At 67.7% G+C, this 55,715-nt stretch carries 56 protein-coding genes (2 of these 56 running past the window's edge); 39 read left to right on the top strand and 17 right to left on the bottom strand.

The features are described from left to right. The 11 genes from DDZ14_RS06220 to DDZ14_RS06170 all read left to right on the top strand — a co-directional run. Positions 1–17 carry the final stretch of a hemin ABC transporter substrate-binding protein gene (locus DDZ14_RS06220; RefSeq protein ID WP_109424075.1) on the top strand. The gene continues 886 nt to the left of window position 1, outside the view, so only the last 17 of its 903 coding nucleotides appear in the window; its start codon lies off the left edge, out of view; it ends in the stop codon at positions 15–17. Beyond that, a complete protein-coding gene (locus tag DDZ14_RS06215) occupies positions 14–1,060 on the top strand; it encodes an iron ABC transporter permease (RefSeq protein WP_199221298.1) in 1,047 nt (348 codons plus the stop codon). Before DDZ14_RS06220 ends, DDZ14_RS06215 begins: the two co-directional genes overlap by 4 nt. Continuing rightward, complete coding sequence (locus tag DDZ14_RS06210; protein ID WP_109424074.1) at positions 1,053–1,859, top strand: ATP-binding cassette domain-containing protein; 807 nt, start codon at positions 1,053–1,055, stop codon at positions 1,857–1,859. The genes DDZ14_RS06215 and DDZ14_RS06210 overlap by 8 nt, the downstream gene beginning before the upstream one ends. Then, positions 1,850–2,173, top strand: coding sequence for an antibiotic biosynthesis monooxygenase (locus tag DDZ14_RS06205; protein WP_109424073.1), 324 nt, complete (start codon positions 1,850–1,852; stop codon positions 2,171–2,173). Before DDZ14_RS06210 ends, DDZ14_RS06205 begins: the two co-directional genes overlap by 10 nt. 3 nt (positions 2,174–2,176) lie before the next feature. Beyond that, positions 2,177–2,596 carry a Tat pathway signal sequence domain protein gene (locus tag DDZ14_RS06200; protein WP_109424072.1) on the top strand — a complete coding sequence of 140 codons (420 nt, stop codon included), beginning with the start codon at positions 2,177–2,179 and terminating at the stop codon, positions 2,594–2,596. A gap of 12 nt (positions 2,597–2,608) precedes the next feature. After that, positions 2,609–3,424, top strand: coding sequence for a MotA/TolQ/ExbB proton channel family protein (locus DDZ14_RS06195; protein ID WP_199221297.1), 816 nt, complete (start codon positions 2,609–2,611; stop codon positions 3,422–3,424). Then, complete coding sequence (locus tag DDZ14_RS06190) at positions 3,396–3,791, top strand: biopolymer transporter ExbD (RefSeq protein ID WP_109424071.1); 396 nt, start codon at positions 3,396–3,398, stop codon at positions 3,789–3,791. The genes DDZ14_RS06195 and DDZ14_RS06190 overlap by 29 nt, the downstream gene beginning before the upstream one ends. Then, on the top strand, positions 3,788–4,216 hold the full coding sequence (locus DDZ14_RS06185; protein ID WP_109424070.1) for a biopolymer transporter ExbD: 429 nt from the start codon (positions 3,788–3,790) through the stop codon (positions 4,214–4,216). Before DDZ14_RS06190 ends, DDZ14_RS06185 begins: the two co-directional genes overlap by 4 nt. Further along, positions 4,216–5,193, top strand: coding sequence for an energy transducer TonB (locus DDZ14_RS06180; protein WP_146193097.1), 978 nt, complete (start codon positions 4,216–4,218; stop codon positions 5,191–5,193). The genes DDZ14_RS06185 and DDZ14_RS06180 overlap by 1 nt, the downstream gene beginning before the upstream one ends. A gap of 208 nt (positions 5,194–5,401) precedes the next feature. Beyond that, positions 5,402–7,102, top strand: coding sequence for a hypothetical protein (locus DDZ14_RS06175; RefSeq protein WP_109424068.1), 1,701 nt, complete (start codon positions 5,402–5,404; stop codon positions 7,100–7,102). Positions 7,103–7,309: 207 nt separating this feature from the next. After that, positions 7,310–7,795, top strand: coding sequence for a flavodoxin family protein (locus DDZ14_RS06170; RefSeq protein ID WP_109424067.1), 486 nt, complete (start codon positions 7,310–7,312; stop codon positions 7,793–7,795). Positions 7,796–7,818: 23 nt separating this feature from the next. Here the strand turns inward: DDZ14_RS06170 and DDZ14_RS06165 are convergent, their stop codons facing one another. Next, the gene (locus DDZ14_RS06165) at positions 7,819–9,498 is read right to left on the bottom strand and encodes a Na/Pi cotransporter family protein (RefSeq protein WP_158275464.1); all 1,680 of its coding nucleotides are present in this window, start codon (positions 9,496–9,498) and stop codon (positions 7,819–7,821) included. Between the two features lie 345 nt (positions 9,499–9,843). On the opposite strand from DDZ14_RS06165, the gene DDZ14_RS06160 reads away from it, so the two are divergent. From DDZ14_RS06160 to proX, 3 genes are all read left to right on the top strand, one after another. Next, positions 9,844–11,094, top strand: coding sequence for a glycine betaine/L-proline ABC transporter ATP-binding protein (locus tag DDZ14_RS06160; protein ID WP_233252500.1), 1,251 nt, complete (start codon positions 9,844–9,846; stop codon positions 11,092–11,094). Between the two features lie 14 nt (positions 11,095–11,108). Further along, a complete protein-coding gene (locus DDZ14_RS06155; protein WP_109424065.1) occupies positions 11,109–12,047 on the top strand; it encodes a proline/glycine betaine ABC transporter permease in 939 nt (312 codons plus the stop codon). Between the two features lie 105 nt (positions 12,048–12,152). Then, the gene (proX, locus tag DDZ14_RS06150; RefSeq protein WP_109424064.1) at positions 12,153–13,199 is read left to right on the top strand and encodes a glycine betaine/L-proline ABC transporter substrate-binding protein ProX; all 1,047 of its coding nucleotides are present in this window, start codon (positions 12,153–12,155) and stop codon (positions 13,197–13,199) included. 136 nt (positions 13,200–13,335) lie between these two features. Here proX and DDZ14_RS06145 read toward each other — a convergent pair whose 3' ends face one another. Further along, positions 13,336–14,283, bottom strand: a complete 948-nt coding sequence (locus DDZ14_RS06145; protein ID WP_109424063.1) for a calcium/sodium antiporter — start codon at positions 14,281–14,283, stop codon at positions 13,336–13,338. A gap of 145 nt (positions 14,284–14,428) precedes the next feature. Next, positions 14,429–14,932 carry a tRNA (N6-threonylcarbamoyladenosine(37)-N6)-methyltransferase TrmO gene (tsaA, locus tag DDZ14_RS06140; protein ID WP_109424062.1) on the bottom strand — a complete coding sequence of 168 codons (504 nt, stop codon included), beginning with the start codon at positions 14,930–14,932 and terminating at the stop codon, positions 14,429–14,431. 253 nt (positions 14,933–15,185) lie between these two features. Between tsaA and DDZ14_RS06135 the strand changes: the two genes are divergently transcribed. Then, the gene (locus DDZ14_RS06135; protein WP_109424061.1) at positions 15,186–15,785 is read left to right on the top strand and encodes a LysE/ArgO family amino acid transporter; all 600 of its coding nucleotides are present in this window, start codon (positions 15,186–15,188) and stop codon (positions 15,783–15,785) included. A 40-nt stretch (positions 15,786–15,825) separates the two neighbouring features. Continuing rightward, complete coding sequence (locus tag DDZ14_RS06130) at positions 15,826–16,731, top strand: DMT family transporter (RefSeq protein WP_109424060.1); 906 nt, start codon at positions 15,826–15,828, stop codon at positions 16,729–16,731. 163 nt (positions 16,732–16,894) lie between these two features. Here DDZ14_RS06130 and choV read toward each other — a convergent pair whose 3' ends face one another. The 3 genes from choV to choX all read right to left on the bottom strand — a co-directional run bounded on the left by choV (position 16,895) and on the right by choX (position 19,794). Beyond that, positions 16,895–17,920: a choline ABC transporter ATP-binding protein gene (gene choV / locus DDZ14_RS06125; RefSeq protein WP_109424059.1), complete on the bottom strand. Its 1,026-nt coding sequence runs from the start codon at positions 17,918–17,920 to the stop codon at positions 16,895–16,897. Further along, on the bottom strand, positions 17,917–18,771 hold the full coding sequence (gene choW, locus DDZ14_RS06120; RefSeq protein ID WP_233252499.1) for a choline ABC transporter permease subunit: 855 nt from the start codon (positions 18,769–18,771) through the stop codon (positions 17,917–17,919). Before choW ends, choV begins: the two co-directional genes overlap by 4 nt. A 90-nt stretch (positions 18,772–18,861) precedes the next feature. Beyond that, entirely contained in the window at positions 18,862–19,794 is a 933-nt protein-coding gene (choX, locus tag DDZ14_RS06115) for a choline ABC transporter substrate-binding protein (protein ID WP_109424058.1), read from the bottom strand. A gap of 82 nt (positions 19,795–19,876) precedes the next feature. Between choX and betI the strand changes: the two genes are divergently transcribed. The 6 genes from betI to DDZ14_RS06085 all read left to right on the top strand — a co-directional run bounded on the left by betI (position 19,877) and on the right by DDZ14_RS06085 (position 24,887). After that, positions 19,877–20,461, top strand: coding sequence for a transcriptional regulator BetI (gene betI / locus DDZ14_RS06110; RefSeq protein ID WP_109424057.1), 585 nt, complete (start codon positions 19,877–19,879; stop codon positions 20,459–20,461). Positions 20,462–20,561: 100 nt separating this feature from the next. Beyond that, a complete protein-coding gene (gene betA, locus DDZ14_RS06105) occupies positions 20,562–22,220 on the top strand; it encodes a choline dehydrogenase (RefSeq protein WP_109424056.1) in 1,659 nt (552 codons plus the stop codon). A 145-nt stretch (positions 22,221–22,365) separates the two neighbouring features. Further along, positions 22,366–22,869 carry a YbjN domain-containing protein gene (locus DDZ14_RS06100; protein ID WP_109424055.1) on the top strand — a complete coding sequence of 168 codons (504 nt, stop codon included), beginning with the start codon at positions 22,366–22,368 and terminating at the stop codon, positions 22,867–22,869. 36 nt (positions 22,870–22,905) lie between these two features. After that, on the top strand, positions 22,906–23,721 hold the full coding sequence (gene proC / locus DDZ14_RS06095) for a pyrroline-5-carboxylate reductase (protein ID WP_109424054.1): 816 nt from the start codon (positions 22,906–22,908) through the stop codon (positions 23,719–23,721). After that, positions 23,714–24,055, top strand: a complete 342-nt coding sequence (locus tag DDZ14_RS06090) for a tRNA-binding protein (protein WP_109424053.1) — start codon at positions 23,714–23,716, stop codon at positions 24,053–24,055. Before proC ends, DDZ14_RS06090 begins: the two co-directional genes overlap by 8 nt. 370 nt (positions 24,056–24,425) lie before the next feature. Then, complete coding sequence (locus tag DDZ14_RS06085; RefSeq protein WP_369914570.1) at positions 24,426–24,887, top strand: hypothetical protein; 462 nt, start codon at positions 24,426–24,428, stop codon at positions 24,885–24,887. Between the two features lie 92 nt (positions 24,888–24,979). On the opposite strand, the gene DDZ14_RS06080 is transcribed toward DDZ14_RS06085, so the two are convergent. Both DDZ14_RS06080 and DDZ14_RS06075 read right to left on the bottom strand, forming a co-directional pair. Then, a complete protein-coding gene (locus tag DDZ14_RS06080; protein ID WP_109424052.1) occupies positions 24,980–26,236 on the bottom strand; it encodes a DEAD/DEAH box helicase in 1,257 nt (418 codons plus the stop codon). 328 nt (positions 26,237–26,564) lie between these two features. After that, complete coding sequence (locus tag DDZ14_RS06075) at positions 26,565–27,341, bottom strand: formate/nitrite transporter family protein (RefSeq protein WP_109424112.1); 777 nt, start codon at positions 27,339–27,341, stop codon at positions 26,565–26,567. Positions 27,342–27,481: 140 nt separating this feature from the next. Here DDZ14_RS06075 and DDZ14_RS06070 point away from each other — a divergent pair, with 140 nt between their 5' ends. After that, entirely contained in the window at positions 27,482–28,108 is a 627-nt protein-coding gene (locus DDZ14_RS06070) for a type III secretion system chaperone (protein ID WP_233252498.1), read from the top strand. Between the two features lie 197 nt (positions 28,109–28,305). On the opposite strand, the gene carB is transcribed toward DDZ14_RS06070, so the two are convergent. Continuing rightward, the gene (carB, locus tag DDZ14_RS06065; RefSeq protein ID WP_109424051.1) at positions 28,306–31,599 is read right to left on the bottom strand and encodes a carbamoyl-phosphate synthase large subunit; all 3,294 of its coding nucleotides are present in this window, start codon (positions 31,597–31,599) and stop codon (positions 28,306–28,308) included. Positions 31,600–31,844: 245 nt separating this feature from the next. On the opposite strand from carB, the gene DDZ14_RS06060 reads away from it, so the two are divergent. Next, positions 31,845–32,501 (top strand): aminotransferase class IV family protein, encoded by a 657-nt coding sequence (locus DDZ14_RS06060; RefSeq protein ID WP_109424050.1) that lies wholly within the window; start codon positions 31,845–31,847, stop codon positions 32,499–32,501. Between the two features lie 19 nt (positions 32,502–32,520). On the opposite strand, the gene DDZ14_RS06055 is transcribed toward DDZ14_RS06060, so the two are convergent. Together DDZ14_RS06055 and DDZ14_RS06050 are read right to left on the bottom strand one after the other, a co-directional pair. After that, entirely contained in the window at positions 32,521–33,732 is a 1,212-nt protein-coding gene (locus DDZ14_RS06055) for a cyclopropane-fatty-acyl-phospholipid synthase family protein (RefSeq protein ID WP_109424049.1), read from the bottom strand. A gap of 105 nt (positions 33,733–33,837) precedes the next feature. Further along, a complete protein-coding gene (locus tag DDZ14_RS06050; RefSeq protein ID WP_109424048.1) occupies positions 33,838–35,088 on the bottom strand; it encodes a cyclopropane-fatty-acyl-phospholipid synthase family protein in 1,251 nt (416 codons plus the stop codon). Positions 35,089–35,421: 333 nt separating this feature from the next. On the opposite strand from DDZ14_RS06050, the gene aspS reads away from it, so the two are divergent. Both aspS and DDZ14_RS06040 read left to right on the top strand, forming a co-directional pair. Beyond that, positions 35,422–37,461 (top strand): aspartate--tRNA ligase, encoded by a 2,040-nt coding sequence (gene aspS / locus DDZ14_RS06045; protein WP_109424047.1) that lies wholly within the window; start codon positions 35,422–35,424, stop codon positions 37,459–37,461. Between the two features lie 5 nt (positions 37,462–37,466). Further along, positions 37,467–38,198 carry a BglII/BstYI family type II restriction endonuclease gene (locus tag DDZ14_RS06040; RefSeq protein ID WP_109424046.1) on the top strand — a complete coding sequence of 244 codons (732 nt, stop codon included), beginning with the start codon at positions 37,467–37,469 and terminating at the stop codon, positions 38,196–38,198. A gap of 4 nt (positions 38,199–38,202) precedes the next feature. Here DDZ14_RS06040 and DDZ14_RS06035 read toward each other — a convergent pair whose 3' ends face one another. Further along, positions 38,203–38,835 carry an MT-A70 family methyltransferase gene (locus DDZ14_RS06035; protein ID WP_109424110.1) on the bottom strand — a complete coding sequence of 211 codons (633 nt, stop codon included), beginning with the start codon at positions 38,833–38,835 and terminating at the stop codon, positions 38,203–38,205. 186 nt (positions 38,836–39,021) lie between these two features. On the opposite strand from DDZ14_RS06035, the gene DDZ14_RS06030 reads away from it, so the two are divergent. Further along, positions 39,022–39,600, top strand: coding sequence for a nitroreductase family protein (locus tag DDZ14_RS06030; protein ID WP_109424109.1), 579 nt, complete (start codon positions 39,022–39,024; stop codon positions 39,598–39,600). Next, positions 39,597–40,295: an EI24 domain-containing protein gene (locus tag DDZ14_RS06025; RefSeq protein ID WP_109424045.1), complete on the top strand. Its 699-nt coding sequence runs from the start codon at positions 39,597–39,599 to the stop codon at positions 40,293–40,295. The genes DDZ14_RS06030 and DDZ14_RS06025 overlap by 4 nt, the downstream gene beginning before the upstream one ends. 21 nt (positions 40,296–40,316) lie before the next feature. On the opposite strand, the gene DDZ14_RS06020 is transcribed toward DDZ14_RS06025, so the two are convergent. After that, a complete protein-coding gene (locus tag DDZ14_RS06020) occupies positions 40,317–40,595 on the bottom strand; it encodes a DUF1467 family protein (protein ID WP_109424044.1) in 279 nt (92 codons plus the stop codon). A gap of 3 nt (positions 40,596–40,598) precedes the next feature. Further along, the gene (gene mce, locus DDZ14_RS06015) at positions 40,599–41,003 is read right to left on the bottom strand and encodes a methylmalonyl-CoA epimerase (RefSeq protein ID WP_109424043.1); all 405 of its coding nucleotides are present in this window, start codon (positions 41,001–41,003) and stop codon (positions 40,599–40,601) included. A gap of 151 nt (positions 41,004–41,154) precedes the next feature. On the opposite strand from mce, the gene DDZ14_RS06010 reads away from it, so the two are divergent. Beyond that, a complete protein-coding gene (locus tag DDZ14_RS06010; protein ID WP_109424042.1) occupies positions 41,155–41,865 on the top strand; it encodes a response regulator in 711 nt (236 codons plus the stop codon). 21 nt (positions 41,866–41,886) lie between these two features. Here DDZ14_RS06010 and topA read toward each other — a convergent pair whose 3' ends face one another. The 3 genes from topA to tldD all read right to left on the bottom strand — a co-directional run bounded on the left by topA (position 41,887) and on the right by tldD (position 47,436). Continuing rightward, positions 41,887–44,577 (bottom strand): type I DNA topoisomerase, encoded by a 2,691-nt coding sequence (topA, locus tag DDZ14_RS06005; RefSeq protein ID WP_109424041.1) that lies wholly within the window; start codon positions 44,575–44,577, stop codon positions 41,887–41,889. Between the two features lie 174 nt (positions 44,578–44,751). Continuing rightward, complete coding sequence (gene dprA / locus DDZ14_RS06000) at positions 44,752–45,903, bottom strand: DNA-processing protein DprA (protein WP_109424040.1); 1,152 nt, start codon at positions 45,901–45,903, stop codon at positions 44,752–44,754. Positions 45,904–46,002: 99 nt separating this feature from the next. After that, positions 46,003–47,436, bottom strand: a complete 1,434-nt coding sequence (gene tldD, locus DDZ14_RS05995) for a metalloprotease TldD (protein WP_109424039.1) — start codon at positions 47,434–47,436, stop codon at positions 46,003–46,005. 182 nt (positions 47,437–47,618) lie between these two features. On the opposite strand from tldD, the gene coxB reads away from it, so the two are divergent. From coxB to DDZ14_RS05945, 10 genes are all read left to right on the top strand, one after another. Then, on the top strand, positions 47,619–48,482 hold the full coding sequence (gene coxB / locus DDZ14_RS05990; RefSeq protein ID WP_109424038.1) for a cytochrome c oxidase subunit II: 864 nt from the start codon (positions 47,619–47,621) through the stop codon (positions 48,480–48,482). Between the two features lie 56 nt (positions 48,483–48,538). Next, the gene (gene cyoE / locus DDZ14_RS05985) at positions 48,539–49,492 is read left to right on the top strand and encodes a heme o synthase (protein WP_109424037.1); all 954 of its coding nucleotides are present in this window, start codon (positions 48,539–48,541) and stop codon (positions 49,490–49,492) included. Then, positions 49,492–49,677, top strand: coding sequence for a hypothetical protein (locus tag DDZ14_RS05980; protein ID WP_109424036.1), 186 nt, complete (start codon positions 49,492–49,494; stop codon positions 49,675–49,677). Before cyoE ends, DDZ14_RS05980 begins: the two co-directional genes overlap by 1 nt. Next, positions 49,674–50,261: a cytochrome c oxidase assembly protein gene (locus DDZ14_RS05975; RefSeq protein WP_109424035.1), complete on the top strand. Its 588-nt coding sequence runs from the start codon at positions 49,674–49,676 to the stop codon at positions 50,259–50,261. Before DDZ14_RS05980 ends, DDZ14_RS05975 begins: the two co-directional genes overlap by 4 nt. A gap of 4 nt (positions 50,262–50,265) precedes the next feature. Next, a complete protein-coding gene (locus DDZ14_RS05970) occupies positions 50,266–51,108 on the top strand; it encodes a cytochrome c oxidase subunit 3 (RefSeq protein WP_109424034.1) in 843 nt (280 codons plus the stop codon). Between the two features lie 72 nt (positions 51,109–51,180). Continuing rightward, entirely contained in the window at positions 51,181–51,861 is a 681-nt protein-coding gene (locus DDZ14_RS05965; protein ID WP_109424033.1) for an SURF1 family protein, read from the top strand. A gap of 13 nt (positions 51,862–51,874) precedes the next feature. Next, positions 51,875–53,266, top strand: a complete 1,392-nt coding sequence (gene thrC / locus DDZ14_RS05960) for a threonine synthase (protein WP_109424032.1) — start codon at positions 51,875–51,877, stop codon at positions 53,264–53,266. After that, on the top strand, positions 53,263–54,525 hold the full coding sequence (locus DDZ14_RS05955) for a pitrilysin family protein (RefSeq protein ID WP_109424031.1): 1,263 nt from the start codon (positions 53,263–53,265) through the stop codon (positions 54,523–54,525). The genes thrC and DDZ14_RS05955 overlap by 4 nt, the downstream gene beginning before the upstream one ends. Next, positions 54,525–55,109 carry a GNAT family N-acetyltransferase gene (locus DDZ14_RS05950; protein ID WP_109424030.1) on the top strand — a complete coding sequence of 195 codons (585 nt, stop codon included), beginning with the start codon at positions 54,525–54,527 and terminating at the stop codon, positions 55,107–55,109. The genes DDZ14_RS05955 and DDZ14_RS05950 overlap by 1 nt, the downstream gene beginning before the upstream one ends. 140 nt (positions 55,110–55,249) lie before the next feature. Beyond that, on the top strand, positions 55,250–55,715 hold the 5' portion of the coding sequence (locus tag DDZ14_RS05945) for an MBL fold metallo-hydrolase (RefSeq protein WP_109424029.1). The gene runs 362 nt beyond the window's last position; 466 of the gene's 828 nt are visible here — the first part of the coding sequence; its start codon is at positions 55,250–55,252; its stop codon lies off the right edge, out of view.

Raw genomic sequence — 55,715 nt, 5'->3', positions numbered from 1 at the left:
ACCGGCTGGACCTGTGAGCCTCGCGCAGCATATCCCCGGCGGTGCGCGGCGGCGTCCGGCCCTGGTGCTGCTGGGTGCAACAGCGGGCCTGCTCGCGCTTGCGGGCCTGATGCTCGGCCCTGTGCCGATCGCCGCCGACCGCGTGGCGGCGGTGCTGTTGGGCGGCGGCGCGCCGATGGAGCGGGCGATCCTGCTCGACATCCGGCTGCCGCGCCTGATGCTGGCTCTGGCGGCCGGCGTTGCGCTGGCGCTGTCGGGGGCCGCCATGCAGGGCATGCTGCGAAACCCGCTGGCCGATCCCGGCCTGATCGGCGTGACCGGAGGCGCCTCGCTGGGCGCGGTCAGCGCGATCGTGCTGGGTGAGGCGCTGGCCGCGGGCCTGCCGCCGGCCCTGCGGCCCTATCTTCTGCCGCTCGCCGCTTTCGCGGGCGGGGCGGCGGTCATCGCCTTCCTTTTCGCACTGGTGCGCCGCGCCGGCGAGCGGGCCGTCGCTACGATCATCCTGGCCGGGGTCGCCGTGAACGCCATCGCCGGCGCGCTGATCGGCGGGCTGGTCTATGTCAGCGACGACCAGCAATTGCGGGACCTGACCTTCTGGAGCATGGGCGGGCTCGGGGCCGCCGGTTGGCCGGTGGTCGGCGTGGCGCTGGGCTGCGCAGGCGTGACCCTGCTTCTCGTGCTGCGCGCGGCGCGGGCGCTCGACCTGATGCAACTGGGCGAACGTGCGGCGTTCCATGCCGGGCTGGATGTCGTCGCCGCACACCATCGGCTGGCCCTGGCTACGGCGCTGGGGGTCGGGGCGGTGACCGCGGCCGCGGGACCCATCGGTTTCATCGGCCTCGTGGCGCCGCAGCTGGCGCGGCTCACGACCGGACCGACGCACCGGGCGCTGTTGCCGGTCGCGGCGCTCTACGGGCTGGCGCTCGTGCTGGCGGCCGATCTGGGTGTGCGGCTGGCGGTGCCGCCGGCCGAACCGCCTATCGGCCTGGCCACCAGCCTGATCGGCGGGCCGTTCTTCCTGTGGCTGCTCCTGCGCCGGCGCGGGACGATCCATGCTTGAGGCGCGCGGCATATCCCGGCGGCTCGGCGGGGCCGAGGTGCTTTGCGATGTCGACCTGGCGGTCGCGCCGGGCGAGGTGCTGGCCCTGGCGGGGCCGAACGGGGCGGGGAAGTCGTCGCTTCTGGCCTGCCTGTCGGGCGCGCTGCGCCCGGATGCAGGCTGCGTGCGGATCGACGGTGTGGATCCCGCGACGCTCTCCGCGTCGGCACTGGCCCGTCGCCGCGCGGTGCTGGAACAGACGCCCGCCATGGCCGCAGGCTTCCCGTTGGAGGTCCTGGTCGGAATCGCCATTCCGGCGGACCTGCCGCCCGTGCAGGCCGCGCGGCTCGTGGCGGAATCGATCGCGGCGATGGGTCTCACCAGACATCGTGGCCGCCCGATCGGACAGTTGTCGGGGGGCGAGCGGCACCGCGCGCATATGGCGCGGGCGCTGGCACAACTGGCTGCGGGCCGTTGTCTGGGTTCGGGGCGCTGGTTGCTGCTCGATGAGCCGACCGCCAGCCTCGACCCGGCCCATCAGGGCGCGGTGCTGCGTGCCGCGCGGGCAGCCGCGCACGACGGCGCAGGTGTTCTGGCGGTGCTGCATGACCTGACCCTCGCGGCCGCACTGGCCGATCGCGTGGCGCTGATGCGGCTGGGCCGGATTGTCGCCGCCGGTCCGCCGGACGAGGTGCTGGCCCCGGATTTGCTCACCCGCGTCTACGGGCTGCCCATGCAGGTGATGCGCCCGCGCGGCGGGCCGTTGACCGTCGTCCCCCGATACCATGAAACCCAGGAAGGAGAGTTCGGATGTTCATAGCCATGAACCGTTTTCGCGTCGCGAAGGGCAAGGAAGCGGATTTCGAGGAAGTCTGGCGCAGCCGCCGCACCCGGCTGGATGAGATGGCAGGGTTCCGCGAGTTCCGCCTGCTGCGCGGCCCGGAGGCGGAGGATCACACGCTCTATGCTTCCCACACGATCTGGGAAAGCCGGGCCGATTTCGAGGCCTGGACGAAATCGCAACAGTTCCGCGATGCGCACAAGGATGCCGGGCAGAACAAACCGCTCTATCTCGGGCACCCGCAATTCGAGGGTTTCGAGGCAGTGCTCGAAGACATTCCGGCGCGGGTCTGAGCCATGCGGGCGCGGCTTCTCACAATGGCGCTGGCGGCGCTCTGCCTCGCAGCTCGGGGTGCCGCGGCCGGTCCCGCAACGCTCGCGGTCGAACTCAACAGGCTGGAGAATCAGCCGGAGGGATGCCGCAGCTACATGGTCGTGACCAACAGCACGGGTGCGGCGGTGGAGAGGCTGACGCTGGATCTTGTGATCTTCGACCGGGACGGGTTGATCGATCGCCGGCTCGCCGTCGATCTGGGGCCGGTCGCCGCTGGCCGGACGCGGGTCAGGGTCTTCGACATGGCCGGGCTGGATTGCGCGGATGTCGCGCGCGTGCTGGTCAACGAGGTCCTGTCCTGTACTCCAGAGCCCGCCGAGGGCGAAGCCTGCGGTGCGGCCCTGGCGGTTTCGGCGCGCGGTCCGGTCGATCTGATCCGATAGGGAAGGTTCGTCATGGAAGAACGGATGCGAGACCCGGCCGTGGCGGTCGGCGAGTGGGCAGGCCCCACGCCGGCGACGGCCGTGCCGCCCTATCCGGTGCGGGAATCCGCGTTGCCGGACCCCGCAGCGGGACCGCAGAGCGTGATCGACGGGGCCGAAGCGGCGCTTGCCGCGGCGCATGAGACACTGGCCGCAGGCGGCCCGGTGGCAGCGATCCTCCTGGTGCTTTCGGTTCTGGCGCTTGCGCTGATCCTCTGGAAGCTCTGGCATCTGCGCCGGGCGCGCCTGGCGCCCTGCGCCGCGCTGCGCGACGGTCTCGCCCGCTGGCAGGCCGGCGAGACCGAGGCCGCGCGCGACATCTTGCGCCAAGGGCACAGCCTGCCCGCACGTCTCGCCGCACGCGCGGCCGATGACCTCTGTTCGAACCGCCCGGAGGAACGCGTGCGCGAGGAAGCCTGGCGGGTGGCGGCCGACGCGCTGGAGGCGCTGCGCGGCTGGATGCGTCCGCTGGAAGTGATCGGCGCGCTGGCGCCGCTTCTGGGTCTCTTCGGCACGGTGCTGGGGATGATCGAAGCCTTCGCCCGGCTCGAAGCCGCCGGCACGCGGGTGGATCCCTCGCTGCTTTCGGGCGGGATATGGGAGGCGCTGCTGACAACCGCGCTGGGACTGGCGGTCGCCATTCCCGCCGTGGCGGCCTTCAACTGGTTCGACCGGCGCATCGAACGCTCCGCGCGGGCGGTGGACTCGGCGCTTGCCGCCCTGTTCGCCGCCGCGCCGGACGGATCGGGGGAGGCTCGCCATGATCTCTGGCGCGCTGCGGCCGAGTGATCCGCCGCGCCGGCCGGCGCGGATCTCGCTGACCCCTCTGATCGACGTGGTGTTCATCCTGCTCGTCTTCTTCATGCTGGCCACCCGGTTCGAGGATTGGCGCGGCATGCCGCTCTCGGCAGGCGGTGCGGGCATGGGGGACGGTCTTTCCGGCGCGCTGGTCCTGGAAGTCGCGCCGAACGACGTGCGGCTGGGTGGCGTCCCGGTGGACGGGAACGCGCTGGAGACCGCCCTGGCGAGGCGCGCCGCCGCGCGGCTTCTGGTATTGCCGCGCGGCGGCGTGTCCACCGCGGCGCTGGTCGATGTGCTCGACCGACTGGAGGCGGCGGGCGTGGCGCAGGTCAGCCTGCTGGAGGCCGCTCGATGATCCGGCGGGGAAAGCATCGGTCCCTCGCCCGCGCCGCCGGGCCGGTCGATGACGATGCGCGTATCATGCCGCTTATCAATGTCGTCTTCCTGCTGCTCGTGTTCTTCATGGTGGCCGGGCAGCTTGCGGCCTCCGATCCCTTCGAGGTGGAGCCCAGCGCCTCCGCTGCTGCGCCGGAGGCGGAAAGAGAAGGCGCGGAAGTCCTGATGGGCGCCGGTGGAAGGCTGGCCCTCGACGGGCGCGAGACGGCCGAGGCCGCGCTGCTCGCCGACCTCGCAGAGCGGATGGCGGCGGCGCCGGAGATGCCGCTGCGGTTGCGCGCCGACGGGCAGGTGCCCGCCAGCGACCTGGTGGCGATGATGCGGCGGCTGCAGTCGGCCGGCGCAGCGGACATCACCCTGATCATGCGGCCTCGGAAGCCATGATGGCGGTGGCAACCTGGAACCCGCTGCAGGAGCCGCCAGCGGGCCGGGGGGCGCCTGCGCTTGCGCTGCTGGGGGCGGCGCTTGCGCATACGCTTTTGCTGGGGCTGGTCTTCTGGCAACCGGACGACACCGGCGCCCGCGCCGAAGGAGAGGGCGGGCTCGCCATAGGTCTGGGGCCGGCGGGCGGCGCGCCGGGCACGGCCGCGGCCGTACCGCCGCCCGCGGCGGAAAGCCTGGCGCCGCCGCCCGATGCCGCCATGGTGGAACCGGCGCCGCTGCCCACGGCCCCGCCCATGCCGGAAGCCCGGAACGCCGCGCTCGCGCCGGTTGCCGCGTCGAACCCGTCACCCGCCGCAGCACCCCGGCCGGTGAAAATCGCCCCGGCGGAAAAGGTGGAGGCGACCCAAGCCGATATGCCCGCCGCGCCGCGTAACGCCCGGCCCGCGCCAGTCCCGCCGCCGGCACCTGCCGCGCCCAGGCCGGAAGTCCTGCGCGCCACGGAACCCGCTGCCGCCGCGCCGGAGCCGAGCCCGCCGCCGCGCGCCCGTCCCCCGGCCAAAGGTGAGGTGACCGCAGAAAGCCAGACGGTATCGTCACCGGCGAAGGCGGGCACGGCGGGCCGGGGCGGCACGCAGCGTAGCCGCAGCGCAGGCAGCGGCATGGGCAGCACCGGCGGCGGCAACCCGGCGGCGCGCGCGGATTTTGCGGCCCGTGTCGCGGCCTGGCTCGCGCGTCACAAGCATTACCCGCGCGCCGCCCGGCACCGCCGCATCGAGGGCGCCGGGACGATCTGGTTCCGGATGGATGGCGCCGGACATGTCATCGCCTACCGGATCACGAAAAGCGCGGGTCATCCGCTGCTCGACGCCGCGATGGCGGACACTCTGCGCCGCGCGCAACCCTTGCCGCGCATTCCCGTGGAGATGGGCCGCGCGCAGCTCGAATTCAAAGTGCCCATGCAGTTTCTCCTGCGCTGAGCCGCATTCCGGGATAGTGGCACCTCAGGCACAACGAGGAAAAGGTAGCCGCACCGTCTTGCGCGATGCGCGGCGAAAGAGGAATAGTAGGTGAAAAGGCCGTGGCCGGAGGCTTTCGGGGCGCAGGAGAAGCAGTGAAATCCGTCATTCAGACAGGCGCCTGTGACCCGGTCGAGGCGTTGGCCGAAAAAGCCGCCAGAGAGACCGGATGAGCGCCATTGCCCGCATTTCGCTGGCGCGCGGTCCCGGATGGATTGATATCGCGCTCTTGCTCCGGATCGGCATTGCCTTGGCGATGCTGCTCAGCCTGCACCTTGCGTTGACGCAGGAAATCAACTGGGACGAGTTCCTTTATCTCTCGCAGGTACACAGCTATCTGCGGGGCGAACTGACCCTGCCGCTTCAGACAGTTCACGTTCATTTCTGGGCCGGGCTGCCCGCGACCGGTGGCGATGAGATCGAGCAAATCCGCCTGGCCCGCGCGGTTCTGTGGATTGGCCAATGCGGTGTCCTTTGGGCGCTCTTCCGGCTGGCGCGGGAGTTCTTCGACGAGGTTCCGGCGCTCTTCACCCTGCTGGTCTACCTGTCCTTCGACTATGTTCTCGTCAACGGGACGAGTTTCCGCACCGACACGGCGGCGGTGTTGTTGCTGCTGATGAGCCTCGTCTTGCTGCTCGGTCCGCTTTCCGCATGGCGCATGGGTTTGTTCTGTTTTCTCGCTGCGCTGGCGGCGATGGTGACGGTCAAGTCCGTGTTCTACGCGCCGGCCTTTATCGGGCTTGCGCTGTGGCGGCTTTTGCGTGCCGAGAACCGCTGGCGCGTGGCCGTGCGGTTGATGGTCATGGTCGCCGGCACATTCGCCGCCTTTGCAGTGCTCTATTTCGCCCACAAGGCGAGCCTTCCCGGCGGAAACAGTGCCATCGCGGGCCGGATGCTGAACGACGCGGCCAAGACCACGCTGCTTGAAACGCAACTTTTCCCCAGATGGGGCTACCTGTATGTCGCGCTCTCCCATGCGCCGCTTTCGGGCGCGCTCGTCGCAGGGGGGATTGCGGTCGTGCTGCTTGGGGGGCGCAACCTGTCCGGCGGGTGGCGCGCGGTTCCGGTCCTGCTGCTGCTTGCCCTGCCCATCGGATCGTTCGTGTTTTACCGCAACGCCTTCCCCTATTTTTACGTCTTCATCCTGCCGACGGCCATGCTGCTTGCGGGCGCGAACATGGCGGCGCTGGCGCGGGTGAGGTGGCTACAGGGGCTTTTGGTGATCCTCCTGTCTGTCGGGATCCTGCGCTCGTGGCACGGCCTTCCAGAGCGTGGTCTCGCCCATCAGGCGCGCACGATCACCGCGGTTCATGAGATTTTTCCCGAACCGGTCGCCTATTTCGACCGCTCCTATACGCTTGCGAGTTTTTCGCATACCGGGTTTTTCATGTCGAGCTGGGGCATGCTTAATTATGCCTCCCGCGGGCGTCCGGTTTTTCGCGAGGCGCTTGAGAATCGGACCGTGCCCCTGCTGCTGGTCAACAGCCCGCATCTGCTGGCTGCGGTGGACCCTGATGCGCCGCAACCCGACGCGACACTGGTGGAAGCGGATCGCGTGGCGCTGGCGGAGAGTTACATCCCGCATTGGGGGGTGATCTGGGTCGCGGGCAAGGAACTGGACCTCGATGATGAGGGCACGACAATCGAAATCCTGATCCCCGGTCCCTATACATTGGAAAGCGACGCCCCGATCCTGCTTGATGGCGAGGTCCGCGCACCGGGAAGCGTCACGCTCCTTGCGCGCGGGGCGCATGAGGTTGCGGGGCAGGGCAAGGCGACTCTGCGCTGGGGCGACCACCTTGCACGGCCTGACGATCCCGCGCCGGCGCCTCCGTTTTTCGAAGGGTTCCGGCCGGGCCCGAAAACGTAGCCCCGATTTACAAATGGCGCGCCTTGTCCCTCCCACATCCGGACAAGGCCAAAGCCCTGCGTAGCGTCACCACATCGCCAGCCAGTTCGCGAGGTCTGGCAATCGCTCTACGGGTTTCGTCCTCGGCTCCCCGCGGGGGCAAGCGGGCACATATCCACTCGGGGCCATATGTTGCGGATCGCATGGAGGCCGCCTAGCATCGGCCCGATGGCAGAGCTTCTGATCGTGTATCATTCCAAGACAGGCGGCAGCCGGCAGATGGCGCAGGCGGCGGCCGAGGCCGCGAGAGATGAAACGCCCACCATTCTCAAGACTGCCGCAGAGGCCGGCTCCGACGATCTTCTACGCGCGGACGGGTACATCTTCTGCGCCCCCGAGAACCTGGCCGCGATCGCGGGCGTGATGAAGGATTTTTTCGACCGCTGCTATTATCCCGTTCTGGGGCGCATCGAAGGGCGGCCCTATGCCCAGATGGTCTGCGCCGGCTCCGATGGAGCGAACGCGGCCCGCCAGACGGCGCGCATCGCCCAGGGCTGGCGGCTGAGGGAAGTGCAGAAGCCGCTGATCATCTGCACCCATGCCCAGACGCCCGAAGAGATACTGGCCGAGAAGACCATCCCCGAAGACGAACTCGACCAATGCCGGGAGATCGGCCAGGCCCTGGCCGCAGGGCTGGCCATGGGTGCCTTCTGAGCGCCGCCGCCGCGCCGGCCGGATCAGCCGCCATCCGGCGGGCGCGGCTGGAACACCCCCATCTGGGTCCGCGCGATGCGCCGGATCGTCTTGAAGACGTCGTCCAGCCCCTCGATCAGTTCGATTTCGCGCGCATAGGCGGGCAGGCGCCGGGGTTCGGCGGCGCGCAGGCGTGCGGCCTGGTGGCGCGATATCTCCTCGACAAGCTGCGTCTCGGCCTGCTTCATCGCCCGGACGGCGGCGGCCCGGTCGCGGTCCTCGGTCTCCAGCGCCGCGAGACAGCCGGTCATGGCCTCCGCGACCAGGGCATGCAACTGCCCGATGCGCGCGGCTGTCTGCGGCCCGATCACGACATTCTCGTCGATGCGCTTGCGCGCGGATGTGACCATCCCCGTCGCGATCAGGTCGCCCAGATGCTCCAGATCGTTTGCGATCCTCAGATAGGCCATCAGCCGGTCGGCTTGCTCGGTGGTCAGGTCGAGCAGGCTGACCTGCCGCAGGTAATCGACGATCTGGCGATGCAGCAGATCGACGGGCCGGTCCATGACCCGCAGCCGGCCGATCCGCACCGGGCTGCCGGAAACCAGCGTCGGCACGGCGGCCGCGAGCAGTTCCTGCACGAACCGCCCGAGGCGCAGCAACTCCAGCCGGGCCGCGTCCAGCGCGATCGGCGGCACCGCCAACAGCTTCGGGTCGAGATGCCGGGGCGCGAAGCGCGGCTCGATCCGTTCGGAACGTTCGGGCACCAGCCGTTCCACCAGCCTGGTGATCGGCGCCATGAAACCGATGAAGAGAAGCGCGTTGGCGACATTGAAGAACGTGTGGACATTGGCGATCTGGCGGGGCGCTTCCGCTTGCAGCCGGGCGGCGCCCTCCAGCGCCGGATGGGCCGGCGAGATCCAGCGGGCGAAATCGGCGAGCTGGTCGATCAGCCCGATCCAGATCAGCACGCCCGCGACGTTGAAGAGCACATGTACTACCGCCGCCCGCACAGCCGCCGCCGGCTTGCCGATGGAGGCCAGAAGGGCGGTGACGCAGGTGCCGATATTGGCCCCGAGCGCCAGCGCGATCGCCGCCTCCAGCGTGATCAGCCCCTCGCCCGCCATGACCAGCAGGATGCCCGTCGTTGCGGCCGAAGATTGCACGACCGCGGTGAAGGCGGCCCCGGCAAACGCTGCCAGCAGCGGCGCATCCAGTGCCCGGATGATCTGCAGGGCTTGCGGATGCTCGCGCAGGGGCGCCATCGCGGCGGCCATCACCGTCATGCCGTAGAAGACCAGGCCCAGGCCCAGAAGGATGCGACCCAACTCCCGGTGCTCGTCGCGCCGCGCCGCGAAGGAGCCCAGCACCCCCAGAGACACCATCGGCAGTGCCAGCGCGGTGACGTTGAAGGCCAGTATCTGCGCCGTGAAGGTGGAGCCGACATTGGCGCCGATGATGATCGGCACGCTTTGCGCCAGGCTCATCATGCCCGCCGAGATGAAGCCCACCAGCAGCACGGTGGTCACCGACGAGGACTGGATGACCGCCGTTACCACCGCCCCGGCGGCGAGGCCCAGGAACCGGTTGCGCGTCATCCGCGCCAGGAATGTCTTCAGGTAATCGCCCGAGACCTGCTTGAGCGCGCGCGCCAGCATGTCGAAGCCAAAGAGAAAGAGCGCGAGCCCGCCGGCAAGAGTGACCAGTATCGAAAGCTGTTCCATTCCGTTCGTCCGACTCACGTGGTGGCGGGTCCCGCGCGTCCCGGCGGGACTATGTCCGCCGTTGCAGGATTTGTGCGGTACGGACCAGATTGGCGCACGCTTGGGGCCGGTGGAATGACGCAGGTCAAGGCCGCCGCGCATCCCGCAGGCGGCGCCCCGCCTTTCGAGATACGCTCCGGGGTGCTGGCGTTGTGGAATTCTTCCAGTTTATTCAAGCTATTATGAGGCCTCCGTCGAGGCGATGCCCGGATAACGGTTGAACAACCTGGATGTGGCAACCACGTATGTAAAAATACGCATCTTCAGGATCGCGTTACCCCTGATCATCGGAACGGGAGGCGACGCTTGACCGAAAAGATCGTTGTAAAAAACCTTTCGAAGGTGTTCGGAGACGATCCCGACCAGGCCCTCGAAATGATCCGCAAAGGCAAGACCAAGGACGAGGTGCTGGCCGAGACTGGACAGACCATCGGTGTGCAATCCGTGAATTTCAGCGTCGAGGAGGGCGAGGTCTTCGTCGTCATGGGGCTTTCGGGCTCCGGCAAGTCGACGCTGGTGCGGATGCTCAACCGGCTGATCGAGGCCAGCGAGGGCGAGATTCGCTTCGACGGCCAGGACATGCGCGGCGCGGATGCGGCGACCCTGCGCAAGCTGCGGCTGGAGAAGATCGCGATGGTCTTCCAGCATTTCGCGCTCTTCCCGCACAAGAGCGTTCTGGAAAACGTGGAATACGGACTCAAGGTGGCACGCGTGCCGGCCGCCGAACGGCGCGAGCGCGCGCTGGAGGCGCTGCGCAAGGTCGGGCTGGCCGCTTGGGCCGACCGTCGCCCCGCGACGCTTTCGGGGGGGATGCAGCAACGCGTCGGGCTGGCGCGCGGACTGGCCGTCGACCCCGAGATCCTGCTGATGGACGAGCCGTTCTCGGCGCTCGACCCGCTGATCCGGCGGGACATGCAGAACGAATTGCTGGAGCTTCAGCGCGAGCTGCGCAAGACCATCGTCTTCATCACTCACGACCTCGACGAGGCGCTCACGCTGGGTGACCGGATCGCCATTATGAAGGAGGGGCGCTTCGTTCAGGTCGGCACTGCCGAGGAAATCGTGGGCAACCCGGCCGATGATTATGTCGCCGCCTTCACGCAGGATGTGGATCGTGCCCGCGTCTTCGACGTGGCAAGTGTTATGGAGCCGCCCGAGGCGCTGGAACTGGCAGAGACGGACGCCGGCGCGGTGCGCGCGCGCCTCGACGAACTCGGACGCGACGCGCTCCACCTGCTGCGCGACGGCGCGCTGGCCGGGCTGGTCACGCGCCGGTCGCTTGCGCAAGCCGCAGGCGGCGGGGGCGGACCACTGGAGGGCGCAATGGTGCCCGAAATGCCTCGCGCGCGTCCCGGTGATGTGCTCCGCCAGGTCTATGACGCCTGTTCCGCGGGCCTGCCCGTCGCCGTCTGCGATGAGGAGGAGCGTTTCGTCGGCGTCGTTACCCCCGAGGCGGTCTTCGAATTGCTCGCAGAGGACAAGAACGCGCCGGAGGAGGAGGACGCGCCGGACGGCGAGGAAAAAGCCGCCGAAGCCGCGCCGGCCCTTTCGGCCTGATCGGGGAGAGAAACATGTGGCAACCGTCAGATAGTTTCGAGATACCGCTCGATGTCTGGGTCGAGACAGTGATCAAGGGCTGGCTCGTGCCCAATTTCCGCGATCTCTTCCAGGCCGTTCAGGTGCCGATCACCACGGTCCTGGAAGGGCTGGACCTGGCGCTTCAGGCGATTCCGATGCCGCTCTTCACTCTGGCGCTGGTGCTTGTCGCCTGGGCTGTGGCCAGCCGTGGGCTGGCGCTCTTCACCCTTGTCGCCCTGGCGGTGGTGGATCTGATCGGGGTCTGGCCGCAGACCATGACGACGCTCGCGATGATCCTGACGGCCGTGCTCTTCTGCGCTATCGTGGGGGTGCCGCTGGGCATCGCCGCGGCCCGCCGGGACGGGTTCGAAAAGGGCCTGCGCCCGGTACTCGACATCATGCAGACCATCCCACCATTCGTCTATCTGGTTCCCATCGTGATGCTCTTTGGCGTCGGCATGACGCCGGGGATCATCGCCACGATCATCTTCGCCCTGCCGCCGATTATCCGCCTGACCAATCTCGGCATCCGTTCGGTGCCTGAGGATCTGATCGAGGCGGCCTATGCCTTCGGCTCGTCGCCGCGGCAGGTGCTCTGGGAGGTGCAGTTGCCGCTAGCGCTGCGCACAATCATGGCGGGGCTCAACCAGACGCTGATGCTGGCACTCTCGATGGCCGTGATCGCAGCCCTGATCGGCGCGGGAGGGCTCGGTCTGATTGTCTATACCGGGCTTGGCCGGCTGGATGTCGGCGCCGCGACCGAGGGCGGTCTGGGCATCGTGCTGCTGGCGATGATCCTGGACCGGATCACCCAGGCGCTGGGCAGTGAATCGACCACGAAATCACCGGGTCTTCTGGAGACGCTGAAGGCGTTCTTCAGGATACGGGCACCGGCAAACCCGCCGGGAAGCGGCGGGCAGAGCGTGTCCTGACCCCGAAAGAGCGCGGCCGCGCGCTGCCGGCACGGCCGCCGAAGCGCCGCGCGCGGCGCGGATGCGCCGCCACGGCAGACATGAAACGAAAGGAGGACTTTCGATATGATTACGGCGAAAGCATTCCTGAAAATGACCACCGGCGCTGCCGTCGCCGCCCTTATGGCGCTGCCCACGGCTGCCGTCGCGCAACAGGACATGCCCGGCGAGGGCACCACCATCGACATGGCGCGCGCCAGTTGGGACACCGGCTGGTGGCAGGCTGAGGTCTACAGCCAGCTCCTGCAGGAGCTCGGCTATGACGTCTCACGCATCACCACGCTCGACAATCCGCCCTTCTACCAGTCTGTGGCGCAGGGCGATATCGATCTCTGGGTGAATGGCTGGTTCCCGCTGCACAACACCTATGAAGACGACTTCAGCGATGGGGCCGAGAAGATCGGATACGTCGCCAAGGGTGGTGCCTTGCAGGGCTACCTGATCGACAAGAAGACGGCCGAGGAACACGACATCAATTATGTCGAGGACCTCACCAAGGACGAGATCCAGAAGCTTTTCGACGCCAATGGCGACGGCAAGGCCGATCTCGTTGCCTGTCCGCCGGGCTGGGGCTGCGAAAAGGTGATTTCGCACCATTTTGAAGCCTATGGCTGGAATGACGACTTCAATGCCATCAAGGCCGGGTATTCGGCGTCCATGGCCGATGCGCTGGGCCGCTACCAGAACGGTGAGCCGATCTTCTTCTACACCTGGACCCCGAACTGGACGGTGGGCGAGTTGCCGCCGGGCGAGGACGTGGTCTGGCTCCAGATGAAGGAAACCAAGCTGCCCGAAGACCAGGCCGACCTGGCCGACGCGACCACCGTCGAGGGGCTGAAAGGCTGCCGCGGCGAACAGCCCTGCGATCTGGGCTGGCCGGCCAACGACATTCGGCCGGTGGCCAATTCTGACTTCCTGGCCAACAATCCCGCGGCTGCTGAACTGCTGCGTCAGGTCAGCATTCCGATCGACGACATCTTCGCCCAGAACGCCAAGATGAACGCGGGCGAGGACAGCCCCGAGGATCTGGAAGCACAGGCCGCGAACTGGATCGAGGAAAACCGCGACAAGGTCGATGAATGGCTCGACGCGGCGCGCGGCTCGGCCATGTAAGGGCAGGACGCTCGTACCGGTCCGGGCCAACCGGTTCCGGGCGGGCGACGGGACGTGTGAAGGGCCGTGCGCGGGTCGCCGCGTGCGGCCCTTTGATTTTGGGCCATGCGGAGCGCCGGAGGTCGGCTGTCGCGGCTCAGGTCGCGAGAAAACCCAGATAGGCGACGTAGAGAGCCAGCAGGATGGTGCCCTCGCCGCGCGAGATGCGGCGGCCGGTGAGGGCGAAGACGGTCATCAGCAAGGTCGCCGCCAACATCACCCAGAGATCGAAGCGCAACATGTCCGGCGGCACCGGAAGCGGTGCCACCAGCACGGTGCATCCCAGAATGCCCAGGATGTTGAAGATGTTGGAGCCGATGATATTGCCGAAGGCCACGTCGCTCTGACCGCGCCGCACCGCGATGGCCGAGGTCACAAGCTCCGGCAGCGATGTGCCGACGGCGACCACGGTCAGGCCGATCGTGGCCTCGCTGATACCTTGGCGTGTGGCGATCTCGATCGCGCCGGAGACCAGGAAGCGCGCGCCCAGGAGCACCACCGCCAGCCCGCCTGCGAATTGTACCAGGCTCAGCCAGAGCGGGCTGCGCGCGGTCAGAAATTCGGCCTCGTGCGTGTAGACATCCGCCGCTGCCGGCGCACTCTTGCGGAATGCCAGCCAGAGAAACCCGCCCAGTCCGACCAGGAACACCACGCCGTGCCAGCGGTCCAGGGTGCCGGACAGGGCGGCCAGAATACAAAGCGCCGTCGCAGCGATCAGTACGGCGGCGTCGCGGCGGAAGCTCTCGGCCGCGACCGCGATCGGCATCAGGACCGCTGCCAGCCCGAGGATCAGCAGGATATTGGCGATGTTCGAGCCCACCACGTTGCCCAGCGCGATCCCCGGCGAGCCCGCCAGCGCTGCCTGAAGGCTTGTCGCAAGCTCCGGCATGGAGGTGCCAAACCCCACCAGCGTCAGGCCGATGACCATCGGCGGGATGTCCAGTCGCCGCGCGGTATTCACAGCGCCCCGGACGAGATACTCGCCACCGGCAAGAAGCGCGGCGAAACCGCCGGCCAGCATCAGATAGGGAAGGACGTTTTGCATGGCGTTCGGTCTTTCAGGGGTGGCAATGCGCAGCGCGTTACCTTGCCACCGCGAGGCCCCGCTTCAAGGGGGGCGGAAAAAGAAACCTTCGGCACCGCCAACCGCACATGCGCAAGGCTCGGGGCAGGCGCATCGCCGGCGCGGTCTATCGGTCCGCCGCCTTCGGCGGAGCCTTGGGCGTGAATTCGCAGCGGTCGGGCTTGATGTCCAGAAGCGGGGTGCCGTCGAGGCAGTCGAGCCCGCGCACGATCAGTGCCGCCTCCTCCAACCGCACCAGCCGCACCTGCGCGGTGCCGATGGGGTTCGGCCGCTGCGGTGAGCGCAGCGCGAAGGTTCCGAAGATCCGGCCATCGGATTTCGGGTTCTGCCGCAGCAGATCGCGGCGCGAGCGGTCCAGCCAGTAGAGGATTTCCAGATGCGTGTAGTCTCCGATCCCCTCCAGCGCCTCGGCCCAGGGCGCGAAAAGTTCCACCCGGCACTCGAGTCCATCCAGCCGCCCTTGCCGCGGGCAGTCCCGGCGGTCCCGCCATGGGGTTCGGATGCGCCCGATGAAACGCAGCGCCGCATCGCCTTCGGCAGGCAGGTCTGCGACCCGCTCCCCCGGTCGCAGATCGGGGGCGGAGCGGTCGGAATTGCGGGCCTCTGTCATCGGGGACCACGGTGGCGCGGCCCGGCGCCTGCCGCCGCGACGGCCTTGTGCACAAAAGGCGACGTGATCTTGCCCATACCCGGACTATACCGCCGCGGCGCGCGGCGGTCCATTTCCGCTAGAGGTCTTGCAAAACCGGCTCCGGCGGCTAGCCTGACGGCGGCGCGTGGTTGCATTTGTTCAGAGGGGTAAACGGTATGAATGGAAGCGCCGCTTTCCTCGCGGTCCGGATCGCGGCGCCGGGGGACTGCCCGTGAGCGCCGCCTTCCTGCCTGGCTTCGCGCTTGGCTTCTCGCTCATCCTGGCGATCGGCGCGCAGAACGCTTTCGTGCTGCGCCAGGGGCTGCGGCGGGCCCATGTCTTCGCCGTCTGTGTGACCTGCGCACTGTCGGATGCGCTGCTGATCGCTGCGGGCGTCACCGGCTTCGGCACATTGGCGCAGTCGGTGCCCTGGCTCGGCCCGGCGATGCGCTGGGGCGGGGCTGCCTTCCTGATCTGGTACGGCGCGCTGAGCTTCCGCGCCGCCTGGCGCGGTGGGCAGTCTCTGGCCGCGGCCGAGGTCGGGCGGCAAAGCCTGGGCGCGGCGTTGGCGACCTGTCTTGCGCTGACCTGGCTCAACCCGCATGTCTATCTCGATACGGTCGTGCTGCTGGGCTCCGTCGCGGCGCAATATCCCGACCGGCTGGCCTTTGGCGCCGGCGCCGTGACGGCGAGTTTCGTCTTCTTCTTCGCGCTGGGCTACGGCGCGCGTCTGCTGGCACCGCTCTTCGCGCGGCCGCGGGCCTGGCAGATCCTCGATCTGCTGGTGGGCGGCGTGATGTGGATGATCGCCGCCGGGCTCATCGTCGGTTAGCGGCTTGCGGAGCGGCGGGAATTCCGCTCTGGTCGCGGCGATGACCGAGACCCGCCCCCACCGGCCCGTCGCCGCCGTCGCCTGGATGCTCGCCACGGGGCTTTGCTTCGTGGCGGTGCAGGCCATCGTCAAGCATCTGGGGCCGGCGGTGCCCGCGGCGCAGGCGGCGTTCCTGCGCTACGCGCTTGGCCTTGTCTTCATCCTGCCGATGATCGGACCGATGCGTCGTGCGGGACTCGACCGCCGGGCGCTGCGCCTGGCCGGGCTGAGGGCCGCGGCCCATACCGCCGCGGTGGCGATGTGGTTCTATGCCATGGCGCGCATCCCGATCGCCGATGTCACTGCGATGAACTACCTCTCGCCGGTCTACATCACCATCGGCGCAGCGGTCTTTCTGGGCGAGCCGCTGGCGGCGCGGCGGATGGCGGCGATCGGCGCGGCACTTATCGGCGCAGCCATCATCCTGAGGCCGGGCTTCCGCGAGCTGTCGCCGGGTCATCTGGCGATGCTGGCCACGACGATGGCCTTCGCGGTCTCCTACCTGATCGCCAAGCGCCTGTCCGACGACCTGGAGCCTTTGGCGGTGGTCGGGCTCTTGTCAGTGGGCGTCACGATCGGGCTGGCGCCGCTGGCCGCGCTGGTCTGGGTCGCGCCGACGCTCGGGCAGATCGGCTGGCTCTTTCTCGTCGCGTTTTTTGCCACGCTCGGGCACTACACGATGACGCGTGCCTTCCATGCCGCCCCCCTGGCGGTGACGCAACCGGTCACCTTCCTGCAGTTGGTCTGGGCGAGCGCGCTGGGCGTCTTCGCCTTCGGCGAGGCGCTCGACCCCTGGGTGGTGCTGGGCGGCACGGTGATTGTCGCGGCGGTCAGCTTCATCTCCTGGCGCGAGGCGCAGCTCAAGCGCCGCACCCTGACCCCGCCGGTCTCCGCGACCAAGGTCTGAGCGGCGATATGCACGGGAAAGAAGGGGGCGCTGCCCCCTCGGCCTGCGGCCTCACCCCCGGAGTATTTGACGAAAGATGAAAGCCGGGGTCCGTGACTTCATCTTTCCCAAAATACTCCCGCCGGAGGCACCTGCGGGTGCAGGCGCGTGCGCCCTCCGGGACTTAGCCGCGCGGGTCGAGCAGCCTGGCCAGGACCGTGTCCTTGGTGACCTGGCCCAGCAGGTTCCCATTCTCGGCGACACCAACCGGCGCGCCGGTGGCGTGAACCGCCTCCATCACCGCGCGGATATCGGCATCCGGCGCCATGCACCGGCCCGGCGTCCCGGCGGCAGGTTCCATCACGTCGCGGGCGCAGAGCACGCCGAGCGGGTTCATGTGCGCGACGAAGTCCGCGACGTAATCATTTGTGGGATTGGAGAAAATCTGTTGCGGGGTGCCGCATTGGACGATCCGCCCGCCTTCCATGATCGCGATGCGGTCACCGATCTTGAACGCCTCGTCCAGATCGTGGCTGACGAAGATGATGGTGCGTCCCAGCTTGGCCTGAAGCTCAAGCAACTCGTCCTGGAGCCGGGTGCGGATCAGCGGGTCGAGCGCCGAGAAGGGTTCGTCCATCAGCAGGATGGGCGCATCTGTGGCAAAGGCGCGCGCGAGGCCCACGCGCTGTTGCATTCCGCCCGAGAGCTCGCCCACCCGGCGGTCGGCCCAGTCGCCCAACCCCACGAGATCGAGCTGCCGCTCGACCTGCGCGCGCCGCTGCGCGGCCGGCAGGCCCGCAAGTTCGAGCCCCAGCCCGACATTGTCGCGCACGCTGCGCCAGGGCAGCAGGCCGAATTGCTGGAACACCATCGCGATATGCCTGAGCCGCATCCGCCGCAGCGTCGCCCGGCCGGCATGGGTCACGTCCACCATGCCGTCCTCGTCGCGCACGCGCACGGAGCCGCGCACCACCGGGTTCAGCCCGTTCACGGCGCGCAGGAGCGTCGACTTTCCGGAGCCCGAGAGCCCCATCAGAACCACGATTTCGCCTTCCGACACGTCGAGCGAACAATCGTGGACACCCAGCACCTGGCCGGTCTCGGCCTGGATATCGGGGCGTTCGCGCCCGGCATCCATCAGCGGCAGCGCGGTTTCGGGCCGGTCGCCAAAGACGATGGAGACCCGGTCGAACTCGACGGCATTGCTCATGATTTGCGCTCCATCTTCAGCATCCGGTCGAGGATGATCGCCACCACCACGATGATAAAACCGCTCTCGAATCCCAGCGCGGTGTCCACGCGGTTGAGGGCGCGCACCACCGGAACGCCCAGCCCGTCCGCGCCGACCAGCGCGGCGATCACGACCATGCTGAGCGAGAGCATGATCGTCTGGTTCAGCCCGGCCATGATCTGGGGCAGGGCGTAGGGCAGTTCGACCTTCCAGAGCGTTTGCGACGGCGTGCCGCCGAAAGCCTGCGCGGCCTCGAGAAGCGGCTGGGGCGTGGAGGAGATGCCCAGATGCGTCAGCCGGATCGGGGCGGGCACCACAAAGATGACCGTGGCCATCAATCCCGGCACCATGCCGATGCCGAAGAAGATGATGGCGGGGATCAGGTAGACGAAGGGCGGAAGGGTCTGCATAAGGTCGAGCACCGGGCGCATCGCCGCGTAGAGCCGCGGCCGGTGCGCGGCGGCGATGCCGATCGGCACGCCGATGCCCATGCAGACCACGCAGGCCGCGAGCACCAGCGTCAGGCTCTCGGTGGTCTCCTCCCAATAGCCCTGGTTGAGGATGAAGAGGAAGCCGAGCGCCACGAAGAGGCAGGTCTTCCAGTTGCGTTGCAGGCCCCATGTCAGCGCGACGAGCACCGCGATCACGATCAGCGGGTTCGGTGTCTGCAAGACCCAGAGTACGCCGTCGATCAGCCCCTCCATCGCGACGGATATCGCGTCGAAAGCCAGTGCACCGTTATCCTGCAGCCAGATGAAGACCGCTGCGGCGGCATCGCCCACGGGGATTTTTCCACCCATGGGGATGTCCTGCTGGGTCAGCCATGTCATGGCGAAACTCCCCTCCTGCCGGGGTGGCGCCCCGGTCGTGTCATGTCATTGGGCCGGCCCGGCCGCCGCAGCGCCGGGCCGCACCGGCAATCAGAGCCCCAGCGCGCCCTTCACAGCCGCCATCGCGTCGCCGCCATCCTGCGTCGTCACGCCGTCGAGCCAAGCGTCGAGCACGCCGGGATTGGCCTTCAGCCAGTCCGCCGCCGCATCGCCGGGCTCGGCCCCGTCATCGAGGATCGCACCCATGATCTCGTTTTCCATGGCGAGCGTGAATTCGAGGTTTTCCAGCAGGTTGCCGACATTGGGGCATTCCTCGACATAGCCCGCGCGAGTGTTGGTGTAGACCGTGGCGCCGCCCAGATCGGGGCCGAACCAGTCATCGCCGCCGGTCAGGTAGGTCAGTTCGAAATTGGCATTCATCGGATGCGGCTCCCAGCCCAGGAAGATGATCGGATCGCCCTGCCGGTCGGCGCGGCCGACCTGCGCCAGCATCCCCTGTTCGGAGCTTTCCTTGACGCCGAACTCCTTGAGCCCGAAGGCGTCGGACTCGATCATGTCGATGATCAGCCGGTTGCCGTCATTGCCCGGCTCGATGCCGTAGATCGTCTCGTCCAGCGCGTCGGCATGCTCGGCGATGCTGCCGAAGCTCGTGATCCCCATCTCGGCGCCCACGGCATTCGTGGCGAGCGTATACTTTGCGCCCTTTAGGTTGGCGCGCACCGTATCGACTGTCCCGGCCTCGCGGTAGGGGGCAATGTCGCCTTCCATCGTCGGCATCCAGTTGCCCAGGAAGACGTCGATATCGCCGGCGGCCATCGAGGTATAGGTCACGGGTACCGACAGGACCTTGATCTCGGTGTCGTATCCCAGCGCGTCCAGCACGGTTGTGGTCGCGGCGGTGGTGGCGGTGATGTCGGTCCAGCCCACATCCGAGAAGGTGACCGTTTCGCAGGCGGCGGAGGCGGTCCCGGCCAGCGCCAGCGAGGCGGCGGAGGCCAGAAGGCTTGTGCGGATGTGTGTCATGCGGTGCTCCCATTTTTCTTGATTGACGAGTCAATTAAAAACCATCTAGCCTCGGTGTGCAACGCATTTGCAGGAACGCCGCATGCCGAAGCTTGGGATGGAGCCTATCCGACGCGCAGCCCTTGTCAAAGCCGCGATCGAGGAGATCGGGGAGGCGGGGTCGCTCGATGTCACGGTCAGTCAGATCGCGCGGCGCGCCGGCGTGTCCAGCGCGCTCGCGCATCACTATTTCGGCGCCAAGGACCGGCTTTTTCTGGCGGCGATGCGTCATATCCTGACGGTCTTCGGGGCGCAGGTGCGCATCGGGCTGGAGCTGGCGCAAGGGCCGCGCGCCCGGCTGGAGGCCATCGTCGCGGCCAGTTTCGAGGCCGGGAACTTCCGTGCCGAGGTGATCGCGGCCTGGCTGAACTTCTATGTGCAGGCGCAGACCTCGGACGAGGCGCACCGGCTGTTGCGCGTCTATCAGCGCCGGCTGCGGTCCAACCTGGTGTACGCGCTGCGCCCGCTTGCGGGGGCGCGCGCCGGGACGATCGCCGACAGCGTGGGTGCGCTGATCGACGGGCTCTATCTGCGGCACGCCCTGCGTGGCGCGGGGATGGAGCGCGAAGCCGCCGCACGGCTGGTGCTGGATCATGTCGACCGCGAACTTCGTGAGGCACGTAAATGACGCGCCGCAAGTGCCATGAAAGGAAAGAAATAATTTTGAGACACCGGTCTCCGCACGCGCTGCCCGGCGCTGCGCCCGAACCGGAATGGGAGGGTGCTTGATGGAGGCCGATTACGTCATCGTCGGCGCCGGCAGTGCGGGCTGCACCATCGCTTATCGGCTGGCCGAGGCGGGCCGGTCGGTGCTGGTGCTGGAACATGGCGGCACCGATGCCGGGCCGTTCATCCAGATGCCCGGCGCACTCAGCTATCCGATGAACATGGCCCGCTATGACTGGGGCTACCGCACCGAGCCCGAGCCGCATCTGGGCGGGCGCCGCCTGGCCTGTCCGCGCGGCAAGGTGATCGGCGGATCCAGCAGCATCAACGGAATGGTCTATGTGCGTGGCCACGCACGGGATTTCGACCATTGGCGTGCGGAAGGCGCCGAAGGCTGGGGCTTTGCCGATGTGCTTCCCTATTTCCGGCGGCTGGAGAGCTGGCACGATGGAGGGCATGGCGGCGACGCGGCCTGGCGCGGCGCCGACGGTCCCCTGCATGTGAGCCGCGGCAAGCGCGACAACCCGCTGGTGCGCGCCTTCGTGGAGGCGGGGGTGCAGGCGGGCTATGAGCGCACCGACGACTATAACGGCGAGAAGCAGGAGGGTTTTGGCGCCTTCGAGATGACGGTCTGGCGCGGGCGGCGCTGGTCGGCCGCCAACGCCTATCTGCGCCCGGCGCTTCGCCGCGAGAATTGCGATCTCCTGCGCGGGTTCGTCACCCGCGTCGTGATCGAGGAGGGCCGCGCCACGGGCGTCGAGATGATCGCCAGGGGGCGGCGCCAGGTGGTCCGTGCGCGGCGCGAGGTGATCCTGGCGGCGTCTTCGATCAACTCGCCCAAGCTCCTGATGCTCTCGGGCATCGGGCCGGGCGCGCATCTGGCCGAACACGGCGTCGAGGTCGTCGCCGACCGGCCCGGCGTGGGCGCGAACCTGCAGGACCACCTGGAGCTTTACGTCCAGATGGCCGCCAGCCAGCCGGTGAGCCTCTACAAGTACTGGAACCTTTTCGGCAAGGGCTGGGTCGGGCTCAGGTGGCTTCTGGGCAAGCAGGGCCCCGGCGCGTCGAACCAGTTCGAAAGCTGCGGCTTCGTCCGCTCGTGCGCGGGTGTCGACTACCCGGACATCCAATTCCATTTCCTGCCCATCGCGGTACGCTATGACGGACGAGCGGTGGCCGAGGGCCACGGCTTTCAGGCCCATGTCGGCCCGATGCGCAGCGAATCGCGCGGCTCGGTCACCCTGCGCAGCGCCGATCCGCAGGACGATCCGGTGATCCGGTTCAACTACATGAGTGCGGAAAGCGACTGGGAGGATTTCCGGCGCGGCATCCGTTTCACGCGCGAGATCTTCGCTCAGGCGGCCTTCGCGCCCTTCGTGAGGCATGAAATCCAGCCGGGTCCGCAGGTGCAGAGCGACGATGAACTTGACGATTTTATCCGCGCCCATGCCGAAAGCGCCTTTCACCCGTGCGGCACCGCGCGGATGGGCCGCCGCGACGACCCCGGCGCTGTGGTGGATGCCGAGTGCCGCGTGATCGGTGTGGAGGCGCTGCGGGTCGCCGACAGCTCGATCTTTCCGCGCATCACCAACGGCAATCTCAACGCGCCCTCGATCATGGTCGGCGAAAAGGCGGCGGACCATATCCTGGGCCGCGCGCCGCTCGCCCCGGCCAATGACCGACCCTGGATCAGTCCGCGCTGGCAGACCGCGCAGCGTTGAGCCGTTAACAAAATTTCCCTTTACAGAGCCTCGAAGAAGGCACACCATATATGGTAAGGACGGTGATACAGGCACCGATCTTTAGTCAATGACCCAGCTTATAGTGGGTGTTCTACCCGCGACGGGCAATAACACAGAGGCCGCCATGTCGAACCTCGAGCAGTATCTCCAGACCGATGACATTCACCCGATCGACATTGTCGAGACGCTGGCGCAGCATCACGACTGGGATTTCGACCGGATCGCAGACGACCAGATCGCGATGGCCGTGGAAGGGGCCTGGCGCACCTATTCGCTGACCCTGGCCTGGTCGGCCTATGACGAGACGCTGCGTCTGGTCTGCACCTTCGAGATGGAGCCGCCGGAAGCGGCGATGCCCGCGCTCTACGAGGCGCTCAACGGCACCAACGACATGTGCTGGGCGGGGGCGTTCAGCTACTGGGCCGAACAGAAGCTGATGGTCTACCGCTACGGGCTGGTGCTTTCGGGCGGCGCCGTGGCCGGGCCGGAGCAGATCGACCGGATGGTTTCGGTGGCGGTGACGAATTGCGAACGCTTCTACCCCGCCTTCCAACTCGTCTGCTGGGCCGACCGCGCGCCGCAGGAAGCACTTCAGGTCGCCATTGCCGAGGCTTACGGCCGCGCCTAGTCTCGGGGCCCACACGTTCCGCGACGAGAGGCTGACATGACCATGAACGAACTGAGCCGCCGGGGCCTGGTGCTGCTGGGCTGCGGCAAGATGGGTTCCGCCATGCTGGAGGGCTGGCTGAAGGACGGGCTGGCGCCCGGCGCGGTCTGGGTGATCGACCCGAAGCCGTCGGACTGGGTGCAAGGGACCGGCGTGCATGTCAACGCCGATCTGCCCGCCGCGCCGGCCATCGTGCTCATCGCCGTCAAGCCGCAGATGATGGGCGAGGCGCTGCCCGCGATCGCCGCGATGGGCGGCGGCGGGACGCTCTTCCTGTCGGTGGCGGCGGGAACGCCGATTGCCGCCTTCGAGGCCGCGCTCGGCGCCAACAGCCCGATCGTCCGCGCCATGCCCAACACCCCGGCCGCGGTGGGCCGCGGGATCACGGCGATCATCGGCAACGCCCATGCCAGCGCTGCGCAGCTCGATCTGGCGGAGATGCTCCTGCGCGCCGTGGGCCAGGTGGTGCGGCTGGGGAAAGAGGACCAGATGGATGCCGTCACCGGCGTCTCGGGCTCCGGCCCGGCCTATGTCTTCCACATGATCGAATGTCTTGCCCGTGCGGGCGAGGCGCAGGGCCTCGCGCCCGATCTGGCGATGCAGCTAGCCCAGGCCACCGTCGCCGGCGCGGGGGCGCTGGCCGAGGGCTCCGACGAGACACCGGCGCAGCTTCGCGTCAACGTCACCAGCCCGAACGGCACCACGCAGGCCGGGCTGGACGTTCTGATGGATGAGGAGACCGGCCTGCCGCCCCTGATGGCCCGCACCGTGGCGGCTGCTGCGGACCGGTCGCGGGAGCTTCGCAATGGCTGACGCGATTACCTTCGACGACTTCCTGAAGGTCGATATCCGCGTGGGCCGCGTCCTGCGCGCCGAACCCTATCCCGACGCCCGCAAGCCGGCGATCAAGCTCTGGGTCGATTTCGGCGCGGAGATCGGCGAGAAGAAGAGTTCCGCCCAGATCACGGCGCATTATGCGCCCGAGGATCTGGTCGGCCGCCAGGTGCTGGCGGTGGTGAATTTCCCGCCGCGCCAGATCGGCCGCTTCATGTCCGAGGTACTGGTTCTGGGCCTTTCCGACGCGGCGGGGGAGATCGTGCTGATCGGTCCCGACCAGCCGGTCCCCGACGGCGCGCGCATGCACTGACACTGGCATAAGCAAACACAGATACGTAATCATACGGCACCGGATGCGCGCGCCTTGAGGACGGGTGTGTCAGTGGAAGGACCACCTTGTGCCGCCCAGGGACCGGCATGCGCCGGGGGGATGGAGGACGGCATGATGATCCTCCCAGGACTGACAGGCCCGCCGCCCAACGTCGAAAATCCGACCGGCGACGGACCCCACCCAAACCGGCGCGGACAAAATGACGCCGGCCACTCGCTACACGTTTCGGGATTGGGGACCCGAAACACTTAATGTGTGACAAACATTTCCGGGGACATTAAGGGGAATGGACGCGCTGTTTTCCCCTTCGGGGGGAGTGTGTCGGGTTGAAAATTCCAGGGGTGAGCGTATGTCGGAGTTGCCATTGATCGGCCGGTACCTGAAGAAGCACACCGAGGCTTTGGTCAAGGATGTGGGGTTGGTAGCTGCCTGCGGGCTCAGCGGAAAGTCCAAGGCCACGCTCGGACGGTACTATTCGGACGCGCCCGAACATGCCGACCGGTTTATGCCCATAGATACCGTCGCCGCGCTGGAAGAAGCCGCCCGCTATCCCCATCTGACGAATGCGCTGGCCGATCTGCGCGGCGTGACGCTGAGCTATGAGGGCGGCAAGCGGAACGCGCCGGGCGGCGTGAACTCCGATGTCATCGCCCTGAGCCAGCGTTTCGCGATGCTGATGGCGGAATACAACCAGTCGATCGAGGACGGCATCATCACCGTCAACGAGGCCAAGCGCCTGATCAAGGAGACGACCACGCTCCAGCAGGTCCTGCTCGACATGAAACTCCATCTCGAGGAAGAAACCACCTGAGCCGCGGCTCCGGAGCGCGCGGACGCGCGCCCCAACTTCCTAACCTGGCGCGCGTCCACGCGCCCCGTCGGCTTGGCCTGCGGATTCGGCGCTCAGGCGGCCTTGCGTGACGGTCCGCGGCGCGCCCGGCTGCGCTGGCGCCTGGGCTTCGCGGCGGTGTTTCCTCCGCCATGGTTCCCGCGTCCGGCGCTGCGCGCTTTCGGGGCGGCGGCGCTTTCCGGCGGCACCTCGCCGCTGGCCACGGCAACCTTGATGCCCATGATCTTTTCAACCGCGCGCAGCAGGCCGATATCGCCGGGCGTGCAGAAGGCGATGGCCGTCCCGTCCTTGCCGGCGCGCGCGGTGCGCCCGATCCGGTGGACATAGTTTTCCGCCACCTCCGGCAGGTCGTAATTGTAGACCTGCCGCACGTCGGGTATGTCGATCCCGCGCGCCGCCACGTCGGTGGCCACGAGAATGCGGATCTGGCCCTCGCGGAAGCCCTTGAGGGCGCGGTCGCGCTGGCCCTGGCTCTTGTTGCCGTGGATCGAGGCGGCGCGGAAACCTTCGGCCACCAGCGACTTCATCAGCCGCTCGGCCCCGTGCTTGGTGCGCGCGAAGACCAGCGAAAGGCTGTTGGGATGTTTGGCCAGCAACTCCTTCAGCAACGCGGTCTTTCCGGCCTGCGTTACGAAATGCACCTCCTGGGTGATCTTGTCGGCGGCCTTGCCCGGCGGCGAGACCTGGACGCGTTCGGGGTCGTGCAGATAGGCTGCGGAAAGTTCGGCCATCTGCTTGGGCATGGTGGCCGAGAAGAGCAGCGTCTGGCGCGGTTTGGCCAGCAGCGGCGCGATCCTGCGCAGCGCGTGGATGAAGCCCATGTCAAGCATCTGGTCGGCCTCGTCGAGAACGAGGAACCGCGCGGCGGCCAGCGTCACGGCCCGCCGCTCGATCAGGTCGAGCAGACGGCCCGGCGTGGCGACCAGGATATCGGTGCCGCGTTGCAGGTTGCGGGTCTGCACGTTGAGCGACGCGCCGCCCACCACGACCGTGACAGTCAGGGGCGTGCCGCGGGTGAAACCGCGCAGGTTGTCGGCGATCTGGTTGGCCAGCTCGCGCGTGGGGGCCAGGATCAGCGACCGGCAGGAACGTGCATCGGGGCGCGCATGTTCGGCCATCAGGTGATGGATCAGCGGCAGGCCGAAGGCCGCGGTCTTGCCGGTGCCGGTCTGGGCCAGGCCCATCAGGTCGCGGCCGCGCAGGATCAGCGGGATCGCCTGCGCCTGGATCGGCGTGGGCACCTCGTAGCCCAGCGATGCGAGGGACTTCAGCAGGCGGGGGGAGAGCCCGAGGGCTTCGAATTGAGACAAAAGTGAACCTTTCAGGTCGGGCGCAGGGGCTGCGCCACTGGGAAAATCGGGACGCTGTAATGCGCCGGTATCGGGCCCCGTGCGCGTCCGGCGCGCGGGGAGTGTGCAACGGGTGCGACGCGCCGGGGCGGGATTGCGCCGGGCCTTGCGTCGTCGCGGGACCCCTGCGTGACATGGGAACCTGTGGGAAGGGCCGTCTTGCGCCGGAGCCGCGGCGGAGCCGGGCGACAGGCGCGGGGCTGCTCACGCGGCAGCCGGCGGTTTGAAGCCACATGGCGGCTTGGCGCGGATAAGTCAAGCCCGCGCGTTGCAGCGCGCGCTCCTGCGCCTATTGCGCACCATAGGCCAGCCGGTAGGCCAGCGCGACGCCGCCAGCCCCGCCGATCACATTGCCCAGCGTGACCAGGGCGAGGTTCTCCAGTGCCGCCGCGGCACCGATCCCCGCGCCTGCGAACATACCCTGCGGAAGCAGGTACATATTGGCGACGGAATGCTCCAACCCCAGTGCCACGAAAGCGGTGATCGGCCAGAGGATCGCCAGGATCTTGCCAGCCACGCTACGCGCCGCCAGCGCCAGCCAGACCGCGAGGCAGACAAGGATATTGCACAGGATGCCGCGGCTGACGGCCTCGACCGGCCCCAGCGCGGCCTTGGCCTGGGCGATGGAGGCCGCGGTGGCGCCCATTGCCCCGTCGAGCAGCCCGGTCGGCGCGAAGAGCATGGCCAACCCCAACCCGCCCGCCAGGTTGCCGGCATAGACCACCGCCCAGCTTCGCAGCAGTTCGGCCGCGGTGATCTTGCGGTCCACCGCCGCCATGACCATCAACGCGTTGCCGGTGAAAAGCTCCGCTCCGCCCACGATCACCAGGATCAGCCCCAGCGAGAAGACCAGCCCGCCCACCACCCGCGCCGGGCCGAAGCCGGGATCGGCGCCGGTCATCGTCATCGTGTAGGCCGCGGCGCCGAGCCCGATGAACGCCCCGGCCAGCACCGCCAGCGTGAACATCCGCATCAGCGGCAACCGGGCCTTGGCCACGCCCGCGCGTTCCATCTGGGCGGCGATTTCGGCGGGTTTGTAGGCGTCGATCCCGGTGGGGTTGGTCATGCGGGCCTCCTGATTGCTGTCCCGCATGTCTAACGGGGACGGCCCGTTCGGGTAAGACCCTCCTTCGCGATCACCAAAGGGTGCGTGGCCTTGCCGGGCGGGCTGTGCCAGAATCGCATCGGTCCATCCGCGAGGTTTCCATGCCGCTTAAATATTTCTTCGCCGCGTTTCTGGCCGGGCTGCCCGCCACCGCAGGGGCGCAGTCCGATCCCGTCGCGCCCGAGCCCCCCGCGGCCACCGCGCCCGAATACCATTCGCCCGGCGACGAGCCGCCGCTCTCATTCGGCGAGGAGGTGCTGGATGACGTGGCGGAGCCGCCGATGACGTTGGAGCGCATGGGCCGCATCCTGCACGCGCTCGACCCCGAATTGCAGTCCGCCCCGAACGCCTTCCAGTTGACCATCCGCGAGGTCACCGTGATCGTGGTCTTCGACGAGGCCGCCGACCGGATGCGCGCCATCGCGCCGGTGCGTCCGGCCGAGGGGCTGGAGGAGGCCGAGCTGATCCGCATGATGCAGGCCAATTTCGACAGCGCGCTGGATGCACGTTACGCCATCGCGCAGGAGGCGCTCTGGGCGGCCTTCATCCATCCGCTCTCGCCGCTGGAACGTGACGAGATGATCTCGGGCATCGGGCAGGTGGTCAACCTCGTCCTGAGCTACGGTACGCTCTATTCCGGGGGCGGGCTGGTCTATGGCGGCGGCGACAGCCAGAAACTCCAGCGCGAGCTGATCGACGAGTTGCTGGAGAAGGGGCAGGAGATCTAGGGGCGCGTCCCGAAAATCTGACCCGAAGCAGTGACGACGACCCCTGTGGGCGTTGGCGGGTTTGGAGACGAGCTGCGGGTTGGCGCGCCCGATAGGCGGTCTGGTGATCGCGCGGCGGCCTGCGGCCTTGATCCCGCGCGGTTCAGCGGACGAGTGTCCGCTCAAGCCCATTTGGGCAGGTCAAAGGAAGGCCGGCCTCAGCCCTGCAACGCCTCGACGCCCAACTCGCCCCCGGCGCGGGCCTGGATCGCCAGGACCGCGGCATGGCTGGCCGCGGCGGTGGTGAAATAGGGGATCTTGTCGTAGAGCGCCACGGCCCGGATATCGCGGCTGTCCTCCACCGCCTGCGCGCCCTCGGTGGTGTTGAAGACCAGCGCGATCTCGCCGTTCTTGAGCATGTCGACGATGTTGGGGCGCCCCTCATAGACCTTGTTGACCGTCTCGCAGGCCACCCCGGCGCCGTCGAGGAAGGCCGCGGTGCCGCGTGTCGCCACGATGCCGAACCCCATATCGGACAGCGCCTGCGCGGTGGCGGCCATGTCCTGCGTCTTGTCTGCGTCCTTGATCGACACGAAGACGCGGCCCTCCTCGGGCAGGGAAACACCGGCGCCGATCTGCGCCTTCAGGAAAGCCCGCGCGAAGGACCGGTCCCAGCCCATCACCTCGCCGGTGGAGCGCATCTCGGGCCCCAGGATCGTGTCCACGCCGGGGAAGCGCGCGAAGGGCAGCACCGCCTCCTTGACCGAGAACCAGGGCGTCTCCGGCGCGGCGAGGGTCAACGGGTCGCCAATCGGCTCGGGCTTCATCATTTCGGTCATTGCCGGGCGCGGCGCGCGCATGGCGAAGGCGTCGAGGCTCTCACCCGCCATCAGGCGCGCCGCAATCGAGGCTATGGCACTGTCGGTGGCCTTGGCGACGAAAGGCACGGTGCGGCTCGCGCGCGGGTTCACCTCCAGCACGTAGATCTCGCCGTCCTTGATGGCGAATTGCACATTCATCAACCCCACCACGCCCAGCGCCCTGGCCATGACGCCGGTCTGGCGCTTGAGCTCCGCTACCGTGGCGTCGTCGAGCGAGTAGGGGGGCAGGCAGCAGGCGCTGTCGCCGGAATGCACGCCGGCCTCCTCGATATGCTGCATGACGCCCGCGACATGGACCCGGCTGCCGTCGCAGAGCGCATCGACATCCACCTCCACCGCGCCGGACAGATAGCTGTCCAGCAGCACCGGGCTGTCGCCCGAGACGATCACCGCCTCCTTCATGTAGCGATCCAGATGCTCGTCGTCGCGCACGATCTCCATCGCGCGGCCTCCCAGCACGTAGGAGGGGCGTATCACCAGCGGGTAGCCGACTTCGGCCGCGATGCGGAAGGCTTCGGCCTCGGACCGGGCGAGCCCGTTCACCGGCTGGCGAAGGCCGTTCTCGTTCAGCATCCGCTGGAAGCGCTCGCGGTCCTCGGCCAGGTCGATGGCGTCGGGCGTGGTGCCCAGGATCGGGATGCCCTCGGCTTCCAGCGCGCGGGCGAGTTTCAGCGGCGTCTGCCCGCCGAACTGCACGATGACGCCGTGCAGCGTGCCGGCCTCGCGCTCCACCCGCAGGATTTCCAGAACGTGCTCCAGCGTCAGCGGCTCGAAATAAAGCCGGTCGGACGTGTCGTAATCGGTGCTCACCGTCTCCGGATTGCAGTTGATCATGATCGTCTCGTAACCCGCGTCGCTGAGTGCGAAACAGGCGTGGCAGCAGCAATAGTCGAACTCGATCCCCTGGCCGATCCGGTTCGGCCCGCCGCCCAGGATGACCACTTTCTTCGCCTCGGAGGGCCGGGCCTCGCATTCGACCTCGCCCATCATCGGGGCCTCGTAGGTCGAATACATGTAGGGCGTCTGGGCCTCGAACTCGGCCGCGCAGGTGTCGATGCGCTTGAAGACCGCGTTCACGCCCAGTCGGGTGCGGGCGCGGCGGACCTGGCCTTCCTCGCGTCCGGTGAGATCGGCCAGCCTTGCATCGGTGAAGCCCATCATCTTGAGCGCCCGCAGCCCGTCCTCGGAAACTGGCAACCCGTCGCGGCGGATCGCGTCCTCTGCCTCCACGATCTCGCGGATACGGGCCAGGAACCACGGATCGAAGCTGGTCGCGGCCTGGATCTCGTCGTCGCCCAGCCCCTCGCGCATCGCCTGCGCGATCAGGCGCATCCGGTCCGGGGTCTGCGCGCTGATCGCCTTGATCACCGCGGCCTTGTCGGGCGCGCCCTCGATGGCGATCTCGTCGAAACCCGAGAGTCCGGTTTCCATGCTGGCGAGCGCCTTTTGCAGCGATTCGTGGATCGTGCGGCCTATGGCCATCGCCTCGCCCACCGATTTCATCGCCGTGGTCAGCGTGGCCTGCGAGCCGGGGAATTTCTCGAAAGCGAAGCGCGGGATCTTGGTGACCACGTAATCTATTGTCGGCTCGAAACTGGCCGGTGTGACCTTGGTGATGTCATTGTCCAGCTCGTCGAGCGTGTAGCCCACGGCCAGCTTGGCCGCGATCTTGGCGATGGGAAAGCCGGTGGCCTTGGACGCCAGCGCCGAGGAGCGGCTCACCCGCGGGTTCATCTCGATCACCACCATGCGGCCGTCCTCGGGGTTCACGGCCCATTGCACGTTCGATCCGCCGGTCTCCACCCCGATCTCGCGCAGGACGGCAATGCTGCCGTTGCGCATGATCTGGTATTCCTTGTCGGTCAGCGTCAGCGCGGGGGCCACGGTGATCGAGTCGCCGGTATGCACGCCCATCGGATCGACGTTTTCGATGGCGCAGACGATGATGGCGTTGTCGGCGCGGTCGCGCACGACCTCCATCTCGAATTCCTTCCAGCCCAGCAGGCTCTCGTCGATCAGGATCTGGCTGACCGGCGAGGCGTCGAGGCCGGTGCGGCAGTAATGCTCGTAATCGTCGCGGTTATAGGCCACGCCGCCGCCGGTGCCGCCCAGCGTGAAGGCGGGGCGGATGATGGCGGGCAGGCCGACATGCTCGATCGCGGCCAGCGCCTCCTCGATGGAATTGGCGATGGTGGCGCGCGGGTTTTCCAGCCCGATCCGGTCCATCGCCTCGCGGAAGAGCTTGCGGTCCTCGGCCATCTCGATGGCCTCGCGGTTGGCGCCGATCAGCGTCACACCGAATTTCTCCAGCACGCCCATGTCGGCCACCGCCAGCGCGGTGTTGAGCCCGGTCTGTCCGCCCATGGTGGGCAGGATCGCGTCGGGGCGTTCCTTCTCGATGATGCGTGCGACGACCTCGGGCGTGATCGGCTCGATATAGGTGGCGTCGGCCAGCCCCGGATCGGTCATGATCGTCGCGGGGTTGGAATTCACCAGGATAACCCGGTAGCCTTCCTCCTTCAGCGCCTTGCAGGCCTGCGCGCCGGAATAGTCGAACTCGCAAGCCTGACCGATGATGATGGGCCCCGCGCCGATGATCATGATGGAGCTGATATCGGTTCTCTTCGGCATGGACTGACCCCTGGTCGGCGGCCCCGGACGGGGCGGATTCGGCATTCGCGCAAATTGCGTGGGTTATATCTGCCCTGTTGGCCTGTTCAAGGCGCAATGGATGGTTTTTGGCGCACGGCCGCGCTGCACGCCCGCAAAACTGGAACTGCGGTCGCGCGGGCTCTATTGTGGGGCCGTTGACCGGGGCGCGACGCCGCGGCCTGGCGGGGCGGCGCTGGACCCGGCGCCGATTGTGAGGAGGATCCGTGGAGAGCGTGTTTCGCAAGACCTGTCCCGACGGGTTGCCGGGCGATCTGAAGGTCGTCGAGACCCTGCGCTATGCGCCCGGACAGGGGGCGGTGCGCGCCGCTCTGCATCTGGCGCGCCTGGAACGGACCTGCGCGCGGCTGGGCATCCGGCTGGACCTGGCGGCGGCGCGTGCGCTGCTGGACAACCTGGCGGGACCTGTGCCGATGCGGCTGCGGTTGACGGTGGGCGCTGACGGGGCGCCGGAACTGGAACAGGCGGCGCTGCAACTGACCTATGCGCCCTGGCGGATCGGGCTGGCTGCCGAGCGGCTGCACTCGGCCGATCCCTGGCTCGGCGTGAAGACCACGCGGCGTGCGCTTTATGACCGGGTGCGCGCGGCGCTGCCCGACGATCTTCAGGAGATGGTCTTTCTGAACGAGCGCGGTGAGGTCTGCGAGGGCACGATCACCAACGTCTTCGTGGAACGCGACGGTACGCTTCTGACCCCGCTGCTCGATTGCGGGGTGCTGCCGGGGGTGCTGCGCCGCAGCCTGCTGGAGAACGGGCGCGCGCGCGAGGCGGTGCTGTGGCCCCGCGACCTGCTGGCCGCGCCGGGGGCGATCCATGTCGGCAATTCGCTGCGTGGCCTGATCCGCGCGGAACTCGCGGCCTGATCGGCGCGCGGGGCGGGGCTCAGGCTGGAGCCGCCGCCGGATAGAGGTAGTCGCGCGTCAGCGGAACCGCTTCGCCGCGCCTGGCAAGCTGGAACTGGAAAACCTGGGTCTTGCCCTCGCGGAAGCCCATCTCGGAGGCCACCAGGTAGAAGCGCCACATCCGGCAGAAGCGGTCGTCATAGATCTCGCGCGCGCGGTCGATATTCTCGGTGAAACGCGCGTGCCAGTGGCGCAGCGTCTCGGCGTAGTGGAGCCGCAGCACCTCCACATCGGTGATCATCAGCCCGGCCTTCTCGATCTCGGTCACGGCCTCGGACATGGCGGGCACATAGCCGCCGGGGAAGATGTATTTCCGGATCCAGGGATTGGTCGCGCCCGGCGGGCCGTAGCGGCCGATCGTGTGGATCAGCGCGACCCCGTCCTCGGTCAACAACTCCCTGATTTTACCGAAATACTCGGCATAATGCGGCACGCCGACATGCTCGAACATGCCCACCGACACGATCCGGTCGAAACGCCCCGTCACGGCGCGGTAGTCCTGGATGCGGAACGCCGCCCGGTCTTCCAGCCCGGCTTCGCGGGCGCGGGCATTGGCCACGCCGTGCTGCTCGGTCGAGAGCGTGACACCCGTCACCCGCGCCCCGAAGTCGCGCGCCAGCGTCAGGCCCATGCCGCCCCAGCCGCAGCCGATATCCAGAACGCTCTGGCCGGGCTCCAGCTGCAGCTTGCGGGCGATATGCGCCTTCTTGTCGGCCTGCGCCTGCTCCAGGCTGTCGTCGGGATCGCGGAAATAGGCGCAGCTATACTGTTTGTCGGCGTCGAGGAATAAATCGTATAGCTCGCCCGAGAGGTCGTAGTGATGCGCCACATTGGCCTGCGCGCGGGCGGCGGGATTGTATTGCGACACCCGGCGCTTGAGCTTGCGCAGCTTCTTGACCGCGCGCCGCAGCCGGGGCGAGGGGCCACCGCCGGTCATCGTCTTGGCCAGCGACAGGAAGCCGTAAAGGTCGTCGCCCTCGATGGTCAGCGTGCCGTCGGTATAACCCTCGCCCGCCGCCAGGTCGGGGTTCAGCAGCAGCCGGCGCACGATATCCGTGTCGTGGAGCCGCACCGCAACCGGGTGGCCGGTCCCGTCGCCATATTCCCGGCGGCTGCCGTCGGGATAGGTGACGGCGAGGCTGCCCTGCCGGATCAGCGCGGACAGGAAACGGTCAAGCAGGCTGGTCCACATCGGGCCGGTCTCCCCATCTGGTTTCCGGCAGCAATGATGCAGTGGCGCGCCGCTGTCCAGACCTCGGCGCGCCCGCCTGTCGCAAAAGTGACCACCCCGGCGGTGTCAGGCGGTCTGCCTGTCGCGGGCGGGTTTGGGCTTCTTCCTGGCCGATGGCGGCCCCGAATATAGATAGTCGCGGGTCAGCGGGACCGCATCGACCTTGCGGCAAAGCTGGAACTGGAACACCACCTGCACGCCTTCGCGGAAGCCCACCTCGGAGGCCGCCAGGTAATAGCGCCACATGCGGCAGAACCGGTCGTCATAAATCTCCCGCGCGCGGTCGATATTGGCCATGAAACGGTTGTACCAGTGGCGCAGCGTATCGGCGTAATGCAGCCGAAGCACCTCGACATCCGCAACGATCAGCCCTTCCTTCTGGATCGCCTCCATCGCCTCGGACATGGCGGGGACATAGCCGCCGGGGAAGATGTACCTGGTGATCCAGGGATTGGTGAAGCCCGGCGGGGTGGAGCGCCCGATCGTGTGGATGAGCGCCACACCGTCCTCGGCGAGCCGCTCGCGCACGTTGCGGAAATACTCGCGGTAATGCGGCACGCCGACATGCTCGAACATGCCCACCGACACGATCCGGTCGAAACGGCCCGTCACCTCGCGGTAATCCATCAGGTGGAACTCCGCCCGGTCTTCCAGCCCCTCGGATTTCGCCCGTCGGCGGGCGACTGCCTGCTGCTCGGTCGAGAGCGTGACACCCGTCACCCGCGCGCCGAAGTCGCGCGCCAGCGTCAGGCCCATGCCGCCCCAGCCGCAGCCGATATCCAGAACGCTCTGGCCCGGTTCCAGCAGCAGCTTGCGCGCGATATGCGCCTTCTTGTCGGCCTGCGCCTGCTCCAAACTGTTGTTTGGGCTTCGAAAATAGGCGCAGCTATACTGTTTGTCGGCGTCGAGGAATAAATCGTAAAGCTCGCCCGACAGGTCGTAGTGATGCGATGCGTTCGCACGGGCGCGGCCCATCGGGTTGTATTGCGCGAAGTTGCGCGCGAGCATCCGCATGAAAACCATGATACCGCGCAGGGTCGAGCCGGCGCTGGCATCCGCGTTGCGCGTGGCCAGCCGCAGGAACCGGTGCAACTCGTCATCGTCGATGGTCATGCGGCCGTCCATATAGGCCTCCCCCACCGCCAGATCGGGGTTGAGCACCAGCCGCCGCACGGTGTCCATGTCATGGATGTGGATGGTCACGGGCTCCGCGCCGTCCGCGCCGAAACGATGCAGCGTTCCGTCGGGCATGCGCACAGCCAGAGCGTCCTTGCGGATCAGCGAGTTCAGAATCTTCACAAGCAGCCATTGCCACATTGCGCGCCCTCCCTCTTCGGTCATGCTGACTGACATATTGGGAAGAATTGGCGCATCTGTCCAGACTCATCGAGAAGACCGGCGGGATTCTGTCAATGAGCAGAGGCAGATGTAATGCTGATCTGCTCTGACGCCGGGCGCCGGGCAGGCCGGTGCGGAGGGGCTGCGCGGCCGCTTTTGGTATTGGCCGGGGCCATCGCGACGCGCGCCCCGAACGGGAGACGAGCGCGTGGGGCCCCGCGCGGGGCCGCACGCGCGCCTGCGCGCCCTTGACTTCCGGGCCATTGCGGGGTGTACCTGCCGCGCAATTCACCCGCCCCCGAGAGGTCCGACATGCACGCCTACCGCAGCCACACCTGCGCCGATCTGAACAAATCCCATGTGGGCGAGACCGTGCGCCTGTCGGGCTGGGTCCACCGGGTGCGCGACCATGGCGGCATCCTCTTCATCGACCTGCGCGACCATTACGGGATGACGCAGATCCTTGCCGATCCCGACAGCGCCGCCTTTGCCGAGGTGGAGCGCGTGCGATCCGAATACTGCATTCGTATCGACGGCGAGGTGAAGGCGCGTGCGCCCGATCTGGTGAACCCCAAGATCCCCACAGGCGAGATCGAGGTCTTCATCCGCGAGATCGAGGTGCTGGGCGCCGCCGAGGAACTGCCGCTGATGGTCTTCGGCGATCAGGAATACCCGGAGGAGACGCGCCTGCGCTACCGCTACCTGGACCTGCGGCGCGAGAAGCTGCAACGCAACATGAAGCTGCGCTCCGACGTGGTGGCCTCGATGCGCAAGCGGATGTGGGATCAGGGCTTCCGCGAGTTCCAGACCCCGGTCATCACCGCGTCGAGCCCCGAGGGCGCGCGCGACTTCCTGGTGCCCTCGCGGCTGCATCCGGGCCGCTTCTACGCGCTGCCGCAGGCGCCCCAGCAGTTCAAGCAGCTCATCATGGTCTCGGGCTATGACAAGTATTTCCAGATCGCGCCGTGCTTCCGCGACGAGGACCCGCGCGCCGACCGTTCGCCCACCGATTTCTACCAGCTCGACATGGAGATGAGCTTCGTCACCCAGCAGGACGTGTTCGACACGATCAAGCCGGTGGTGCAGGGCGTGTTCGAGGAATTCGGCGACGGCCGCAAGGTCGATACCGACTGGCCGCAGATCAGCTATGCCGATGCGGCGCTCTGGTACGGGACCGACAAGCCGGACATGCGCAACCCGATCAGGATGCAGGATGTGAGCGAGCATTTCCGCGGGTCGGGCTTCGCGATCTTCGCGCGTCTGCTGGAGCAGGAGGGCACCCAAATCCGCGCCATCCCCGCGCCCACGGGCGGGTCGCGCAAGTTCTGCGACCGGATGAACGCCTTCGCCCAGAAAGAGGGCTTGCCGGGGATGGGGTATATCTTCTGGCGCCCCGCCAAAGAGGGTGAAAAGGAGTACGAGGAAGTCGTCGCTGAAGGGGATCGACTTCTTGAGATCATCAAGAGCTACCCAAAGGAGGGCCACAAGGACCCAGGTTTTCTTAAACTATTACAGAGACTTGAAGAGCTTACAGAAAAGGTTCGTGAGCGAGCGGAAATGCACTCGAATCAAGCGGACTTCTTGGAGCAAATGCAAGACGTGCTACAGAATGCTGATACGACCCAAGAATACAAAAAACTGGTCTCACTGGTCGAAAAATGGGAGCCGGGGATTGAAGCCGCAGGCCCCCTCGCGAAGAACATCGGCCCCGAGCGGACCGAGGCGATCCGCCAGCAGCTTGGCCTCGGCGTCGGCGATGCGGCCTTTTTCCTGGGCGGCAAGCCGCAGGCCTTCGAGACCGTGGCGGGCAAGGCGCGCAACGTGATCGGCGAGGAGCTGAACCTCACCGATGCCGACCGGTTCGCCCTGGCCTGGGTCGTCGATTTCCCGATGTACGAGGCCGATCCGGAAACCGGCGCGGTGGATTTCAGCCACAACCCCTTCTCGATGCCGCAGGGCGGGATGGAGGCGCTGTCGGGCGACCCGCTGGCGGTCAAGGGCTACCAGTACGACCTGTCCTGCAACGGCTACGAGATCCTGTCGGGCGCGATCCGCAACCACCGCCCCGAGATCATGTTCAAGGCCTTCGAGCTTGCGGGCTATGGCGAGGACGAGGTGCGCAAGCGTTTCGGCGGCATGGTCAATGCCTTCCGCTTCGGCGCGCCGCCGCACGGGGGCTGCGCGGCGGGCATCGACCGCATCGTGATGCTGCTGGCCGACGAGGCCAATATCCGCGAGGTCATCATGTTCCCGATGAACCAGCGCGCCGAGGACCTGATGATGAGCGCGCCCTCCGAGCCCACCAACGAGCAGTTGCGCGAACTGGGGCTGCGGGTGATCCCGCAGGAGTGACAGGGATGCTGGATACGCTTCGGCAGGGCGGGTTCGACGTGCTCGCCAAGAACCATGCCGAGGCGATCCTGTCCTTCGACTTTTCCGACGAGTTGCGGGTGCTGGTCGAGGCACTGGCCAGTTACCGCATCCGCATGGCCGAACTGATCGGCGGCGGCGGCGGGGAGAGCGGCCAGACCCAGCGCCTGCGCCACGCGCTGGCGGATGCCGGCTGGGCCAAGCACAGCTTCACCGTGCAGACCATCGTCGACGGGCGCGAGCGCGAGGCGATCAGCCACGAGGTCGATCACGTGCGCTTCGCCGCCAATGGCACGCTGGCGCTGGAGATCGAGTGGAACAACAAGGATCCGTTCTTCGACCGCGACCTGGAAAATTTCCAGCGCCTGCACGCGCAATCGGCGATCAGCCTGGGCGTCATCGTCACGCGCGGCCGGTCAATGCAGGAGGCGTTCCTGGGCCGCATCAGCGCCTGGATGCGCGGTAACGGGCTGCTGAGCGAGGCCGATGTGGAGCGTCTGGGCATCGCCGCGCGCACGCCCGCGCAGCGTCGCGCGATCGCGCGTCAGGTAGCGATGGGGACGAGCTTTACCGATGCCTTCGCGCGCAAGTTCGTGGCCGACAAGTTCGGCGCCGCCACCACCCATTGGGCGAAGCTGGAGGACCGCGTTACGCGCGGCGTCGGCAATCCCTGTCCGCTGCTCCTGATCGGCATGCCCGACCGGCTGCTGGTGGACTGAGCGGCTACTCCGCCGCCAGCCCCGAATTGTAGGAATAGGTCTTCCAGTCGGGCTTGTAATCGGCGTCCGCCTGGTTGCCCCAGACCGTCCAGCCTTCACGGATGCCGCGGCCGAAAAGCTCCAGATAGGGGCCCCAGGAACACTCCTCGATCAGTTTGTACTGCTCGTCGGGCTTGCGGGAATGTTCCTGCTTGCGGGAGGCGATCATGTTCACCTGCCGGCGTCCGGCGGCCAGCGTGCGGGCATTCTTGCCGCGGGTGCCGAACAGGATCACCTCGGTCACGTTGCGGAAATAGAAACCCACGCCGCGCCCGTCCGACCCGCCATCCTTGCGGATCTTGTGCCAGATGATGTTCGACTTGTACTCGAATCCCCAGGCGTCCAGCACCCGCAGCCCGTCGGGCAGCAGCGCGTTGGGCACCCAGAGATAGCAATGCGCGCGGTCATCCAGGTGGTCGGCCACCGGCAGCGCGCATATCTCTTCAAGCGTCAGAGTGGGATAGCGTGCGAGCCGCTTGTGCTCCGGCGCAACCTTTCCGGTGCGGTTGGTGAACCGCCAGGGCGGGTCGGCCAGAACCGTACCGAACCGGCGATCGCCCAGGAATTCGGACAGGTCTTGCGCGGCGGGATGTGTCATATCCAACATATTGAGGAATTCCTGCGCTGGTTCAATTGGAACAATACGCGAACAAACATGAATGGGCAATAAACATCTGGCCTGTCGGCGCCGCGACCGGGTCCGTGGCCGGCGCCGATGGTTGACAGCGGGCGCGCCAGCGTCGACACCAATGCGGATTCCAGCCGCAAGGAGGCGCGCGCGCCCATGCCAGAGCCACGCCCGGAAGTGCTCGACTTCCTGCTGACGCGCCGGTCCCACCCGGCCAGAACGCTGGGCCTGCCGGTGCCGGATCGCGCCGCACTCGCGCCGATCCTGCGGGCCGCCGCGCGCAGCCCCGACCACGGCAAGCTGGAACCCTGGCGCTTCATCGTGCTGGAGCGCGCCGCGCTGACCCGGCTCGCGGCACTGGCGGAGCGGCGGGGCAGGGCGCGCGGCGAGGAGCCCGAGAAGCTGGCCAAGCTCCGCGCGCAATTCGCCGAAGCGCATCTGGCGGTGGCGGTGGTCGCCTCGGCCAAGCCGTCCGGGAAGATCCCCGAACTGGAGCAGACGCTCTCGGCCGGTGCGGTCTGCCTGGCGGCGCTCAACGCGGCGCTGGCGGCGGGCTGGGGCGCCAACTGGCTGACCGGCTGGCCCGCCACGGACCGGGACTTCCTGACCGAGGGCCTGGCGCTGGCCGGGCATGAGTTTGTCGCGGGTTTCATCCATATCGGGACCCGGACCGCCACCCCGCCGGATCGCCCGCGCCCGGATATCGAATCAATAACACAATGGGTTAGTGAATGATCTTCAAGTCAATCGCGAAGGCATTGTCGCAGATCGGAGACCCGCGGTTCCGGGGCGTTCTGCTGCGCGGACTGGGGCTGACGCTGCTGCTGCTGATCGGCTTCTATGCGGGCTTTGTCGGGCTGGTGCAGTGGCTCACGCCGGAGAGTTTCACATTGCCCTGGATCGGCGAGATCACCTTTGTCGACGATCTGCTTTCGGGCGCGGCGGTGCTGGGGGTCACGCTGCTCTCGGTCTTCCTGATGGTGCCGGTCGCGGCGGCCTTCACGGGAATATTTCTCGACCAGGTGGCCGACGCGGTGGAGGCGCGCCACTATGCCCATCTGCCACCCGCCGGGGGCGCGCCGCTGGGCGACCAGATCCGGGATGCGCTGCGCTTCCTGCTGATCATGCTGGCCGCCAATGCGGTGGCGCTGATCATCTATCTGCTCTCCACGGTGCTGGCCCCGGTGATCTTCTGGCTGGTCAACGGCTATCTGCTGGGGGTGGAGTATTTCCAGCTCGTCGCGATCCGGCGGCTGGGCGAACGCGCGGCGCGCGCGCTGCGCCGCAAGCACATGGTGTCGATCTGGGCGGCAGGCGTCCTTATGGCGATCCCGCTGACCGTGCCGGTGCTCAACCTGATCGTGCCACTGGTGGGCGTGGCGGCCTTCACCCATATCTACCACGCATTGGTGGGCGACGACCGGCCCTGACGCTGCGGGAGCGCGGCCCGGTCAGTAGTGGCCGTCGCCGTAGCGGCCGAAGACGTCGATATCCTGGATCGTGATGATCTCGGCCATGATCACCGCGCAGGCGATTGCCCAGAGCACTACCGTCACGGCCGTCACCCACAGGAAGCGGCGCTTCATGTCGATGTGCGCCGGGGCCGAGGCCGGGGTGCCCGGCTCCACATGGCCATCCTCGGACTGGCTGGTGATTCGGACCTGCAGCGCGATGAAGAGGCACAGGAACCATATCACCGCGAAAAGCACGATTGCGCCGGTGATGGTCATGGCTCAGACCTCCTCCAGTTCGACCAGCGTGCCGGTGAAATCCTTGGGATGCAGGAACAGCACCGGCTTGCCATGCGCCCCGGTCCTGGGCTCGCCCGAGCCCAGCACGCGGGCGCCCGCCGCCAGCAGCCGGTCGCGCGCGGCGCGGATATCCTCGACCTCGTAGCAGATGTGGTGGATGCCGCCCGCAGGGTTTTTCTCGAGGAAGCCCTTGATCGGGCTCGCCTCGCCCAGCGGGTGCAAAAGCTCGATCTTGGTGTTGGGCAGTTCGATGAAGACGACCGTGACACCGTGTTCGGGTTCGTCCTGCGGCGTGCCGACGCGGGCGCCCAGCGTGTCGCGATACTGCGCGCTGGCGGCTTCGAGGTCTGGCACGGCGATGGCGACGTGGTTGAGGCGGCCGATCATCGGGATCTCCCTAGGCTGGACATGGCGCCGATCTAGCCCGCTCGCGGGGCGCGGGCAAGGCGGGGATTGGCCGCAGGCGCTCCGTTAACGCGGCATTAGGCATGACCGGGTGAGGCTGATGCCACGAACACGCTTCAAAAGGATCCGGATCATGGATGACTTTCCCGAATTCCACCGCCCGCGGGCCAACGCTGCGCGCCCGCTCGCCGGGCTCACCGTTCTCCTGGTCGAGGACAGCCGCTTCGCGTCCGAGGCCGTGCGTCTGCTCTGCCTGGCCAGCGGCGCGCGCATCCGCCGGGCCGATTGCCTGAAGGCCGCGCGCCGGCATCTGGGGACATACTTTCCCGCGGTGGCGATCGTCGATCTGGGGCTGCCCGACGGCTCGGGCCTCGATCTCATTGCCGAGATGGACAGTGCCACGCCGCGCGTGCCGGTGATCCTGGCCACAAGCGGCGAAGACGCGGCCAGCCACCTGGCCATCGCGGCCGGTGCCGACGGGTTCCTGGCCAAGCCCCTGGCGGGGATCGCCGGATTCCAGCAGGCGGTGTTGTCGCGGCTGCCGGGCGCGGCGGCGCCGGCGGGGCCACGCCCGGTTCCGAAGGGGCGGGTCTGTCCGGAAGGGCTGACCTATCGCGAGGATCTGGAACAGGCGGCCCGGCGTCTGGCCGGCGGCACCCCGCGTGAGTTGGCCTATACCCTGCAATTCCTGCGCAGTGTGGCCGGGGCGGCTGGCGACGTGACGCTTCAGTTCAGCACCCGCACGGCGGAGGCGCAGGTGCAATCGGGCACGCCGCGCGGCGCCGCGCTGCGCAGGCTGCGCGCGGATATTTCGGAACGGTTGATGTCCCAGGCGTCAATCTGACGGCGTGGGCGGGTCGGCCCGTCAGCCGGTCTTGCGCTTGCGTGGGGCGGATTTCGCGCCTGACTTCGCCCCGGATTTCGCGCCCGACTTCGCGCCGCGCCCGCCCTTGCCGCCCTTGGCCGCCTTCTCGGCGATCAGCGCCACGGCCTCGTCCATGGTGACGGCGGCGGGGTCGGTCTCCTTCGGCAGGGTCGCGTTGATCTTGCCCCATTTCACATAAGGCCCGTAGCGGCCGTCCATGACATTGACCGGACCGCCTTCGGACGGGTGCTCGCCCAACTCGCGCAGCGGCGCCGCCGACGCCCGTCCGCGCCCGCCGCGCGCGGCCTTCTGCGCCAGAAGCTCCACTGCGCGGTTCATGCCCACGGTGAAGACCTCGGCCGTTTCGGGCAGGTTGGCATAAGTCTTGCCGTGCCGCACATAGGGCCCGTAGCGCCCGATCCCGGCCTCCACCGGCTCGCCGTCATCCGGGTGCGGACCGATCGCGCGAGGCAGGTCGAGCAACTTCAGCGCGTAGGCCAGGTCGACGGCATCGGTCTCGACGCCCTTGGGGAGCGAGGCGCGCGGCGGTTTGGGATCTTCCTCGCTGGCCTCGCCACGCTGCACATATGGCCCGAAGCGGCCCTTGCGCAGCGACACGGGCAGGCCGTTCTCGTCATGGCCAAGCAGCTTGCCGTCCGGGCCGATCGCCCCGTCATCCTCGCCGCCGGGTACCGAGAGCGGCCGCGTGTAGCGGCATTCGGGATAGTTCGAGCAGCCGATGAAGGCACCGCCCGAGCGCGCCGTCTTCAGGCTCAGCCGCCCGGCGCCGCAATGCGGGCAGAGCCGCGGATCGCCGCCATCCTCGCGCGGTGGGAAGAGATGCGGGGCCAGCACCTCGTTGATGGTCTCCAGCACCTCGGTGATGCGCAGCTCAGACGTCTCCGCGATCGCGGCGGAGAAATCGCGCCAGAAGCGGTCCAGAACCTCCTTCCAGTCCTTGTCGCCGGCCGAGACGCGGTCCAGGTCCTCTTCGAGTTCCGCGGTAAAGTCGTAGCCCACGTATTTGCGGAAATAATTGATCAGGAAGATCGTCACCAGCCGCCCCTTGTCCTCGGGGATCAGGCGGTTCTTCTCCTTCGTGACATAGCCGCGGTCCTGGATCGTGGTGACGATCGAGGCATAGGTCGAGGGCCGGCCGATGCCCAGCTCCTCCATCCTCTTGACCAGCGTCGCCTCGGTATAACGCGGCGGCGGCTGGGTGAAATGCTGCTGGGCCAGCACCGCGTCCTCGCCGGCCAGCACCGCGTTGGGCTCCCGCCGCAACTCGCTTTCGGTCTCGACGACTGCCTCACCGCCCTCGGTGAGCTTCGCGAAGGCTGCGCGCTGGCCGCCCGCGACCAGCGGCGCCGGGTCGCCCTGCGCGATCTGCGGCAGGCGCCGGTCGTCATCGCCGCCCGCATCGTCGCGGCCTTCCTCGTAGACCTTCATGAACCCGTCGAAGAGCACCACCTGCCCGGTCGCGCGCAGCCCGACCTGGCCGTCGTCCGAGCCGACCTCCACCGTGGTGCGTTCCAGCCTCGCGGCCTCCATCTGGCTGGCGATGCTGCGCTTCCAGATCAGGTCGTAGAGCTTGCGCTGGTCGCTCTCCAGCCGCGCCAGCTTCGACGGGTCGCGGTCCATGTCGGTGGGGCGGATGCATTCATGCGCTTCCTGCGCGTTCTTGGCCTTGTTCTTGTACATGCGCGGCGATTTGGGCAGGTAGCTGTCGCCCCAGCGCGCCTTGATGGCGTCGCGCGCGGCCATCACTGCCTCGGGCGCCATGTCGATGCCGTCGGTCCGCATATAGGTGATGTAGCCGGCCTCATAGAGCCGCTGCGCCGCCGACATCGCCTGCTTGGCGCCCATGCCGAACTTGCGGCTGGCCTCCTGCTGGAGCGTCGAGGTCATGAAGGGCGCGGCGGGGTTGCGGCTGCCCGGCTTGGCCTCCACCGAGGTGACGGAGAGCGCGCGCGAGGTGACCGCCTGCACGGCCAGTTCCGCCGACTCGCGGCTGGCGATGTCGAATTTCTCCAGCTTCCTGCCGGCCAGCGTGACCAGGCGGGCCTCGTAATCCTGGCCGCGCGGGGTGCGCAGCGTCGCGGCGACCGACCAGTATTCCTTCGGGTTGAACGCCTCGATCTCCATCTCGCGCTCGACGATCAGCCGCAGGCAGACCGATTGCACCCGGCCCGCCGATTTCGACCCCGGCAGCTTGCGCCAGAGCACCGGCGAGAGGTTGAAGCCCACCAGATAATCAAGCGCCCGGCGCGCCAGATAGGCTTCCACCAGCGGCGCGTCGATCTGGCGCGGGTTCTTCATCGCCTCGGTCACGGCGGATTCCGTGATCGCGTTGAACACCACGCGCGAGACGGGCGTGTCCTTCTTGAGCGCCTTGCGCTTGCGCAGCGCCTCCTCCAGGTGCCAGGAAATCGCCTCGCCCTCGCGGTCGGGGTCGGTGGCGAGGATCAGGTTGGGGTCGTTCTTGAGCGCCTCGGCGATGGCGCGCACATGTTTCGCGCTGTCGCGGCCGATCTCCCATTTCATGTCGAAACCGTGTTCGGGATCGACCGATCCGTCCTTGGGTGGTAGGTCGCGGACATGGCCGTAGGAGGCCAGAACGGTGTAGTCGCTGCCCAGATACTTGTTGATCGTCTTCGCTTTTGCGGGGGATTCGACGACAACGACTGGCATGCAGCAAACCTCATCTGTTCAGGTGGGGACCCGTGGCGGGCGAAAATGGCGTCTTTGGGGGGATTGTCAATGGCACTTGCGCGCCGCCTGCCATTTGGCCGGCCGGTCCGGGGCGGTCCGCCCGCGCGTCGGGTGCCGGCGCGGACATGGCCGCCCGCGGGGCCGCCGAGGGTGTCAGACCGCCAACGCCAGCATCCCGCCGGCGCGCCGCGCAACCTTGCCGTCGAGTTCCAGTGTGACCAGTTCGCGGGCCACGTCGCGGGCGGGCAGCGCGAGGTCGCGGATAAGCTGATCCTCGGGGATCGGCGTGGCGCTGAGCAGCGCCAGGATGCGCCTGCCCATGTCGGCGCCGCCGCCCGGGCCGGGCCGGGCCGGGCTCTGCGGCGCGACCTGCCGCGCGGCGGCGGGAGCCTGCCGCGCGGGTTCCGGCACAGCGGGCGCCAGCGCCTCGGGTGCGATCCGGGCCAGCGCTTCGGCCACGTCGCCGGCGTTGCGCACCAGAGTCGCGCCGTCGCGGATCAGCATGTTGCAGCCGGCGCCGCGCGCGTCCATCGGGTGTCCGGGCACGGCCATCACCTCGCGCCCCTGGTCGAGCGCGGTGCGCGCAGTGATCAGGCTGCCCGACCGGGCGGCGCCCTCGACCACGACGATCCCTTGCGCCAGGCCCGACACGATGCGGTTGCGGCGCGGGAAGTCGCGCGCCTGCGGGTGATAGCCGACCGGGCGTTCCGACAGGCGCAGCCCGTCGCGCGCGATATCGGCGGCGAGCCCGGTATTCTCGACCGGATAGATCTGGTCCACCCCGCCGGCCATGACGGCCACGGTCCCGGTCTTCAGGCTGGCCAGATGCGCGGCCGTGTCGATACCGCGCGCCAGCCCGGAGACGGTGACGAAACCGGCCTCCGCCAGTCCCGCGGCCAGCGACCGCGCCATCCGCGTCCCCAGGCTCGAGGCGTTGCGCGCGCCCACCAGCGCCACCATCGGCCGGCGCGCCAGCCCCACATGGCCCAGTGCCCAGAGCACCGGCGGCGCGTCGGCGATATCGGCCAGCGCGGCGGGATAGTCGGGCTCACCCAGGCAGAGCAGCCGCGCGCCGCAGCGCATCCCGGCCTCGAACTCGCGGCGGGCGGCGTCGGCGGGGCAGGGGGTGTAGCGGTCCATGCCCGCATCCGCGGCCACGGCAGGCAGCGCGTCGAGCGCGGCCTCGGCGTCGCCATGTTCGGCCATCAGGCGCTGGAAGGTCTGCGGTCCCACCCGGCGTGAGCGGATCAGGCGCAGCCAGGCGATGCGGCCCTCGGCGGTGCCGGGCGGGATCGGTTTTGGCATGTCTTCTGTCTCCAGGGTCGGAAGACAGGATTGCCGCGAGTCGGTTAACGCATCGTGAATCGGACACCGGCGGGACGGTCAGGCGCGGCGCGCCTGACGTCATGCCGCCGCGCCGCCCACAGTCAGCCCGCCGATCAGCAGCGTCGGCTGGCCCACGCCCACCGGCACCCATTGTCCGGCCTTGCCGCAATTGCCGATGCCGGGATCGAGCGCCATATCGCTGCCGATGGCGCGGATCTGCTGCAACGCGGTCGCGCCGTCGCCGATCAGCGTCGCACCCCTGACCGGCGCGCCCACTTTGCCGTTCTGCACCCGGTAGGCCTCGGTGCAGGAGAAGACGAACTTTCCGTTGGTGATGTCCACCTGGCCACCGCCGAAGCCGACCGCATAGATCCCGTCCTTCAACTCCGCCAGAACCTCGTCGCGGGTGGCCTCGCCGCCCAGCATGTAGGTGTTGGTCATCCGCGGCATCGGGGTATGGGCGAAGCTTTCGCGGCGGCCGTTGCCGGTGGGCTCAACGCCCATCAGCCGGGCGTTCTGCCGGTCCTGCATATAACCCACCAGAACCCCGTCCTCGATCAACACGTTGCGCCGCGAGGGCGTGCCCTCGTCGTCCACGCTCAGCGAGCCGCGCCGGTCGGGCAGGGTGCCGTCGTCGAGCACAGTCACGCCCTTCGCCGCGATCCGGCTGCCCATCAGCCCGGCGAAGGCCGAGGTCTTCTTGCGGTTGAAATCGCCCTCCAGCCCGTGGCCGATCGCCTCGTGCAGCAGAATGCCGGGCCAGCCCGCACCCAGCACCACGTCCATCACGCCCGCCGGGGCGGGTTCGGCGCGCAGGTTGACCAGCGCGATGCGCAGCGCCTCGCGCGCGATCCCCTGCCAATGATCCGGCGCGATCAGCCCGGCCAGCCCGAAGCGCCCGCCGCCGCCGGCGCTGCCGCTCTCGCGCCGGCCGTTCTCCTCCACGATGACCGACAGGTTGAGCCGCGCCATCGGGCGCGTGTCGCGGACATGGCCGCCCTCGGGGCGCAGGATATGCACCTCCTGAAGCGAGGCCGCGAGGCTGGCCGAGACCTGCACCACCCGCGGGTCGAGATCGCGCAGGAAGGCGTCCATCTCGCGCAGGGTCTCGACCTTGGCGGGGAAGGCGGCATCGGCCATCGGGTCGGCATCGGAATAGAGATGCCGGTTGGTGGCCGGCGGCGGCGGGGCGAGCCGCCCGCCGCCCGCGCCGACCGCCAGGCGCGCGGTCTCGGCCGCGCGGGTCAGGGCGCGCTCGGATATCTCGGTGGAATGCGCGTAGCCGGCGGCCTCACCCCGCACGGCGCGCAGGCCGAACCCCTCGGAGGCGTCGAAACTCGCAGTCTTCAGGCGGCCGTCGTCGAAGGCCAGATGCTCCGACCGGCGGCGTTCCAGGAACAGCTCCCCATCATCGGCGCCGGCCACCGCATCGCGCAGAATGGCCGCGGCACGCCCCTCGTCGAGCGCGTCGCGGAAGGGACGAAATGTCTCAGTTTCGGCTGTCTGGGGCATCTTTCCCTTTCTTCACAACAGGATGGCTGATTTGACATAGATCAAACCGGAGGGCAGGAACGCCTTGTCTCCATGTCCCTAATATGGTTTTTCAGAAAGCGGACACAACGGGGATTCCGTGCGCGCGGCGCCGGGGCCCGCAACCGGCCAGACAGCCGCGATGCAAGACAGGACAAAACGCGATGAAACTGACTTCCCTTCTATCCGGCCTGACCGCCGCCGCATCGGCCAGCCTCGTCACCGGCATGGCCCACGCTCAGGAGACGTTCGAGGGTCTGGAGACGGTGGGCAAGCCGCATCCGAAAGGCATCGGCTTCCAGCCAGCGGCGACCGAGATTGCGCGCGATCTGCACTGGCTCGACGGTATGCTGCTGTGGATCATCACGCCGATCTGCCTTTTCGTTCTGCTGCTGATCGCCATCGTGATCCTGCGCTACAACCGCCGCGCCAACCCCAATCCGGCGAGCTTCACGCACCATTCGTTGATCGAGGTGACATGGACCCTGGTGCCGATCCTGATCCTGGTTTTCATCGGCGCCTTTTCGCTGCCGGTCCTGTTCAAGCAGCAGATAATTCCCGAGGCCGACATCACCATCAAGGCAATCGGAAACCAGTGGTATTGGGACTACGAATATGTGGACGATGATTTCGGCTTCTCCAGCTTCATGCTGGCCAAGGAAGACCTGGCCGAATACGGCTTTGCCGAGGACGAGTACCTGCTGGCGACCGATACCGCCGTGGTGTTGCCGGTCAACAAGACCGTGGTGGTTCAGGTCACCGGCGCCGACGTGATCCATGCCTGGACCGTCCCCGCCTTCGGCGTAAAGCAGGACGCCGTGCCGGGCCGCCTGGCGGAGTTGTGGTTCAAGCCGGAACGCGAGGGCGTCTATTTCGGCCAGTGCTCGGAGTTGTGCGGCAAGGACCATTCCTACATGCCGATTACCGTCAAGGTGGTCAGCCAGGAACAATATGACGCCTGGCGCGAAACGGCGATGGCCAAGTACGGCGACGGCGCGGCCAGCGTCAAGGTGGCGGCGAACGACTGAGACGGCCGTCCGGCGGTCCGGGCCGTTTCCGGCAAGCCGCCTGACCCGGAGGACAGATGAGCGATACGAGCACCATTCAGGGCACGGCCGCGGGCGCGCAGGAAGCGCAGTTCGGCGACTATTTCGCGCTCCTGAAGCCGCGGGTGATGTCGCTGGTCGTCTTCACCGCGCTGGCCGGGCTTTTCGTCGCGCCGGTGGCGGTCCATCCGTTGCTGGCGGCGGCGTCGATCCTCTTCATCGCCATCGGCGCAGGCGCGTCGGGCGCGCTCAACATGTGGTGGGACGCGGATATCGACGCGGTGATGAAACGCACGGCGCGCCGCCCCGTGCCCGCCGGACGCATCAGCGGCGAGGCCGCCCGCGATGTCGGGCTGGGCCTGTCGATCCTGTCGGTGATGATGCTGGGGCTTTCCGCCAACCCGATGGCCGCGGCGCTGCTGGCCTTCACCATCTTCTTCTACGCCGTGATCTATACCATGTGGCTGAAGCGCGCGACGCCGCAGAACATCGTCATCGGCGGTGCCGCCGGGGCGTTTCCGCCGATGATCGGCTGGGTCGTGGCCACCGGCCATGTCAGCCTGGAGGCGGCGTTGATGTTTGCGCTCATCTTCATATGGACGCCGCCGCATTTCTGGGCGCTCGCGCTGTTCATGAAGGATGACTATTCCAAGGCCGGCGTGCCGATGCTGACTGTCACTCATGGCCGCAGGGTGACCCGGCGGCAAGTGCTGGTTTACACGCTCCTGCTGGCGGCGCTCGCGCTGGGCATCGCCTTCAGCGCCATCGGCGGGCCGGTTTTCCTGGCCACGGCGCTGGTTCTCAACGCGCGCTTCGTGCTTGGCGCGCTCCGGCTCTGGCGGCGCGACGAAGTGCAGGCCGGGGCCGATGGCTACCGCGCCGAGAAGCGCTTCTTCCGGCAGTCGCTCTATTATCTCTTCCTGCATTTCCTGGCGCTGATGGCCGAAGCGGGCCTCGACCGCGCGGGCGTCACGCTGGTGGAGGGCTGGTGATGGCGCTCGGCCGGGACCATGAGCTTCACACGCGGCGGCGGTCGCGCAATCTGGGCGTCGGTCTCGTGCTGGGCGCCTTCGTGCTGATCGTCTTCGGCATCACCATCGCGAAACTGTCGAGCGGGCAGATGATGGAAGCCTTCGATCACACCATCCGCCCTTCGCTTGCGGAGCAGGACAAATGACCGGGCAGAGGAAGACCGTCTACTCGCTTCTCGCCGTCCTGGCGGTGATGGGCTCGCTCTCGGCGGCGGCGGTGCCACTCTATAACTGGTTCTGCCGCGTCACCGGCTACGGCGGGGAGACCAACACCGCGGTGGCGGCCCCGGAAAAGGCGCTGGACCAGACGATCACCGTGCGCTTCGACGCCTCGCTGGAAAGCGGCATGCCCTGGCAATTCCGTCCGATGCAAAAGGAAATGACCCTGAAAATCGGCGAGGAGGGGCTGGCCTTCTACGAGGCCTACAACCCCACCGACCGCCGCGTCGCGGGCACCGCGAGTTACAATGTCGCGCCCTTCTCGGCGGGCTACTACTTCTCCAAGATCGAGTGTTTCTGCTTCACCGAGCAGGTTCTGGAGCCCGGCGAGCGGGTGCAGATGCCGGTGAGCTTCTATGTCGATCCGGGCATCGTGGACGACCGCGAGGCGAAATACGCCCACACGATCACGCTGAGCTATACCTTCCACGAGACCGACCTGCCGCAATCGCAGGCCGGACTCCAACAAGACGAAAAGCAGTCTGAAAAGACCGTGCCAACCGAGGGATAAACCAATGGCGCATGAAAAGAACCACGACTACCACATTCTGAACCCCAGCATCTGGCCCTTCATGGGCGCGGTCGGGGCGTTCACCATGCTCTTCGGCGCGGTGCTGTTTTTCCAGTGGCTGGACTTGCCTGATGGCGCTCCGGCGACACCGGGTGCCAATCCCTGGGTGTTCCTGATCGGGCTGCTTCTGGTGCTCTACGTCATGTTCGCCTGGTGGTCGGATGTGGTGGCCGAAAGCCATGCCGGCGATCACACCCCGGTGGTGCGCATCAGCCTGCGCTACGGCTTCATCATGTTTATCATGTCCGAGGTGATGTTCTTCGCGGCCTGGTTCTGGACCTTCTTCAAGCACGCGCTCTATCCGATGAACCCCGACGGGCTGAGCCCCGGCGTGGACGGTGTCTGGCCGCCGGCCGGGATCGAGACATTCGACCCCTGGCACCTGCCGCTGATCAACACGCTGATCCTGCTCTGCTCGGGCGCGGCGGCGACCTGGGCGCACCACGCGCTGGTGCATGAGAACAACCGCAAGGACCTGGCCAACGGGCTGATCCTGGCGATCGTTCTGGGCGTGATCTTCACGCTGTTCCAGGCCTATGAATACAGCCATGCGGCCTTCGGCTTCTCCGGCAATATCTACGGGGCCAGCTTCTTCATGGCGACGGGCTTCCACGGCGCCCATGTCATCATCGGCACGGTCTTCCTGACCGTCTGCCTGGTGCGGGCTCTGAACGGCCATTTCACGCCGCAGCAGCACATCGGGTTCGAGGCCGCCGCCTGGTACTGGCACTTCGTCGATGTGGTGTGGCTCTTCCTCTTCGCCGCGATCTACGTCTGGGGCGGCTGATCCGGCACCGGGGACTCGGGAATTTCATGCGCGGGGCCGGCAGGCCCCGCGCTTTTCGATTGGGGGCGTGACATGCGGATGCGGATGATCCTGCCGACGATCTTCGGGCTGGCGGGTTTTGCCGTGCTGATGGCGCTGGGCATCTGGCAAATGCAGCGGCTTGCCTGGAAGGAAAGCGTGCTGGCGGAGATGCGCGCGGCGATGACCGCGGCGCCGGTGGCGCTGCCCGACGGGCCGGATGCGGCGGCGCACAACTATCTTCCGGTCCGCGCGTCCGGGCGGATCGGCGAAGGCGCGATTCGCATTCTGGGCTCACGCAGGCTGGTCGGGCCGGGCTACCGGCTGATCTCGGCCTTCGAGACCGGCGGCCGGCGCATCCTGCTCGACCGCGGCTTCGTGGCGCAGGCACGGGGCGACGCGCCGCTTCCCGTCCAGGACGACGTGACGGTGGCCGGCAACCTGCACTGGCCCGACGAGATCGACGCCAGCTTCACGCCGGAGCCCGATCTGGACGCCAATATCTGGTTCGCCCGCGATGTGCCCGCGATGGCCCGCCACCTGGGAACCGAACCGGTGCTGCTGGTCGCGCGCGACGAAACCGGCGACACCGGACCCGCCACGCCCTGGCCGGTGGACATGTCGGGCATCGCCAACGACCACCTGGAATACGCAATCACATGGTTCTCACTTTCCGTGCTCTGGTTGGGGATGACACTCTATCTCCTGTGGCGTATCAGACAGAGAACCGTCTGAGGACACGAGGCAAATGCGCTATATCTCCACGCGGGGCCAGGCCCCGGATCTGACCTTTTCCGAGGCCATGCTCACCGGGCTCGCGCGCGACGGCGGGCTCTACGTTCCCGCCGAGGTACCGCAGATGCCCGCGGGCGAGATCGCGGCGCTGGCAGGGTTGAGCTACGAAGAGGCCGCGTTCCGCGTGATGCGCCCCTTCGTGGGCGACAGCTTCGCGGATGCGGAGTTCGCCGAGATCATCGCGCGCGCTTATCAAGGCTTCGGCCACGACGCACGTGCGCCGCTCTGCCAGCTTGGGCCGAACCATTTCCTGCTGGAACTTTTTCACGGTCCGACGCTGGCCTTCAAGGATTTCGCGATGCAGCTCATCGGCCAGCTTTTCGAGGCCGAACTGACCCGCCGGGGTGAGCGTGTGACCATCGTGGGCGCGACTTCCGGCGATACCGGCTCGGCCGCGATCGAGGCGTTTCGGGGGCTCGCGGCGGTGGATGTCTTCATCCTCTTTCCCGACGGGCGCGTGTCGGAGGTGCAGCGCCGCCAGATGACCACGCCCACCGAGGCGAATGTCCACGCGCTGGCGCTGGCCGGCGATTTCGACGATTGCCAGGCGCGGCTGAAGGACATGTTCAATGATTTCGAATTCCGCGACGCGGTGCGGCTGGCCGGGGTCAATTCGATCAACTGGGCGCGGGTGCTGGCGCAGGTGGTCTATTACTTCACCGCCGCAGTCAGCCTGGGCGCGCCGCATCGCGCGGTCAGCTTCACCGTGCCTACCGGAAATTTCGGCGATATCTTCGCGGGCCATATTGCCCGGCGCATGGGTCTGCCGATCGAGAAGCTGGTGATCGCGACCAACCAGAACGACATCCTGCACCGTTGCCTCACCGGCGGCGCCTATCGGACCGAAGGGGTGACGCCCTCGATCAGCCCGTCGATGGATATCCAGGTCAGCTCCAATTTCGAGCGCGCGCTCTTCGATGTCTACGACCGCGACGGGCGCGCCGTGGCGCAGCTCATGGACGAGTTGAAGGCCAAGGGCGGGTTCGACGTGAGCCAGGGCGCGCTGGGCCGGCTGCGCGAGCTCTTCGCCTCCGGCCGGGCGTCGGAGGAGGAGACCCGCGCCATCATCGCGCGCGCGGCGCGGCGGATGGGCCGGACGCTCTGCCCGCATTCCGCCGTGGGCGTCAAGGTGGCCGAGGAACAGGGCATCGGCGCGACCCCGATGGTGACGCTGGCCACCGCGCATCCGGCGAAATTCCCCGACGCGGTGGAGGCCGCCACCGGCCACCGTCCCGCGCTGCCCGACCGGATGGCCGATCTCTTCGATCTGCCGGAACGGGTGACAAAGGTGCCCAATACGCTTACATCGCTGGAAGCCCTGATCCGGGAGAGGACCCAGACGTGACAGTAGAGTTCCACACGCTTTCGAACGGTTTCCGTATCGTGACCGAGCACATGCCCCCGCTGAAATCGGCGGCGCTGGGCATCTGGGTGGATGCCGGCGGCCGCCACGAGCGGGCGGAACAGAACGGCATCGCGCATTTCCTCGAACACATGGCCTTCAAGGGTACCCGGCGGCGCACCGCGCTTCAGATCGCCGAGGAGATCGAGGATGTGGGCGGCTATATCAACGCCTATACATCGCGCGAGATGACGGCTTATTACGCCCGCGTGCTGCAAGAGGACGTGCCGCTGGCGCTCGATCTGATCGCGGATATCCTGCTCAACCCGGCGATGGATCCGCGCGAGATCGAGGTGGAGCGCGGCGTCATCCTGCAAGAGATCGGGCAAGTGCTGGACACGCCCGACGACGTGGTTTTCGACTGGCTCCAGGAAGCGGCCTATCCCGGCCAGCCCATCGGGCGGTCGATCCTGGGACCGGCGGACCGGGTGCGCGGTTTCAGCCGCGACGATCTCTTCGGATTCGTGTCGGAACATTACGGCCCCGGCCAGTTGATCCTGTCGGCGGCGGGCGCGGTCGATCATGACCGTATCGTGGCCGAGGCCGAAAGGCTCTTTGGCGGGATGCCCGCGCGGCCCAAGGTTCAGGCTGAACCGGCGCGCTTCAAGGGTGGCGAGTGGCGGCGGGAGAAGCCGCTGGAGCAGGCGCATATGACGCTGGCCTTCGAGACCGCAGGCTATCGCGATCCGGCCTATTACACGGCGCAGATTTTCTCGACCGCCTTCGGCGGCGGCATGTCTTCGCGGCTCTTCCAGGAAGCGCGTGAGCGGCGCGGACTCTGCTACACGATCTTCGCGCAGGCCGGCGCCTTTGCCGATAGCGGGCTGATGACGATTTATGCGGGCACGGGGGCGGAGGACCTGGGCGCGCTGGCGGAGCTGTCGGTCGATGAGCTCAGGCGTGCGGCCACTGACATGAGCGAGGCCGAGGTCGCCCGCGCCCGTGCGCAGCTCAAGGCCGGGATGCTGATGGGGCTCGAAAGCCCCTCGTCCCGCTGCGAACGGCTGGCGCGGCTGATCTCGATCTGGAACCGGGTGCCCCCGGTGGAGGAGACCGTGGCCAGGATCGAGGCGGTCGGCCGCGACGATGTGCGCGGCTTTGCGGAAGGGCTCTGCCGATCGGCACGGGCGGCGATGGCGCTCTACGGTCCGGTGACCGGCGCGCCGGAACTGGCACGGCTGACGGAGCGTCTGGCGGCCTGATGCTGCTGCGCCGCCCGAAGGTCAGCATCGAGACCGAGCGCATGACGCTGCGCCTTCCGGCGCATCACGACCACGCGCAATGGGCGAAACTGCGGCGCGAGAGCGCGGATTTCCTGAAACCGTGGGAGCCGGTCTGGGCCACGGATCACTTCACCCGCAAATCCTTCACCAACCGGGTTTTCTGGGCGCACCGGTCGGTGGCGGGGGGTACTGCGGTGCCGCTGTTCCTGATCCGGCGAGAGGGCCAGATTCTTCTGGGCGCGATCACGCTCGACAATATCCGCCGCGGACCGGCGCAATCCGGCACGCTGGGCTACTGGATCGGCGAGCGCCACGCCCGGCGGGGCTACATGCGCGAGGCGATCGAGGCTGTGGTGCATTACGCTTTCACCGAGCTCGACCTGAGCCGTGTTGAGGCCGCCTGCCTGCCCGAGAACCTGGCCTCGCGCGGGGTGCTGGAGAAATCCGGCTTCAAGTATGAGGGCGTGGCGCAAAGTTATCTCCAGATCAACGGGCGCTGGCGCAACCATGTGCTCTATGCCAGCCTGCGCCGCGACCGGCGCGGGCGCACCGGAGCGGGCTGAGACGCATGCACGCCGTCCCGCAGACGGCATCCGGCGGCGGGCGCGGGATCATGAGTATTTTCGGAAAGGCGAAGCCGCAGGTCGGGCGTGACTCGGGGACGGGCCGCGCTATGATCCGGGACGAGAAAGGAGCGCGAGCCATGATCCGCCTTGCCCTTGCCGCCTGCCTTGCCTTTCTGCTCCCCGCCGGCGTTGCGGCGCAGACGCGCCAGAGCCATTGCGTCGCGCTTGCCGATGCCGCGCCCGGTATCGTCTATCTCCATCATTCCGCCTTCGGCGCGCCCTTGGGGCGTGACCGGGTGAGGCTGAACTATGTGGGTCATGCGACCTTCGTGCTGGAGACGCCGGAGGGTATCGTCGCGGCCACAGACTATACCGGCACGCTGGGCTATGGCGACATAGTACCCGATGTCGTGACCATGAACATCGCGCATTCCAGCCACTGGACGTCGAGCCCCGATCCGCGCATTCCCAACGTCCTGCAGGGCTGGGACGTGGCCGGGGAGCCGACGCTGCACCATCTGGAACTGGGCGATCTGCTGGTGCGCAACGTGCCCACCGATATCCGCGGCGGATTCGAGGGGCGGCGCAACAACGGCAACTCGA

It is taken from the genome of Maritimibacter sp. 55A14 (genome assembly GCF_003122205.1).
In the GTDB taxonomy this organism is placed as follows: Bacteria; Pseudomonadota; Alphaproteobacteria; order Rhodobacterales; family Rhodobacteraceae; genus QEYE01.
Note: the sequence above shows the minus strand (reverse complement) of the source record. Positions and strands in the feature narration are given on the sequence as shown.

Coding starts and splice junctions, on each gene's coding strand:
- DDZ14_RS06210 (WP_109424074.1), top strand. CDS start 1,053: ATGCTTGAGGCGCGCGGCATATCCCGGCGGCTCGGCGGGGCCGAGGTG.
- DDZ14_RS06205 (WP_109424073.1), top strand. CDS start 1,850: ATGTTCATAGCCATGAACCGTTTTCGCGTCGCGAAGGGCAAGGAAGCG.
- DDZ14_RS06200 (WP_109424072.1), top strand. CDS start 2,177: ATGCGGGCGCGGCTTCTCACAATGGCGCTGGCGGCGCTCTGCCTCGCA.
- DDZ14_RS06195 (WP_199221297.1), top strand. CDS start 2,609: ATGGAAGAACGGATGCGAGACCCGGCCGTGGCGGTCGGCGAGTGGGCA.
- DDZ14_RS06190 (WP_109424071.1), top strand. CDS start 3,396: ATGATCTCTGGCGCGCTGCGGCCGAGTGATCCGCCGCGCCGGCCGGCG.
- DDZ14_RS06185 (WP_109424070.1), top strand. CDS start 3,788: ATGATCCGGCGGGGAAAGCATCGGTCCCTCGCCCGCGCCGCCGGGCCG.
- DDZ14_RS06180 (WP_146193097.1), top strand. CDS start 4,216: ATGGCGGTGGCAACCTGGAACCCGCTGCAGGAGCCGCCAGCGGGCCGG.
- DDZ14_RS06175 (WP_109424068.1), top strand. CDS start 5,402: ATGAGCGCCATTGCCCGCATTTCGCTGGCGCGCGGTCCCGGATGGATT.
- DDZ14_RS06170 (WP_109424067.1), top strand. CDS start 7,310: ATGGCAGAGCTTCTGATCGTGTATCATTCCAAGACAGGCGGCAGCCGG.
- DDZ14_RS06165 (WP_158275464.1), bottom strand. CDS start 9,498: ATGGAACAGCTTTCGATACTGGTCACTCTTGCCGGCGGGCTCGCGCTC.
- DDZ14_RS06155 (WP_109424065.1), top strand. CDS start 11,109: ATGTGGCAACCGTCAGATAGTTTCGAGATACCGCTCGATGTCTGGGTC.
- proX (WP_109424064.1), top strand. CDS start 12,153: ATGATTACGGCGAAAGCATTCCTGAAAATGACCACCGGCGCTGCCGTC.
- DDZ14_RS06145 (WP_109424063.1), bottom strand. CDS start 14,283: ATGCAAAACGTCCTTCCCTATCTGATGCTGGCCGGCGGTTTCGCCGCG.
- tsaA (WP_109424062.1), bottom strand. CDS start 14,932: ATGACAGAGGCCCGCAATTCCGACCGCTCCGCCCCCGATCTGCGACCG.
- DDZ14_RS06130 (WP_109424060.1), top strand. CDS start 15,826: ATGACCGAGACCCGCCCCCACCGGCCCGTCGCCGCCGTCGCCTGGATG.
- choV (WP_109424059.1), bottom strand. CDS start 17,920: ATGAGCAATGCCGTCGAGTTCGACCGGGTCTCCATCGTCTTTGGCGAC.
- choW (WP_233252499.1), bottom strand. CDS start 18,771: ATGACATGGCTGACCCAGCAGGACATCCCCATGGGTGGAAAAATCCCC.
- choX (WP_109424058.1), bottom strand. CDS start 19,794: ATGACACACATCCGCACAAGCCTTCTGGCCTCCGCCGCCTCGCTGGCG.
- betI (WP_109424057.1), top strand. CDS start 19,877: ATGCCGAAGCTTGGGATGGAGCCTATCCGACGCGCAGCCCTTGTCAAA.
- betA (WP_109424056.1), top strand. CDS start 20,562: ATGGAGGCCGATTACGTCATCGTCGGCGCCGGCAGTGCGGGCTGCACC.
- DDZ14_RS06100 (WP_109424055.1), top strand. CDS start 22,366: ATGTCGAACCTCGAGCAGTATCTCCAGACCGATGACATTCACCCGATC.
- proC (WP_109424054.1), top strand. CDS start 22,906: ATGACCATGAACGAACTGAGCCGCCGGGGCCTGGTGCTGCTGGGCTGC.
- DDZ14_RS06090 (WP_109424053.1), top strand. CDS start 23,714: ATGGCTGACGCGATTACCTTCGACGACTTCCTGAAGGTCGATATCCGC.
- DDZ14_RS06085 (WP_369914570.1), top strand. CDS start 24,426: ATGTCGGAGTTGCCATTGATCGGCCGGTACCTGAAGAAGCACACCGAG.
- DDZ14_RS06075 (WP_109424112.1), bottom strand. CDS start 27,341: ATGACCAACCCCACCGGGATCGACGCCTACAAACCCGCCGAAATCGCC.
- DDZ14_RS06070 (WP_233252498.1), top strand. CDS start 27,482: ATGCCGCTTAAATATTTCTTCGCCGCGTTTCTGGCCGGGCTGCCCGCC.
- carB (WP_109424051.1), bottom strand. CDS start 31,599: ATGCCGAAGAGAACCGATATCAGCTCCATCATGATCATCGGCGCGGGG.
- DDZ14_RS06055 (WP_109424049.1), bottom strand. CDS start 33,732: ATGTGGACCAGCCTGCTTGACCGTTTCCTGTCCGCGCTGATCCGGCAG.
- DDZ14_RS06050 (WP_109424048.1), bottom strand. CDS start 35,088: ATGTGGCAATGGCTGCTTGTGAAGATTCTGAACTCGCTGATCCGCAAG.
- aspS (WP_109424047.1), top strand. CDS start 35,422: ATGCACGCCTACCGCAGCCACACCTGCGCCGATCTGAACAAATCCCAT.
- DDZ14_RS06040 (WP_109424046.1), top strand. CDS start 37,467: ATGCTGGATACGCTTCGGCAGGGCGGGTTCGACGTGCTCGCCAAGAAC.
- DDZ14_RS06035 (WP_109424110.1), bottom strand. CDS start 38,835: ATGACACATCCCGCCGCGCAAGACCTGTCCGAATTCCTGGGCGATCGC.
- DDZ14_RS06030 (WP_109424109.1), top strand. CDS start 39,022: ATGCCAGAGCCACGCCCGGAAGTGCTCGACTTCCTGCTGACGCGCCGG.
- DDZ14_RS06025 (WP_109424045.1), top strand. CDS start 39,597: ATGATCTTCAAGTCAATCGCGAAGGCATTGTCGCAGATCGGAGACCCG.
- DDZ14_RS06020 (WP_109424044.1), bottom strand. CDS start 40,595: ATGACCATCACCGGCGCAATCGTGCTTTTCGCGGTGATATGGTTCCTG.
- mce (WP_109424043.1), bottom strand. CDS start 41,003: ATGATCGGCCGCCTCAACCACGTCGCCATCGCCGTGCCAGACCTCGAA.
- DDZ14_RS06010 (WP_109424042.1), top strand. CDS start 41,155: ATGGATGACTTTCCCGAATTCCACCGCCCGCGGGCCAACGCTGCGCGC.
- topA (WP_109424041.1), bottom strand. CDS start 44,577: ATGCCAGTCGTTGTCGTCGAATCCCCCGCAAAAGCGAAGACGATCAAC.
- dprA (WP_109424040.1), bottom strand. CDS start 45,903: ATGCCAAAACCGATCCCGCCCGGCACCGCCGAGGGCCGCATCGCCTGG.
- tldD (WP_109424039.1), bottom strand. CDS start 47,436: ATGCCCCAGACAGCCGAAACTGAGACATTTCGTCCCTTCCGCGACGCG.
- coxB (WP_109424038.1), top strand. CDS start 47,619: ATGAAACTGACTTCCCTTCTATCCGGCCTGACCGCCGCCGCATCGGCC.
- cyoE (WP_109424037.1), top strand. CDS start 48,539: ATGAGCGATACGAGCACCATTCAGGGCACGGCCGCGGGCGCGCAGGAA.
- DDZ14_RS05980 (WP_109424036.1), top strand. CDS start 49,492: ATGGCGCTCGGCCGGGACCATGAGCTTCACACGCGGCGGCGGTCGCGC.
- DDZ14_RS05975 (WP_109424035.1), top strand. CDS start 49,674: ATGACCGGGCAGAGGAAGACCGTCTACTCGCTTCTCGCCGTCCTGGCG.
- DDZ14_RS05970 (WP_109424034.1), top strand. CDS start 50,266: ATGGCGCATGAAAAGAACCACGACTACCACATTCTGAACCCCAGCATC.
- DDZ14_RS05965 (WP_109424033.1), top strand. CDS start 51,181: ATGCGGATGCGGATGATCCTGCCGACGATCTTCGGGCTGGCGGGTTTT.
- thrC (WP_109424032.1), top strand. CDS start 51,875: ATGCGCTATATCTCCACGCGGGGCCAGGCCCCGGATCTGACCTTTTCC.
- DDZ14_RS05950 (WP_109424030.1), top strand. CDS start 54,525: ATGCTGCTGCGCCGCCCGAAGGTCAGCATCGAGACCGAGCGCATGACG.